The following is a 57,671-nucleotide window of genomic DNA, read 5'->3' on the forward strand; positions in this document are numbered from 1 at the left end:
GTGGAAAGGGCACGCTCTTGCCGAGCGCCGCCTGAACCTCGGCCGGCATATCAGCCATCATCGGTGTCTCGAAGATGCCGGGTGCGATCGACACCACGCGAATGCCGTGACGAGCAAGTTCGCGGGCGATCGGCAAGGTCATCGCCGCCACCCCGCCCTTGGAGGCGGCGTAAGCTGCCTGACCGATCTGGCCGTCGAAAGCGGCGACCGAGGCCGTATTGACGATGACGCCGCGTTCGCCTTCAGCATCCGGCTCGGTAGTCTGGATCGCTGCGGCTGCCAGCCGGATCATGTTGAATGTGCCGATGAGATTGATGCTCACCGTGCGGGCAAAACTCTCCAGCCGATGCGGTCCGTCGCGGCCGATCACCTTTTCGGCCGGTGCGACGCCTGCGCAATTCACCAATCCGCGCAAGTCGCCGAAGGCTTCGACGGCAGCGGCAACCGCCACCGCCCCTTCCTCGCCATCGGTCACGTCGACCTTGACGAAACGGGCATCGCTTCCGAATTCCCGGGCGATTTCCTGACCGGCTTCCGCGTTGAGATCGGCGATTGTCACCCGTCCACCCGCCTCCACAAGCATGCGCACTGTTGCCGCGCCGAGGCCGGAGCCGCCGCCGGTCACGATGAAACTTGCACCTCGGATCAGCATGGACCTGTTCCTCCTGCCGGCCGCGCCTCCTCCAGGCTCAGCCGAATGACAGGATTCTATTCCGTCGGCCTATTGCAAGCGATGACAGAACTGCTCCATTATTTCGGACAGTTTTGCCATAGAGAGGGCGCGATGGCCGAAATCGAGCGACGCATGATTGCACCGGCCTTTGTCGAGGAGGCTCTCGACAGCCTGCGGCGGCTGGACAAGCCGACAGAGCCTATTCTTGCGCGTGTGGGACTGCCGCCGCTGGTCGATCAACCGGTGTCGGCCGAGACCTATGGCGCGCTCTGGCTGGCAATCGCCGCCGAGCTCGACGACGAATTCTTCGGTATGGGCGGCCGACCGATGCGCGGCGGCAGCTTCACGCTGCTCTGCCACTCTGTGCTGCATGCGCCAACGCTAGGCCACGCCCTGCGCCGAGCGCTGCGTTTCCTCGATGTCGTGCTCGACGATCCCAGGGGACGGCTCGTCATCCGCGACGGCCTGGCCGAGGTCGAGCTCACGGATGCCGGCGGCCCGCGTTCAGCCTTCGCCTATCGCACCTATTGGATCATCCTGCACGGCATCACCTGCTGGCTGGTCGGCCGGCGCATTCCGATCCGGCTCGTCGATTTCCGCTGCGCGGAGCCCAAACAAGGCGCCGACTATCGGCTCTTCTTCGGCGCGCCAGTGCGTTTCTCGCAAACCATCAGCCGGCTCGGCTTCGACAGCGCCTTGCTCGACCTGCCGGTGGCGCGCAGCGAACAGGCGCTCAAACAGTTCCTGCGCGGCGCGCCCGCCAATATTCTGGTGCGCTATCGCTATGATGCCGGTATCGCCGCCGCCGTCCGCCGGCGCCTGAATCTGGCCACGCCGGCTGCCTGGTCGCGCTTTACCGAGCTTGCCGCCGATATGCGAATGCCGCCCTCCACGCTCCGCCACCGTCTGCACGACGAGGGACAAAGCTATGCCGCCATCAAGGACGACATCCGCCGGGATCTCGCCGTCGAACTGCTGCTGAACACGTCGATGTCCATCGGTGAGATTGCCGTGCAGCTCGGCTATTCCGAGCCGAGCGCCTTCTTCCGGGCCTTCCGGAAATGGATGGGCAAGAGCCCCGAGGTCTTTCGCCGGGAGGACGCTCTCTCGCAATTGGTTGAGCCATTGCAATCAAGGACACTTTGACCCGGCCGCAACCCGCGCTACATATTTCAGCGGGAGGAGTGCCATGTTTGATTTTTCGCTCGGCGAAACCGCGGACGCGATCCGTGAAACGACGGCGCGCTTTGCCGCCGATCATATTGCTCCGCTGGCTGCGGAGATCGACGAAAGCAACACATTTCCACGCCAGCTTTGGCCTGAGATGGGCGCGCTCGGCCTGCATGGAATCACCGTCGAAGAAGAATTCGGCGGCGCCGGTCTTGGTTATCTCGATCATGTCGTCGCCATGGAAGAGGTTTCGCGCGCCTCGGCCTCCGTGGGGCTCAGTTACGGCGCCCATTCCAATCTCTGCGTCAACCAGATCCGCCGCTGGGCCTCGCCGGAACAAAAGCGCCGCCACCTGCCGAAGCTGATCTCCGGCGAACATGTCGGTTCGCTCGCCATGTCGGAGGTCGGCGCCGGTTCCGATGTCGTCTCCATGCGGTTGCGTGCTGAGAAAAAGGGCGACCGCTATATTCTGAACGGCACCAAGTTCTGGATCACCAACGCGCCGCATGCTGATGTGCTTGTTGTCTATGCCAAGACCGATCCCGCAGCCGGCCCGAAAGGCATTTCCGCCTTCATCATCGAAAAGGGCCTGCCCGGTTTCAGCGTCTCCAAGAAGCTCTCCAAGCTCGGCATGCGCGGCAGCGACACGGCCGAACTGGTCTTCGAGGATTGCGCGGTGCCGGCCGAGACCCTGATGGGCCGGGAGGGAGAAGGCGTGAAGATCCTGATGTCCGGCCTCGATTACGAGCGCGCCGTGCTTGCCGCCGGACCGCTCGGCATCATGCAGGCCTGCCTCGACGTCGTGCTGCCCTATGTGCGCGATCGCAAACAGTTCGGTAAAGCGATCGGCGATTTCCAGCTGATGCAGGGCAAGATCGCCGATATGTATGTGGCGCTGAATTCGGCGCGCGCCTATGTCTATTCCGTCGCTCGCGCCTGCGATGCCGGCCGCGCGACGCGCACGGATGCAGCTGCTGCGATCCTCTTTGCCAGCGAGAATGCTGTGAAGGTCTCGCTGGAAGCGATCCAGGCGCTCGGCGGCGCCGGCTATACCAAGGAATGGCCGGTCGAACGCTTTTTGCGCGACGCCAAGCTTTACGATATCGGCGCCGGTACCAACGAGATCCGCCGTTACCTCATCGGCCGGGAGCTCATCGCATCATGACGGTGATTTCGACTGCGATCGACCGCGACAGTGACAGCTTCAAGGCCAATGCCAGCAAGAACAAGGCGCTTATCGACGAACTCTACGACCGTTCGGCGAAAGCGCGCGAGGGTGGATCGCAGACAGCACGCGAGCGCCACACCGGCAAGGGCAAGCTGCTGCCGCGCGACCGCATCCAGCTCTTGCTCGATGCCGGCAGCCCGTTCCTGGAGATCGGCACGCTGGCGGCCAACGGCATGTATGATGACGAGGCGCCCGGCGCCGGCATCATTACCGGCATCGGCCGCGTTTCCGGCCGCGAGGTGATGATCGTCGCCAATGACGCGACGGTGAAGGGCGGCGCCTATTACCCCCTGACGGTGAAGAAACATCTGCGGGCGCAGGAGATCGCCATGCAGAACCGGCTGCCCTGCCTCTATCTGGTCGATAGCGGCGGTGCCAATCTTCCGCATCAGGCCGAAGTCTTTCCCGACCGCGACCATTTCGGCGCGATCTTCTACAACCAGGCCCAGATGTCGGCCGAAGGCATTCCGCAGATCGCCTGCGTCTTGGGAAGCTGCACCGCCGGCGGCGCCTATGTGCCCGCCATGTCCGACGAAACGGTCATCGTGCGCAATCAGGGCACGATCTTCCTGGCCGGCCCGCCGTTGGTGAAAGCCGCGACCGGCGAGATCATCTCGGCCGAAGAGCTTGGCGGCGCCGAGACCCATGGGCGGCGCTCCGGCGTCGTCGATCATGTCGCCGAGAACGATGAACATGCGCTGCTGCTCGTTCGTGATATCGCAGGCACACTCAACAGTGTGAAATCAGTCGATATCGACCTCAAGCAGCCACAGCCGCCGAAACTCGATGCCGAGGATCTCTGCGGCCTCATCCCGGATGATGTGCGCTCGCCCTATGATGTGCGCGAGGTCATCGGCCGGATCGTCGATGGCTCGGAACTGCATGAATTCAAGTCGCTCTACGGCACCACGCTGGTCTGCGGCTTTGCCCGCATCTGGGGCATGCCCGTCGCCGTCATCGCCAATAATGGCGTGCTGTTTTCCGAAAGCGCGCTGAAGGGCGCCCACTTCATCGAGCTCGCCTGCCAGCGCCGCATACCCTTGCTGTTTCTGCAGAATATTTCCGGCTTCATGGTCGGCGGCCGCTATGAGGCTGGCGGCATCGCCAAGGATGGGGCCAAGCTGGTGACGGCGGTCGCGACATCAACCGTGCCGAAAGTGACCGTCATCATCGGTGGCAGCTTCGGCGCCGGCAATTACGGCATGTGCGGCCGCGCCTATCGCCCGCGTTTCCTCTTCACCTGGCCGAACAGCCGCATCAGTGTGATGGGCGGCGAACAGGCGGCCTCTGTGCTTGCCACCATACGCCGAGACTCCATGGAGGCGCGCGGTGAGAATTGGCCTATTGAAGAGGAGGATGCCTTCAAGGCGCCGATCCGCGCCGGCTACGAGGCCGAGGGAAATCCCTATTATGCCACCGCCCGCCTCTGGGACGACGGCATCATCGATCCACGCCAGACGCGGGATGTGCTGGGCCTTGCCTTTTCCGCCTGCCTGAATGCGCCGATCCCGAAAGGGCCGCGCTTCGGCCTGTTCAGGATGTGAGGCGCCGATGATGGAAAGCCTTCTCATTGCCAACAGGGGCGAAATCGCCCGCCGCATCATCCGCACGGCCAAGATGCTCGGCATCCGCACCATCGCCGTCTATTCCGAGGCCGATGCCGGCCTGCCCTTCGTAAGGGAGGCGGACGAGGCGATCGCCATCGGCCCCTCGCCTGCCCGGGAAAGCTATCTCTCGCAGGAACGCATCCTGGAGGCCGCCCGGCAAACAGGCGCTGCGGCGATCCATCCCGGCTACGGTTTCCTTTCGGAAAATGCCGAGTTTGCCGAAGCGGTGGAAAAGGCCGGGATCATCTGGGTCGGCGCGCCGCCTGCCGCCATCCGTGCGATGGGACTCAAGGATGCCGCGAAAGAATTGATGCAGGCGGCCGGCGTGCCTGTGACCCCTGGTTATCTCGGGCCGGACCAGAGCGAAGAGAGGCTGGCGGCTGAGGCGGACACCATCGGTTATCCCGTGCTCATCAAGGCCGTCGCCGGCGGCGGCGGCAAGGGCATGCGCCGCGTCGAGCGCGCGCAAGATTTCGCAGAACTTCTCGCCTCCTGCCGCCGGGAGGCGGCCGCCTCCTTCGGCGACGACCGCGTGCTGATCGAACGTTATATCGCCAATCCGCGCCATATCGAGGTTCAGGTTTTCGCCGACATGTTCGGCAATTGCGTTCATCTGTTCGAACGTGACTGCTCGCTGCAGCGCCGTCACCAGAAAGTCATTGAGGAGGCCCCTGCTCCCGGCCTCGACACCGCTACCCGGGCAGTGATCTGCGATGCGGCGGTAAAGGCCGCAAGAGCGGTGAATTATGTAGGCGCCGGCACCATCGAATTCATCGCCGATGCCTCGGAGGGCCTTCGCGAAGATCGCATCTGGTTCATGGAGATGAACACCCGCCTGCAGGTAGAGCATCCCGTCACCGAGGCAATTACTGGCGAGGATCTGGTGCTCTGGCAGTTGACGGTCGCTAGCGGCGAGCCCTTGCCGAAAATGCAGGACGAGATCGCCATGAACGGCTGGGCGTTCGAAGCCCGGCTCTATGCCGAAAATCCTGCCGCCGGCTATCTGCCCTCGACCGGCCGACTTGAACATCTCAGCCTGCCGGAGTCCGTCCGTGTCGATAGCGGTGTCGAGCAAGGGGATGAGATCACCGCCTTCTATGACCCGATGATCGCCAAGATCATTGCCCATGGACCGAACCGCGAGGCAGCACTTTCGAAGCTCGCAGCCGCCTGCGCAGGTATCGAGGTCTGGCCGGTCAAATCCAATGCCGGCCTGCTTGCTCGCATCGCCGTCGATCCGGATTTTTGCGCAGCTCGGATCGATACCGGCTTTCTCGACCGGCATGGCGATAGCCTTGTGGCGACGGAGCCGAGCGAGATCGCGATCGACACCGCAGCCACCGTGCTGCTTTCAAAAAATACGGATAGTGATCCCTGGTCCGTGCTCGCCGGGTTCCGCATCGCCGGCGCGGATGACAGGAGGGTGCGTATCCGTATCGGCGATCACCTCCATTGGGGGCAATCGCGTCGGGAGCTTGAAGCAAAGACCGTCACGATCGGTGAAACGACGGTGCTTTTCGACGCCGGCAATGCCTGGCCGATCCGCCTGCCCGTTGCCAGCGAAGTCGAGGCAAGTCAGGGCGCCGGCGATGGCGCGATCCTTTCACCCATGCCCGGCCTCGTCATTTCGGTGGATGTCGCCGAAGGCGATCGTGTCGCCAAGGGGGACCGCCTGCTGACGGTTGAAGCGATGAAAATGGAGCATTCGCTGCGCGCACCCTTCGATGGCATCGTCGAAAAACTGCAGGTTTCCTCGGGTATCAGGGTCTCGGAAAACCAACTCGTCGTCAGCGTTGTGAAGGAGCAGGATTGATGGCCGGCCGTTATTTCGACGAGTGGACGGTCGGCGACCGCATCGCCCACGACATCCGTCGCACTGTCACCGAGACCGACAATCTGCTGTTCACGACGCTCTCCCATAATCCGCAGCCGCTGCATCTCGATGCCGATTATGCGGCCGGCACCGAATTCGGCCGGATCGTCGTCAACGGCACCTTCACCTTTGCGCTCACCGTCGGCCTTTCGGTCGGCGACACCACGCTCGGCACGCTCGTCGCCAATCTCGGCTATGACAAGGTGACGATGCCAAAGCCGGTTTTCATTGGCGATACGCTGCGGGTGGAAACCGAGGTGATGGAACTGCGTCGCTCGAACTCCCGCCCCGATGCCGGCATCGTCACCTTCCGGCATATCACTCTGAACCAGCGCGGCGAAACCGTCTGCCAATGCCTGCGCACGGCAATGCTGAAGGTGAAGCCGTCATGAGGCTGCGCTCGCTGCTCTTTGCGCCCGGTGACCGGCCGGAGCGTTTCGAAAAGGCGCTCGCCTCAGGCGCCGATGCCGTCATTCTCGACCTGGAAGATTCGGTTGCGCCCTTGAACAAGCCGAAAGCGCGCGAGAGCGTGCACGAGTTCGTCCTGCATCATGCCGGCGAGACCAATCTCCTGATTCGGATCAATCCCCTCGCCTCGCCAGAATTCGAAGACGACCTGACCGCTTTGAGCGGCCTTCATCCTTTCGCAATCGTGCTGCCGAAGGCCGAGGGTGCCGCTTCGGTGCTGAAGCTCGCAGGCTCTCTTGCATCTGCAATTCCCATCTTGCCGATCGCAACCGAAACGCCATCGGCGATCTTCGAGATCGGCAGCTACCGGGATGTCTCGACCAGCCTCTGCGGCCTGACATGGGGCGCTGAGGATTTGCCCGCCGTGATGGGGGCTACGACCGCGCGGAGGACGGATGGCCGCTATACGCCACCTTTCGAGCTTGCCCGCTCGCTCACACTTTTCGGCGCCCATGCCGCCGCCGTCCAGGCAATCGACACCGTCTATCCCGATTTCCGCGATCTCAACGGTCTCAGGGCCTATGTCGGCCGCGCCCGGCGCGACGGCTTTTCCGGTATGATGGCCATCCATCCAAGCCAGGTCGAAGTGATCAATCACGCCTTCACGCCGGATGCATCCGAAATCGCCTGGGCGGAGAAAGTCGCCGCCGCCTTTGCCGCCAGGCCCGACGCAGGCGTCATTCAGCTCGACGGACGCATGCTGGACCTGCCGCATCTCAAGCTCGCGATCCGCATTCTCGATGTGGCTGGGCGATAGAGCAAATGCTCCGCCAATTAGTCTGACTTCGCCGTTCGCTCGGGAGCGTTCTGCGCTTGTTGCGTCAGGTAGCCGGCGCCAATGGCGACGTAGAGGTCCACATAGTCCTTGGCAACCTGCTGTACGGTGGCTGCAAGGCTTGCCTGGGCATCGGAGACCGAACGTTGCGCGTCCAGCACATCGAGCAGAGATGAAGCTCCATCCTTGTAGCTCGTGGTCGAAAGTGCGAGCGATTCCTGGGCCGTTTCCACCTGCCTGCGCAGCGGTCCCAACGTCTGCCTGTCGCGGCGGACTGCAGACAGGGCGTTTTCCACCTCTTGGACCCCGTTCAGCACCGCCTCTTTCCAGGCGAGATACTGGGTCTTGGCATCGGATTTTTCGATATCGACATTCGCACGCAATTTGCCGCCATCGAAGATCGGCAGGTTGAGCGTCGGTCCGAAAGACCAGCTGGTCAGGGTTCCGCCGCTGGCACCGGATGATTTGACCCAGCTCGGCGAGATCGAACCGGAGAGCGAGATCGACGGGTAGAGCTGGGCTTCGGCAGCGCCGATGTCGGCAACGGCTGCAGCCAGATCGCGTTCAGCCTTGCGGATATCGGGACGGTTGCGGATGAGATCGGCCGGAATGCCGGCGCGAATGTCGCCGCGGAAAACCGGCTGGCCGGCGCTTTTCTGCAGCTCGTTCATTAGCGAGGCCGCCGGCATCCCGAGCAGAGTGGCAATGTGATGGGCTGACTCGGTGAAGCTCTGTTCGAGGCCGGGAATGTCGGACTTTGTCGACTGTACCAGGCCCTCGGCCTGAACGACGTCGAGGCGGGAGGCCGCACCTGCCTTGAGCTGCAGCTGTGTCAGTTCGTAAGTCTGTTGGCGGGATTTCAAGCTCGCCTGTGAAAGCGCGATTCGCTCCTGGTAATAACGGGCGTCGATATAGCTCTCGATCAGGTCTTTCAGGAAAGTGAGCTTTGTGTTGTCGGCCGTTGCATAGGCGGCCCCCAGCGAGGCGATGGCACTCTCCTTCGAGCGACGGTATTGGCCGAAGAAGTCGAGCAGCCAGGAAAGGCTGGCCTGGCCGCCTGTGGTATTCTCGGTGCCGACCGTCGTGCGGAGCCGCCCCCTCTCGCCGGATACCGTGTGCGATGCGTCGACACTTAGGCTCGGCAGGCCGCCGGCGCCGGCAACCGTGACATTGGCGGAAGCCGAGTTGATGCTCTCGAGCGCCTGCAGCACATCGAGGTTCTCGCTGAGGCCATGGGCCACCATGCCGTCGAGCCGCTTGTCGCGATAGGCCGTCCACCACTGTGCCGTCACGACATCGCCGTTGCTCTTGGTCCCGCCCTCTTGGAATTTAGCAGGAAGCGGCATCTGTGGGGGAGCGTGATCCGGGCCGCTGACGCAGCCTGCCACCAAAAGCGTGAGTGCCGATGTGGCGTAGCGGAGGGATGATATTCTTGTGCAGAGCGACGGACTCACTGGCGAGCTTTCTGAACCGGGATCGTAGGTTCAGGCTTAGCGGCGCCAACGTTAATGGCGGTAAAGACACTGTAAAGTTAGGTAAAGTCTGGGTTGCGGGGCCTCATCCACCACCGCCTCGAGCTTCGTCGATTGGTCCTCAGGTGTGTTCGTCCGCCAAGCCATAGGGTACCGGCTTCCTGGGAAGCTCCAGGGTGACCGCCAGGCCTCCGGCATCCGGCAATGACGCATGTACACGCCCGCCGTGGCGTTCGATCGCCTGCCGGGTGATGGCCAGACCCAGGCCGTATCCGCCTCTTGGCACAGCCTCTTTACCACGTGAGAACGGCTGGAAAATCCGTTCGAGTTCGTCTCGGCGGACACCCGGCCCCTGATCCGTGACGCAGATTTTGAGGCGGCCGGTCGTCGCCTCGCAAGCCACTGATATGTGCGAATGCTCGGCCGTGTATTTGACGGCGTTGCGGACAACGTTTTCGAGCGCCCTGTAGATCAGCTCACCTTCGACCTCGGCGCGGAAGGTGCCCTCGACACTGGTTGTGATCGAGACCTCCCGTGCCTGGGCTTCGAATGCCGCGTCGCCGAGGATTTCGTTGAGGAGCTCGATGACATCCAGGGCCTGGGTCTTCAGCGGCAGGCCGGAGCCCGCGGTCAGCCTGGCAAGCGTCAGAACTTCGCCGACCAGCGCGTCGAGCCGTTCGACCTCCCGGTCCATCCGATCCAGCATGGCGCCGAGTTTGGCCGGGCTTTGCCGAAGGACGCCGACGGCGGCCTGCAGACGGGACAGGGGCGAACGCAATTCATGGGAGACGTCATGAAATAGCCTCTGCTGCGCATCCTGAAGCTCCTGAAGCCGCGCGGCAGTGGAATCGAAGTCGTGCGCCAGTGCGGTGACTTCATCCTTTCGGCCGGCCATCTGGTTGCCGATACGGAAGTCGAAGCGGCCATGGGCGAGCGCGCTCAGGCCGTCGCGCAGATGTACGACGGGTCGAATGAGATAGCGGGCGAGTGCGGCGGCAGCGACCGTACTCGAAACGAAAATCGAAAGCCAAGGAACCAGCAGCGCCAGGTTGTCCGCAACGTTGAGAAGGAAGTTCGCTTCTGGCACCACGGAGATCCGGTAGCAAATTCCGTCCTTCAGAATGGACTTCGTCTCTGCCCTGCCCTCGTCTCCGCACGCAGGCGACTCCATGGTTTTCGAAAGCGTCAGGCCCAGTGGCACCGTATATTCACTTGTGCGGATGAAGCGCGCTGCGGCGTCCTCCCCATCCCTTGCGAGCACGTTCGCCGTCAGCTTCAGAATGATCGCTCGCTCCTGGTATTCCCGATCGCGGCCAGGCGGCGGGATCTGAAAGAGGTTGACGATCACGATGATGACCGTGAGCGTCGTTGCAAGCGTCAACCAGATCGTCGCGAAAAATTTCCAGAAAAGCCGGGGCATGGTCAGTCCACAAGTAGTTGATAGCCCTGGCCGCGAACGGACTGGATCCAGGATTGTCCGTCCTCCCTCAGTCCGAGCTTCTGACGAACGCTGCTGATATGGACGTCGATGCGGCGATCGAACGGGGTCAGCGGCTTGCCGAAGGCCCGCTTCGAAATTTCCTGCTTCGACACGAGCTGGCCGGCGCTGCGGGCAAGCACCTCGATTAGGCTGAACTCGGTGCCGGTCAGATCCAAGGTTTCTCCACGCCATTCGGCGATCCTGCTGCTCGGATGAATCACGAGTTTTCCCGCCCTGATCGTGTCGGTCGTCGCGCCGGCCGCAGGCTGACCTGCCCGACGGAGGATGGCGCGCAACCTCGCCGCAAGTTCGCCCGGCGAGCATGGCTTCGGCACATAGTCGTCCGCGCCGAGATTGAGACCCGATATCCTGTCGACGTCATCGCCCCTTGCGGTCAGCATCAGGACCGGGACCTGGCTGAGCTTCCTGATCCTCTGCAGAACCTCGATCCCGTTCATCCGAGGCATCATGATGTCGAGCACGATAATATCGACCGTGTTGCCCGCAGCAGCGGCAATCGCGGCGCGACCGTCCGTATCCGTGACCACCTCATATCCTTCTTCGACCAGATATTCCTGCAGAAGCGTCGTCAGCTCGGCATCGTCGTCGATGAGGAGAACCTTGTTCATTCACTTCGTCCGTCATTGATCCGGGTAAGCCATACAGCACAAACACAGTCGCATGAGCGAGTTTTACCTAACTTAACACTAACTTGACCGCACTTAACGTTCACCCCGTTACTTATCCTTCCATGACATCACCGCGAGCCAGGATCGGGTTGCCTCAACATGAGCCGCAATCCTTCATCGAGTTGGCACGGATCGGGAAAAGGCACCCATGCCTTTGACCACAAGGAGTGCATCGTTGAGAAAACCGCCCAGAATATTCGCTGCTGCTCTTGTTGCGGCAGCGCTCCTGCTTCCCCTGCGCAATACCATGGCGGATCAATCCGCCGCACCCGCCCTTACCGTCTCGCTGGTGACGCCGGCTGAGCGGGACTGGCCGGAAACCGTTCCCGCAAGCGGTTGGCTGAAGCCTTGGCAGGAAGCCATCATCGCTTCCGAGACGAGCGGTCTGCGCGTAACCGAAATTCTGGCCGACGTCGGTTCCGTGGTTAAGAAGGGGCAGACCCTCGTGCGGCTGTCGCAGGACAGCGTGCAGGCCGACCTTCGCAAGCAGGAAGCGGCTGTCGTGACCGCTAAGGCAAACCTGACAAAGGCGAAGGCCAATGCCGATCGGGCTCGGCAGCTACGCTCTTCGGGCGCCCTTTCGGATGAGAAGATTGTCGAATATTTCGCCGACGAACAGACCGCGACGGCAAGTCTTGCGTCTGAAGAGGCGGCGCTCGACAGCCAGAAGATCAAGCTCGACCAGACAACCGTCACGGCCGTCGACGACGGCCTTATAACCTCGCGATCGGCCGAACTCGGCGCGGTCGTCTCGTCGGGCACCGAACTGTTTCGCCTCGTCCGTCAGCAGCGGGTCGAATGGCAGGCCGAGGTTTCGGCCCGTTACCTCTCACGCATCTCGGAAGGATTGAGCGTCGACATCGACGGGCCGGACGGACGTCCCCTTCAGGGCAAGGTAAGGCTCGTCGGACCTTCGATCGACACCAATACAAGCCGGGCGATCGTCTATGTCGCGCTTCCCCAGGACGTTCAGCCGCGCACCGGTCTTTATGTCACGGGCACTATCGAACTGAGGACCACGCCGGCGCTGACGGTTCCGGAGACCGCGATCGTTTTCCGTGACGGCATAAACTACGTCTTTGCCGCCGGCGAGAACAAGCGGGTAAGGCGGGTGCGGGTGGAGACCGGCCGTCGCACCGACGGCGAAGTCGAGATCGTCTCCGGCATAGATAAGTCGGCGAGAGTGGTGACGTCGGGCGGAGCGTTTCTGTCGGACAACGATCTCGTGAAGATTGCGGGAGAAGGTTGATGAACTTTTCCGCATTTTCAATCCGCAATCCCGTACCGGCAATCCTGCTCTTTGCGATGCTTGCCGTCGGCGGTTTGCTGGCCTTCAAGCATCTGCCGGTCCAGAATTTCCCCGATATGGACCTCCCGACCATCAAAATTACCGCGACGCTCGATGGCGCCGCGCCGGCGCAGCTCGAGACGGAGGTCGCCCGCACGATCGAGGACAATCTTGCCTCGCTGAGCTATCTCGACCACGTCACCACGACGATCACCGACGGCACGGTGTCGATCAGTGTCTCCTTCAAACTGGAGAAGGACAGCGAAACGGCCCTGAATGAGGTTCGCAACGCCGTCGACAGCGCACAAGCCGATCTGCCGGCGCAGATGCAGACACCAAGCGTCACCAAAGTCACCGTGCAGAGTTCGGCGCTGGTCACCTATGCCATCCGGTCTACGGCCCTCAATGAAACCGAGCTCTCCTGGTTCATCGACAACGATCTGACCAAGGCGCTCCTGTCGGTACCGGGCGTCGGACAGGTCAACCGCATCGGCGGTGTCGACCGCGAGGTTCACGTCGACCTCGATCCGACAACGATGGCTGCATTCGGCGTCACCGCGACCACTGTGTCGGCGCAATTGAAGTCGGTTCAGGCCGATACTTCGGGTGGCCTTGGGGAGATTGGCGGCACCCGTCAGACATTGCGCACGCTCGGCGCCGTGGCATCGGTCGACGCTCTGAAGGAGCTTAGAATTCCCCTGGCCAACGGGCAGCAGGTTCGCCTCGATGACGTCGCATCCGTCACGGACAGCTTCGCGGAGCGTTCTTCGATGGCCTATCTCGACGGTAAACCGGTGGTCGCGGTCGAGATCAAGCGCTCGAACGGGTTTTCGGACAGCGGTGTCGCGGACGATGTCGACAAGGCTATGAAACAGTTCGCAGCCAAACATTCCAACGTGCAGATCGAGGAGGCCTACAGCACGATCGGGCCGATCATCGACAACTACGATGGTTCGATGCACATGCTGTACGAAGGGGCGATCCTGGCGATCATCGTCGTCTGGCTCTTCCTTCGGGACTGGCGTGCGACCATCCTGTCGGCCGTGGCGCTGCCATTATCGGTCATACCGACCTTCCTTGTGATGTACCTGGCCGGCTTCAGCCTGAATATCGTCACCTTGCTGGCGCTGTCGCTCGTGGTCGGCATCCTCGTCGATGATGCCATCGTCGAGGTCGAGAACATCGCCCGCCACCTGCAAATGGGCAAGCGACCGATCGACGCCGCCATGGAAGCGGCCAACGAGATCGGGCTCGCCGTCATTGCAACCACCTTCACGCTGGTCGCGGTCTTCCTGCCGACGGCCTTCATGAGCGGCATACCGGGACTTATATTCCGCCAGTTCGGTATCACCGCCGCGGTGGCGGTCCTCGTCTCGCTCGTCGTCGCACGCCTGCTGACGCCGATGATGGCCGCCTATTTCATGAAGGCCCATCCGACGGAGGAAAAGGATGGCCGCGTCATGCGCGCCTATCTGGCAATCGTGAAAGCCGCCATGAACCGCAGGAAGACCACGGTGGCAGTGACTGCCGTCGTCGTCGCGCTTTCGCTTGCCACCATCCCACTCCTGAAATCCGGCTTCCTGCCCGCTTCCGACGACGCACGAGCCCAGATCACGCTCACCATGCAGCCGGGTGCCACTATCGAGCAGACGGACGCCACCACCACGAAGGCCGCCGATATCGTCGGCAAGCTCCAGGACGTGACACATGTCTTTTCCTCGGTCGGTTCCGCATCCTCGGGCGGTGGCCCCGACTCGAGCACCACCAGCAGCGTCGGATCCGCGACGATCGTCGCTGTACTGTCGCCCATCGGCGAGCGCGATCGCAAACAGTCGGAAATCGAAAACGACATCCGGCAGGCTCTCTCGGTGCTTCCCGGTGTGCGGGTCGCGGTCGGCGGCGGTGGCAACGGCACGAAGCTGGAGATCACCCTTGCCAGTGACGATGCCAACGCGCTTGACAGTGCAAGCACGGCGCTCGAGGAACAGCTCCGCACGCTGCAGGGCATCGGCGCGGTGACATCAACAGCGGCCAGGCAAGCGCCCGAGATCCAGATCACGCCCGACTTTGCGCGCGCTGCAGCGCTCGGGGTGACCTCGAGCGCCATCGCCGAGGCGGTGCGCGTGGCGACGAATGGGGAATATTCCGCCGATCTGCCGAAGCTCAACCTGCCACAGCGCCAGGTTCCCATCGTCGTCCGCTTCAGCCCCGAGACACGCACCAAGCTCGACGATATCAAGAACATGCGGGTAGCCGGAACGAACGGCAATGTCGATCTCGGATCGATTGCCGATATCCGGATCGGCGGCAGCCCGTCGGAGATCGACCGCATCGATCGGATGCGCAATGTCACCCTTTCCGTCGAGCTCAACGGCCGCATCCTGGGCGATGTCAACCGCGAGGCGCAGGCTCTGCCGGCACTCAGGCGCCTGCCGCCGGGGGTCACCCTTGTCGAACAGGGCGAACTTCAGCGCAGTTCGGAGCTGTTCCAGAGCTTTGGCCTTGCAATGGCGATCGGCGTGTTCTGCATCTACGCAGTCCTCGTCCTGCTCTTCCACGACTTCCTGCAGCCACTCACCCTTCTGATGGCTCTGCCGCTCTCGCTCGGCGGTGCGCTGGTGCCGCTGGTGGTGACCGGAACCAGCTTCTCGATGTCGGCGGTCATCGGGTTGCTCATGCTCATGGGCGTGGTGACGAAGAACTCCATCCTTCTCATCGAATACGCGATCATGTCGCGTCGCCAGGGCATGTCGCGGTTCGATGCCCTTGTGGATGCCTGCCACAAGCGCGCGCGACCGATCATCATGACCACCATCGCCATGGCATTCGGCATGCTTCCGGTCGCTCTCAGCCTGACAGGCGGCGATTCCAGCTTCCGGCAGCCGATGGCGATCGTGGTGATCGGCGGGGTCATGATGTCGACGCTGCTCAGCCTCATCGTCATCCCCGTCATCTTCACCTTCGTCGACGACCTCAACGAGGCGCTCAAGCGCCTTGTGCGCCGGACCGGGCCTGATACCGCCGACTCGGAACCGCAGGCATCCAACGATCGCGCGGCGATCACCTTCAAGCCCGAGCTTTCGAAGCGAGGGCAAGGTCAGAGATGACTGCTTTTGGCAAGCTATTCGCAAGATGGTCCAGCGCCCGATACCGGCGACGCCCGGCGACCTTCATGGCAACCTCTTCGGTCGAATTCCCTCCCCCGGAACGAGACCGCGGGACGTGTTCCCCCGCAGGCGGCCTCGCGCCGCCTGCGCGTCCTGCATCTTCCCTGCCAACAGCGTACCTCGCTGTGTCACAGAAAGAACCTTTACCAAACTTTACACTTCCTTAACCGCGCTTAACATCCGCACAGCTATTAGAGTTCGACCTCAGCTCAATCCGGAGTGTCGTGTGTCCAAGGCACATCGAAATATTCTGCGTTGCCGCCTCGCGGAGCGGAAAATCATACTTGCCGAGATTTGGCCGTGGTTGCTGAAGCTTAATTCAAAGAATTATATCTCAATTTCTGCTTTCTTAAGTCCCTGGATCCAATCAGGCCGAGCAGAAAACGTTCGAATAGAGCGTGATGCTCTACTGGAAGACATTTCAATTGGAGGAACGGGGTGATTGATGCTCCGGGTGATCAGCACGCGTTTGCTGGACAGATCGAACAGCTCAACAGGGCAGCACGCCCTATCTCATGCTGAATATTGCCGGGCGTCATGACAATGGCGTCATCGCTTCGAAATCTGGCAAGGCGCCGCTGGCGTAGCCGACCGCCTCGAGTGAAGTGATAGTGATCCGGCCGTCGCGGATCGACAGCAGCGGTCCGTCGGCTCCCTGCTCGTAGAGATCGGGATGGGCCGCAGCAAAGCGCGCCTTCTCCGCCTGCGACGCTCCCTGCATGCCGGCCACATAGTGATGACCGTTGCGTTCGACATGGGAGAGGCCGAGCAGCGAGACCAGCGCCAGATCCTGCTGCACGGCGAGCCCGGCTTGGCAGGTCAGATCCTCGCCCGAGAGGAACAGTCCCGGCACCGTTCCGGTTCTGATGCGGATCGCCTTCAGTAACGAACGGTAAATGCCCTTGCAGGTTTTCGAGGAGACGCCGGTATAGCCGAGCCGTCTGGCGGAGGCGAAGGCGCCATCGCCGTCGTCGCTCTCATCGATCAGGAAGGGCAATTGCGCCGCCAGATCTCCCAGCGACGTGTCCATGGTGATTGCGCGCGAGAACGGCTGTTCGACAAAGGCAATGGCCGTGCGCAACCTCGCCAGCTGCGGCATCGCCTCGATTTGCGCCAGCAGGGCGGCGAGCTGTTCGGCGGCGCCAAACTGTTCGTTGCCGTCAACCGTCACCCGATAGTCGGGCATGCGGTCCAGCACGGCGGCGATCCGCATCAGGCGGTCGATATCGACATCGATCGCGCCCGAAAGCTTAATCTTGAACCAGCGGTTGCCATAGCGCGTTATCACCGACTCGAGGCTTTCCGGCAGGCCGTCACCGACGGGATAGACGACATCGCCCTCGCTGATCGGATCGAGAAGCCCGATCGTATGCCGGGCCGAGATCGAGCCAGCAGGACGAAGATCGGAAAGCACCACCAGCGCTGCATCCGCGTCGATATCGTCGGGCAGCATGGGGCCGCCGATGCCGACGAGATTGCCCTGCACCGCCTCGAAGAAGGAAATGCCGGCAAGGCGGCAGTAGGCATCGAGCGCGGCGCGGGCGATGAGCGAAGGGCCGAAACCGGCGGCCAACGGATTTCCAGGCAAACGCCGCACGGTTTCCATCTCGTTCAGGCGGGCGGCGGCAAACAATGTCGTCGGCGCCGACGGCTCGAGCGAAGCGGCAGCAGCAGTGCGGATCGAAGTGCGCAACTGATCGACATTCTGCGCCGGCGTCAGCGCCGGGTTCTTGTCGAACCATTTCGGCACCATCATCTCGGCGGCGGCGCCAAGGGCGGTTCGCCCCTCTTCATCCTCGATACGGACCCTGAGAAAGGCTTGCGGCGCCTTTTCGAGAGTTGCCGCGCCAAAGCGGAACGGCAGGCGCAGCTTGATATCGCGCTCGAAGGCGTCGATCTCGATGATTCTGATACGCGGCGCGGTCACGGAACCTCCAATGCTTCTGTCCATGGTCATGCCATGCGGTCGAGCATGGCGCGCGAGACTTCATGATGGAGCGGTTCGCGGCGAAGCAGCCGGCCGATCTCATCCACCATGGCCTGTCCTTGGGCGAGATGCGCCTCTTCGGTGTGACCGGCGGCGTGCGGCGAAATGGTGACATTGGCCAATGCGGGATCGCGGAAGGGACTATCCGGAGGCAACGGCTCGTCGTCAAAGACATCGAGAGCCGCCTCGATGCGGCCGGAGCGGATCTCGGCGAGCAGAGCCGCCTCGTCGACCAGCTGCGAGCGCGCCGTGTTGATGAACAGCGCGCCGGGGTGTAGCAGCGCCAGTTCGGGGGCGCCGATCATGCGGTGCGTTTCGGGCAGGACAGGCGCATGCAGCGAGATCACGTCGCTCTGAGCCAGCATATCGTTCAATTCAGCGCTGAAAACGCCGAGCGCAGCAGCCACGCTATCGTGGAGAAAGGGATCGACAACCAGCACGCGGCAGCCGAAGGGAACGAGCAGCCGCATGACCGCCCGGCCGACATATCCAGCGCCGACGATGCCGACCGTTCTGGCGCCCAGCAATCTCTGTGGCACGGCTGCGCGGACGTCGAGCCATTCACCGCCGTTGCGCAATTGATGATGCAGCCGATGAATGCCGCGCATGGCGAGCAGCGCTTCGGCGACGACGAACTCGGCAACCGAGGCGGCAATTTTCGAGGCGGCATGGGTGACGCGAATGCCATCGTCGAACAGACGCGCCGGGACCAATGTGCGGACGCTGCCTGCCGAATGGGCAACAAGAGCGAGTTGCGGATGGCGCTGGCGCGCGGCAGGATCGAAGGGCGGCGTGCCCCATCCGGTGAGACATGCCGTGGCGCCTTGCAGCAGGTGGTCGACATCGGTGGCGTCGATGGTGGCGCCGGTCGGCCAACGCACCTCGCCAAGGGCGTTCAACTGGGCAATCGCTGCGTCGTCCAGCATCATCCGGCGAGTTTTTTCGGTCAGCAGTACGGCGATAACGGGAGCCTGTTCGTTCATGGTTCTACTCTTTCGCTGCGGCGACCAGGCGCCTGAGATGGGTAAGATCGGCGCGGACCTTGTCGAGCGCCTGCTCTCGAGAGACGCGGTATTGGGAATGCATCGAGAGCACCCCGGCAAATCCAGTGGCCACCAGATGCGGGACGATTTCGTTCCAGGGCACCATGCCTTCGTCGAGCCCGTACCAATCCGAATGCCATGCGCGCTGGCCGTGAGCTCCGTATGCGCCGGGGAACCAACCGCTGTTCTTGACGCCCATGCAGCAGAACCACGGTTCGAGAATATCGAGGGTCAGACGCCAGTCCTCGCTTCCCTCCCGAATGATCTGATTGGCAGGATCGGGATAGGCGCCGATCCTGACGGGATCACGCCCGGCCAGCAATTGCACCGCCAGAGCGCCCGAGCTGTGCAGGGTGCCGCCGTGAAGCTGGATTGTCAGCTTGACGGCGAAGCGTTCGGCCAGGCGCTCGAAGCCGTCGAGATCGCGCCGCGCCTCATCAAGCTGGGCCTGCCAGCGCCGCGACGGGTCGTAGCGCCAGAAGCCAAGCCGGACCTGCCCGATGCCAGCCTCGCCGCAACAGCCGAGAAGCCGGGATACGGCATCGTCGGGCCGGGTGGAACCGATGGTCGCCATCGGGGTGCGCAGGCCGGCCGCGGCAAAGAGCTTTACGGCCTTGACGATTTCCTCCGGCCTGTCAGGGGAAACGGCGTGGCCATCGCGAATGAGAAGATCGGCACAGTCGAATCCCAAACCGGCGGTGATCCCGGCCGCCTCCTCGAGCGGCAGACCCTCCAGGGTCTTGGTGAAATAAGCGATATCCATCGATCAGATCCCAGGCAGAAAGGCATTGTTCATGAGCGGGAAACACAAAGCTCGCTGCGGCGGCCAAATGCATCGCGGGCGCAGACCGCATAACGCACGCCCTCGGGCGGCGACATGTGCAGGAATGCCGTCGAGATCAGCGGCGCGGGACTGACTTTTTCAAAAGTCCCGCCATTGGTGCTGACCAAGACATCGTAGAAGATGGCAGGCCGGATATCGCCGGAAGCCCAGAAGAGCATGCGCTCTTCCCGACCGCCAAGACCAAGGTAACGTTCGACGACAAGGCCGGTCGGTGCCGCCGGAGGCGCGCCGACATCGGGAACGACAAGCACCTGCGTCAGCGACGGCAATGGCACATCGAGGTCGACGCTGATCCGGCCGTCATCGCAGTCGACGATGCTGATCGGATGCAGCAAGGCGGGCTCCTGCGCCCGGCGCAGTTCGGCAAACTGCGCCTCGGTCGGTGCGGGCGGTGCGCCGACCGGCTCGAAGGGGCCGCGCGGATTGCTTTCGTCGCGCTGGGCCTGCCAGACCTCCATCGGATTGGTGAATTCCTCATCGATGCGCAGCAGGCAAAGCGCGTGGCGGCCGGGAACCAAACCGCTCACCTCGAGGCGGACGGCGGTCCGGCCCGAACGGTTGATGGCGTCGACGCTATGGATGAGGCTGATGGAAACACCGCCGCCCGGCAGCCGTGTCGGCAGGATCGCCAGGCCATCCTGGTCGGGCGCAAGCGGCGGTTCGGCCCTCACCTTGCAAACGCTATCGCCCAGCGTTGCCAGCAGTTCCATCGATGTGAGGCCGGGCTTCTTGATGATGTCGAAGGGCGGCGCCCTGTCGACGTCCGTGACCAGCATATCCAGATTGGTCTTGTGCTCCCACTGCGCCTTGGTGAAATTGCGCGAACCGAAATAGGCAAAGATCGTGCGCTGGCTCCAGCCGCCGATAAAGGCGTGGTCATTGCTGAGGAAGGTGAAATTCGCCGCTTTCGGGGCGATGATGCGCCGGTCGTGCTGTTCGATGATGCGGGCGATGATGCCGGCGTAATAGGCCTTGCCATGCCAGCTATGGTGATCGCTCCACCCAAGCTGCGGATCGCATTCGTCGTTGATGATGGGCAGGCCCGCCAGGCGCGGGTGGTGCTCCTTGAGATAGTCGACGACGAGCAAGGTGCGGTCGACGATACCGTTGGTTTTCGGAGTCAGGTCTTCCTTGCTGCCGTTGACGCCCTTTTCATGGATCGAGATGTAGTCGATGCGCGGCGGACCACCGCCGGTCAGGCAGCTCATGCCGCTGTCGCAATGGGCCATGAGGGCGCGAAAGATCGGCGACAGCGTGCGGGCGGTGCCAGGCCCGCCCATCGGCAGGTTGGGATCGATGGCATCGAGCCCCGCGACGCAGGCGTCGTAATAGTTGGTGTAACCCTTGATCCCGTAGGTCCACCAGCCGGAATCGGCCTCGTTCGTCGTTTCGAAATACCATGTGCGCAATTCGTCCATGCCGTAACGCGCGCCATAACGGTCGACTGTTGCCGTCACGAGATCCCGCCAGCGCCTGACCTGATCCATGTCTTCATAGTCGGTGAACAGGCCGGATGGGTTGCCCATCAGCTCGAAGAACGGCTTCAGCCGGTGTTCGATCATCACGTCCAGCGCGCGATCGAGCAGGGACCAGTCATAACCGGCCCCGCCCTTCGCGCTCAGCAGATTGTAGAGATAGTGCACCCGCAGGAACTTGATGCCCTCATTCGGCAGGCCGCCGATATAGGCAAGCATCTGGCGCATCTCAGGTTCGAGAAGCAGCTCGGCGGGCGAAAAGCCGGTGCCGCGCCAGAACCGGTTGAACGGGCGTACCGCTTCGCTGGCATCAACGTTTATTCGCGTACGTTCACGCATGGGTCGTCTCTCCTTGGGCGGAAGTTGGCGGTGCGCCGCAATGCCGGCACACGAGGCCACGAGCCGGATTATTTGAACTTGTCGCGCATCGCATCGATGCCGGGGATGGTTTTGGTCAGATGCTGATGGGCGGGATCGAAGCGCTGGATCAGCCCCCGGCGATGCTTGCCGACGAGAATGGTAAAGATATAGCCCCGGTGCCCCGGCGAGGTGACCGTCGGGTGGTAACCCCGGTCAACCAGGACTGTGTCGCCGTTGCGGGTCATGAGGATCTTGACCGGACCGTCTTCGTCATAGGTGATCTGGCTGCCGAAGCCGGTCTCTGGCTGGAAGCGGTAGTGATAGAGTTCTTCGTGCCGGGTCTCGACGTCACCGTCTTCGGTATCGTGCTTGTGGGGGGGATAGCCGGACCAGCAGCCCTCGCTGGCATAGAGTTCACTCACCAGCAGGTTGCCGCAGCGTCCGTTCTGTCTTTGTCCGAGCAGGTGGACGATCCGCCGCTGGCTGTGCGTGTCCGACGAGCCGACATTGACCGCGTCGACCTCATCCGGCGTGATGCGAAATGCGGCGTAACGCGTGTCGCAGAGGCCGCCGGCAATGGCGACTTCCGCCGCCGCGCCACGAGCCGATATCCGGACATTGGCGCCGACGGGCGCGTAAACCGAGTCCGCATCGCCTCCCCAGATATCGGCTCGCCGGCCCACCGCTTCGAACATGATGTCATCGACCTCGATATCCACCTGCCCCGACAGCACGACGTAGAGGCTTTCGTGCATGGGCAGCCGCCGCGTGTCCTGGCCGTTGGCCGGAAGCGTGACGAGGTCGAAGTAGATGAGATCGAGCGTCGTGGAGGAGGTATCCACAATGGGACGCTGCTCGGAGCGTGGAATGAATTCGGGCATCAATTGAACTCCGGAACGGTACGGTCGGCGAAGGGATTAAGCGACAAGGATTCGGCGTAGTGACAGGCCACTGCGTGCCCATCGGCTGTGACGGTACGCAGCGCCGGCACCTCCTGCTTGCAAAGCTCGGTGGCGTAGCGGCAGCGAGGATGAAATGCACAGCCGGGAGGCGGATGGGCAGGATCGGCGACCTCGCCAGCCAGCCGAATGCGCTGGCCATGGCGGCGCATCCTCGGATCGGCGATCGGCACGGCCGAGAGCAGCGCTTCGGTATAGGGGTGGAGCGGGCGCGAAAAGATCTGCTCCGTCGGCGCCTTTTCGACCACCCGACCGACATACATGACGGCAATGTTATCCGAGATGTGCCGGACGACCGAGAGGTCGTGGGCCACGAAGAGATAGGTCAGACCGAACTGCTCCTGCAGGTCCTGCAGGAGGTTGATGGTTTGTGCCTGCACACTGACATCGAGCGCCGAAACGGCCTCATCGGCGATCACCAGCCGCGGATTGGAGGCCAGCGCCCGGGCGATGCCGATGCGCTGACGCTCGCCGCCAGAAAACGCGTGCGGATAGCGGTGCATGTATTCGGGCCGCAGGCCGACGCTCTGCATGAGGTCGGCGACCCGGTGCTCGAGCTCCCGGCCCTTGGCGATGCCGTTGACACCAAGCACCTCGCCGATGATGTCGATGACAGGAAGGCGCGGATTGAGCGAAGATTGCGGGTCCTGAAACACGATGCGCAGGTCGCGATGGATTTCGTCGAGGGCAGAACCCGACAATGCCGCGAGATCGACCGTGCCGCCATTGCGGCTGCGATAGCGGATTTCGCCGCTCGTCGGCTGATAGATGCGCAAGACCGTGCGGGCAAGCGTGGACTTGCCGCAGCCGGACTCCCCGACAATACCGAGTGTTTCGCCATCCTGGACGCGAAGCGAAACGCCATCGACCGCCTTGACGTGTCCGACCACACGCCGGAATGCGCCCTTGCGAATGGGGAAATGCATCCTGAGATCGTTCAGTTCGAGCAGCGGGCTTGGTTGCTTCATGAGATCGGCCATCATTGTCTTCCTTCGTAAAGCAGACAGCTGGCGACATGCCCGTCACCGATGGCGATGGGCTGCGGATCCTTTTGGTTGCACAGGCCCGCCCTCGCCTCTTTGCATCGGGGATGAAAGCTGCAGCCCTGGGGCCGGTTGAAACGCGAGGGCACCATGCCATCGATGATCGCGAGCCGTTCGGTGGGTTGCCCATGCATGCGTGGCACCGATTGCAGCAGCGCCTTGGTGTAGGGATGCGCCGGTGCGTGGAAGATCGTGTCGACATTGCCTGCCTCCACGACCCGGCCGACATACATGACGACGACCTCGTCGGCGATCTCGGCCACCACGCCGAGATCATGGGTCACGAACAGGACCGAGAGCCCGAATTCGGCCTGCAGCGAGGCCAGGAGATCGAGGATATTGGCCTGGGTGGTCACATCGAGTGCCGTGGTCGGCTCGTCGGCGATCAGCAGTCTGGGACGGCAGGCAAGCGCCAAGGCGATGCAGACGCGCTGGCGCATGCCGCCGGAAAACTGGAAGGCATAACTTTCCATGCGCTCGGCCGGCCGCGGAATGCCGACCAGAGCCAATGTCTCGATGGCATGTTCGCGCGCCTCCTTCTTTCCCATCTTCAGATGCAGGCGGATCACTTCCACCATCTGGTTGCCGATCGTATGAACGGGGGAAAGGGCGGCCATCGGCTCCTGGCTGATCAGGCCGATCTGGGCGCCGCGGATCGCCCGCATGTCGTGGCCGCGCGGATCGAGCGCCGCCAGGTCGACCGAGGGTGCTGCGGGATCCGGTCGGTAGCGGATTGCGCCCGAGACGATCCGCCCTCCCCGCGGAACCTGGTTGAGGATCGAGCGGCCGGTGATGCTCTTGCCCGAACCGGATTCGCCGACGACGCAGACCGTCTTGCCGCGCGGGATGGAAAAGGAGACGCCGTCGACCGCCTTGATCGTGCCCGCACCACCGAAGAAATGGGTCCTGAGATCAACGACCTCGATCAGCGGGTCACGATCCCCGTGCCGGCCTCCGGCTGCGGCAAAATTGGGATCAGTATTCATAGGGATCTGCAGCATCGCGTAATCCATCACCGAGGAAATTGAGGGCGAGCACGGTGACGATCACCGCGAGACCGGGAAGAAAGAGCCAGGGTGCGCTCGAGACGGCGAGAATGTTCTGTGCCTCCTGAAGCAGCACGCCCCAGCTCACCACCGGCGGGCGCAGGCCGATGCCGAGGAAGGAGAGCGCGGTTTCTGCGAGGATCATCGTCGGGATGGCGAGCGTCACCGAGGCAATGATGTGGCTCATGAAGGACGGAACCATGTGCCGCCAGATGATGCGCATCTGCGAGCAGCCATCGAGACGGGCGGCGATGACGAAGTCTTCCGTCTTGAGCGACAGGAAGCGCCCGCGCACCACCCGCGCCAGGTCGGTCCAGCCGATCAGCGACAGGATGATGGTGATCCAGAGATAGACCAGGATCGGATCGGCGCTGATCGGAACGGCAGCCGCAAGGCCCATCCACAGCGGGATGGTCGGGATAGAGTTGATGAGTTCGATGGAGCGCTGGATCACGTCGTCCACCCAGCCGCCGTAGAGCCCCGAGATGCCGCCCAGGATGATGCCGAGGATGAGGCTGATTGCCACCCCGATCAGTCCGACGGACATCGACACGCGCGTGCCGTGGACCGTCCGGCTGAAGACGTCGCGACCCAGCCGGTCGGCGCCGAACAGGTAGAATGGTTTGCCCATCTCGATCGGGCCGATCAGGTGCCGGTCGAAATCGAACAGCCCCCAGAGCCGGTAGGGTTCTCCCTTGACGAAGAAGCCGAGGGGGATGACAACGGCCGGATCGGGCACGTAATTGCGGCTGAGCGCGATCGGGTCAACCTTCATCGAATAACCGTTGACGTAGAGCGGATGAAACTGCCCGGCCGCGTCGTAGCCGGCGAACTTGATCTGCTGCGGCGGCGCATAGGTGTAGCGGGAATCGTAGGTCTGCGATGAAACCGGGGCGAGAACCTCGGCAAACAGGGCGACCAGGTAGATCAAAAAGATGACGACGCCTGCCGCCAGCGCCAGGCGATGGCGACGGAAGCGCCGCCAGATAAGCTTCCACTGGCCGGCGACCGCGTCGGAATTCCGGATCAGTTCAGGCTGTAGCGCGATGGCTTGATCGGTCATATCTATCGTCCTTCAGCCGTTGCGAATGCGTGGATCAAGCCAGGCAAGCAGCAGATCCGAAATCAGTGTGCCGATCAGCGTCAGCATGCTCATCAGCAGGATGAATGTGCCGGCCAGATACATGTCCTGGGCAAAGAGGGCGTTGAGCAGCAGTGGCCCGGTGATCGGCAGGCTGAGAACGATGGAGACCACCACCGAGCCGGAGACGAGGTGCGGCAGCACCCAGCCGACGGTCGAGACAAAGGGGTTGAGCGCCACCCGCACCGGATATTTCAACAGCAGCCGGATTTCGCTCAAGCCCCGGGCGCGGGCCATGTCGACATAGGGCTTGTTGAGCTCGTCGAGCAGGTTGGCGCGCATGATTCGGATCAGCGCTGCCGTGGCGCCGGTGCCGAGAACGACGACCGGGATCCACATATGCGAAATGAGATCGCCGAGCTTGGCCCAGCTCCAGACAGCATTGATATAGGCGGGCGAAAACAGCCCGCCGGTACTTTGGCCGAAATATTGTGCCGAAACATACATCAGCACCAGCGCCAGCAGGAAGTTCGGGATGGCAAGGCCGAGAAAGCCGAAGAAGGTGGCGAAGTAATCTCCCACCGAATATTGCCGTACGGCCGAATAGATGCCGATCGGAAAGGCCACCGCCCAGACGAAGAGTAGCGTGGTGACCGAGACCACCATCGTCAGGCCCATGCGAGCCCAGATCAGTTCGCTGACCGGCTTGTTCCAATCGAGGGACTGGCCGAAATCGCCGCGCAGCAGGATGCCGCTGATCCATTTCCAGTATTGGACCGCCCAGGGCTGATCGAGGCCGTAGCGTTCACGCAGGCCGGCAATGACGCCGGGATCGATCGTTTCGTTCTGGGAGGCCAGGCGCGCGGTCATCGCGGTCAGGAAGTCGCCGGGCGGCAGCTGGATGATGATGAAGGTCACGACGGAGATCGCGAACATCATCGGGATCATGTAAAGCAGACGTCTGATGATGAAGCCGGCCATGTCAAGCTCCTTCAATCGGCAACCGCCGATCGGATTGGATGATTGGGACTGGGCTGGTGTTGATGGGGTGGCGCCCGCGGACGCCATCCCTGTCGGTCGCGTGCCGTTACTGTTGGTAGTAGAAGGTCTCCGGTTTGGCCGGTCCCGGTGTCATGTAGAACGATGTGCTGGGAATGACCTTCGGGACATTGCGCATATTGGTCTTGACGATGCCGACGCGGTCCGGCTCCAGGTTGGTGCCGATGACGTAGAATTCGTCACGGGTAATCGCCAGCAGCTCCTTCATCGCGGCCAACTGCTTTTCGAGCGTCGGCGCTTCTTGCACCTGCCGGTACAGATCCATCTGCTTCTTGGCAGCGGGGCTCGGTTCTTGCGCGTTCGGATCCTTGGGGTTCTGGTAATAGAGGCCCCAGGCCGTCGCGAAGCTCGATTCATATTCGTGCGGGAAATACCATTTGGGATCGAGCAGGCCGAGGAAGTCGTAGCCACCGCCGCCAACCCATCCAAGGCCGTCATTCTCATTGTTTTGCAGGCGGGAGAAGATCAGCGAACGTTCGGCCGGGCGGGGTTGCATGTCGATGCCGACGGCCCGCCAGTAGTGCTGAATCATCTCGAGGGCGTCCACCTGGATCGGGCTTCCGGTCAAGGCGTCGATCGCAAAGGTAATCCGCTTGCCGTCCTGGCCGAGGCGATAGCCTTCGGCGTCATGTTTGGTAAGGCCGGCCTTGTCGAGATACTGATTGGCGAGATCGACATTATACTCCAGATACTGGGTCGCCATCTTCTCGTCGTAGAGCGCGGTGCCTTCACGCGGTGCTGCCTGATAAGGCTTGGCCTGTCCGGCATAGATCAGCTGGTTGAGCTCTTCGCGGTTGATGGCGTAGCTGAGGCCGATGCGGAAATCCTTGTTGGAAAAGACAGCGCGCAAGGCCGGATTCTTGTGGGTCTGGTTGAGGGTGATCAGCAGGGCGTTCGACCATGCCGGCCGGGCGATGAACAGGCCGTAGCCGCCTTTCTCCTGGTTCTGCACGATCACCGTACGGGCGTCCGTCGTCTCGATGAAGCGGTTCTGCATGTCGATTTCGCCGCTGATCGCCTTCAGGATGATCGCCTGGGTATCCTGCATCACATCGATGGTGATCCGATCGAAGTAAGGCAGCTGGTTTCCTGCGGTATCCACCTTGGCATAGTAAGGATTGCGTTCGGCGACGACCTGGGTGGTGCCATTATAGGGGGCGGTCAACACCCAGGCATCGAGCGTTGGACGGCCGAGATCGCGCCAGCGGCCGGGAAACCCGATCTTGTTGTTGAAGAGCTGGACCCAGTCGGTTGCGCCGGCTGCCTTCACCAGGGCGTCAACGCCATCGGGATTGAAATCCTTGTGGAATTGCTTGAGGTAGTGGGCCGGTGCGGCCGCCAGAATATCGGAGCCGCGCACGGTCGCCATGTTCATCAGGAACAGGCCGTTCGGTGCGGCAAATTTGAAGACGACCTTGTCGTCGGCAAGCTTTTCGACCTTGACGGTCTCTCCGCCGGCGGTCAGCCAGTCGGGTGCTGCAGGCGTGATCTTGGTGTTGCGCAGCACGTTCTCGTTCCACCACACCAGATCGTCCGCGGTAAAGGGCTCCCCGTCCGACCAGCGCGTGCCTTCACGCAAGGTGAACGTATATTCGGTGGCATTGTCATTGACCTCGACGCTCTTGGCGATATCGGGGATCACCTCGGTCCATTCCGGATTCCAGCGGACCAGTCTCGTATAGCCGATCGAACGCTCGATCTCGCTGTCGCCACCGCCAAAGGTGGCCGTGCGCCAGGTGCCGCCATAGGTACCGACCGATTCAAGCGGAGTGAGCACCAGCGGCTCCTTGGGCAAGCGCTTTTCGACCGGCGGCAGCTTGCCGGCATCGACCAGCGCCTTCAGTTCCGGCGACTCCTCAAAGCCGAATGCGGCACCGGCCCAGCCGGCACCCATGAGGATCGCCGCGGCAACGGTCGAGACAACCTGCCGTCTTAAGATTCTGACGTGTTGCATTCTTTCCTCCCAATATTCTGCTCTAGGTTATCGTTAACGTATTCTCCTCTTTCTCGAACGTTATCGTTACCGTTAAATCTTGTCAAAGAGATTCTCGACGCCTTATACTTTGTCAGAGCAGCCTTGGCTTTCCCGGAAATTATGTTAGTTATCGTTATCGTAAATTCCTGCCCCTTCTGAAGAGACAATCCAGTTGAGCCGCCCTAAAGAGCCAGAACCCAAAATTACCATCGCCGATGTCGCCCGCGCCGCAGGGGTGTCGCCGATGACGGTATCGCGCGTGCTCAATGATCGGGGCGGAGCCAGTGCGGAGACAAGTCAACGGATTATTTTAGCGGCGAGCGAACTCAATTACCGGCCCAATCCCTTTGCGCGCGGATTGCGGTCCGATCGATCGAAGGCCATCGGCCTTCTCGTTCCCGACATCACCAATCCGTTCTTTCCCGAAGTCATCAGGGGAGCCGAGGATGCGGCAAGCGCTGCCGGCTACAACCTGCTTCTGTCCAATGTCGTCGAGAACAGCAAGCGAGAGGAAGAACTCATCGAAACGCTGCTGCGGCACCGGGTCGACGGAATCATCGTCTGCAGCCCACGGCTGCCGGATGCCGCGCTGCATAAGGCGCTTGCGCCCCACCGCGCGGTGGTGCTCATCAATCGCGAGGCGCCCAACGAGGTCGCCGGGACGATTGTCACCGACTACGAGACGGGAGCGTCGCGTGCCATCGACCATCTCGTCGAGCGCGGGCGCCGCAGGATCGCGATTATCGCCGGGCCGCGCAGTTCGTTTGGCGGCAAGAGCCGTCTTGTCGGCTTTCGCAAGACCCTGGCGGCCCACGGGCTCAAGGCGCAAGGCATCGTTTATTGCGATCCGACCGCAGCGGGCGGCCAAACGGCGGCCGCGCAATTGCTGGCGGAGGCGCCCGGCGTCGATGCCCTTGTCTGCTACAACGACCTCAATGCGATCGGCGCCATGAAGGCCTGCCGGGCCGCCGGCATTTCGATTCCCGGGCAGATCGCGCTGATCGGTTTCGACGATATTCCGACTGCCGAACTGCTGTCGCCGGCGCTCACCACCTTGCGGGTGCAAAAACGCGAAATGGGGGAGGAAGCCGTGCGTCTGCTGCTCAGCCGCATCGCCACCAGAAACCGTCAGCACGGCATCGTCATCGTGCCCGAGCTCATCATCCGCGAAACAACCTGAACTCCCCGGAGCATGATGCCGAAAAGTGTGAGCGGTTTTCGGACGACATCGTGCTCCAACTCTCAAAGTTTGGAACAGGAGGAATATCCGATGGATATCAACAATCTGCAGTCACTGGCCCTGCCTGAGGAGAAGAAGGCCTGGTTCGTTCACGACCGGTTCGGCATGTTCGTGCACTGGGGGCTTTATGCCCTGCCGGCACGCCATGAATGGGTCAAGAGCCGCGAAGAACTGAACGACGCCGACTACCAGAAATATTTCGACCATTTCGATCCCGATCTCTACGACCCCAGTGAATGGGCCAGACGCGCAAAGGCTGCCGGCATGAAATATGTCGTGCTGACCACCAAGCACCATGAAGGTTTCTGCCTCTGGGATACCAAGGCGACCGACTTCAAAGTGACCAACACGCCTTATGGACGAGATCTGCTGGGTCCGTTCGTCGACGCCTTCCGCGCAGAGGGCCTGAGGATCGGATTCTACTATTCGTTGATCGACTGGCATCATCCCGACTTCACCGTCGATCCGCGCCATCCGCAGCGCAACCATCCCGATGCGCTGAAAATCAACGAAGGCCGGGACATGCAGCGCTATGCCGCCTTCATGCGCGAGCAGGTCCGCGAGTTGCTGACCGAGTTCGGCCAGATCGACATCATGTGGTTCGATTTCAGCTATCCGCAATGGAAGCTCGGGGAGCTGGTCGGAAAGGGCCATCAGGATTGGGAAAGCGAGAAACTCGTGCGTCTGGTGCGCGAACTCGCCCCCGACATCATCATCAACAACCGGCTCGATCTCGCCGGCCTGCAGCCCGACATCGTCACGCCGGAGCAATATATGCCGCGCGCCCGTCCGCTCCGCGATGGCAGGCGCGTTGTCTGGGAAGCCTGCCACACGCTCAGCGGTTCCTGGGGCTATCACCGCGACGAGGACACCTGGAAGAGCACGGAACAATTGGTGCAGATGCTGGTCGGCACCGTTGCCATGGGCGGCAATCTGCTGATGAATGTCGGGCCGACGGCGCGCGGCACGCTCGACCACCGCGCGATTGCAGCCCTTGCCGCTTATGAGGAGTGGATGGCACTGCACCAGCGCAGCATCGTCGGCTGCACCCAGTCCGACTTCACCGCTCCGGCCGACTGCCGCCTGACCCAGAATGGCGATCGTCTCTACATCCACCTCTTCAACTGGCCCTATCGCCATCTGCATTTCGATGCGCTGGCAGGCAAGATCGAATATGCGCAATTCCTGCATGATGGCAGCGAGGTCACCTGGTTGCGCCCATCCGCCAATACGCTGTGGGCGAACACGCAGTTCCCCGTCGGCGAAGATCAACTGACATTCGTCCTGCCGGTGCGTCGACCTCAGATCGTGGTCCCGGTCATCGAGGTCAAGCTCAAGCCAGGGAGCGCGGCTGGCATTCAGGACTAGAGCCTTTCCGGGTTAGATTGAAACATTCTGTTGGCTCAAACGGAGTCGGATGGTCGACCGGCCGGCGCGCGTCGTAGCCCAGCTCTACGGCCAAGCCGGCCGGTCGATCAGCTGGCCCGTTTCAGCCAACCCGAAGGGCCGGGCATCTTTCCGCCAGGATCAAAGGCGATCGGCTCGGACGTACCGGGAGGTATGCCCGTCGCCAATCGCCTCTGCCCTGACGAAAACCTGCTCCGGCAGAATGCTTCAATCTAACCCGGAAAGGCTCTAGCGCGGGTGAGCTGGCTTACCTGAGCGGGCAAGATGGCGCCCGCTCAGGAGAACGGCTCGGTCGATCCCGCCTCCGAATGCCGACAAGGGCTCAGGGATTGGCTGCGGTGGTCCCTACAAAGAACTGGTTGAGTTGCTTCATCTCCAGCGCATGAGCGCGCTTTCTAAGAGCGACGGCCTGTTTGAGCGTCGCTAGTTCATCCGTTATGTCAATGAGATGAGCCTCGGCGACGAGCATCTCCGCTTCGACCCTTCCCTGCTCTCTCAATTGCCAGACGTCCCGGATGCGGAATTGAACAATGATCGTGCCGAAAAGCGCCACGAGCGCGGAGGTCGCCATTGGGAGCCATTGGGGGATAATCGTGCCATAAGCCGAAAATAATGAAGAGAGGCCGCTCAGAACGATGATCCCCAATGTGAGAAAATTCCAGAGATACTGATTCACCCTGGAGGATCGCGCATACCAGTTTCGATGCGTCCGCAGGTCACGCAAAGCCTGCCTTTTGATCTCGACCATATCCGATGGAAGCATCTTTTCTGCTCTCTCTTGATCGATCTCCCGTCTTGCTGCCAAAATCACGTTGATGACAACGATAGTTATCCCGAAGGTAATCATGAACCAGGCGATGTAGTGCAAAGGGACGTCATCGAGAATGACGTTTGGAAAAAACTCAGGTTGAAAAAATTCGATTAAAGCGCCAAGCGATATCAAGAATACAGAAAAGACAACGACTGCTACCGAAAGCATCGCTGCTATATTTCTATATCTACCATTCAGTGTCATTTTCTGCAATTGCGCGGAGTCATCCTCATCCTTTCTGAACAAGTCCATCATCCTATCCTCGACACTGCAGGTTTAACCGCAGTCAACCTTGTGCTACGTCAGAAAGCAAGTAACGTTTGCGAAGAAATACTTTATCGATCGAATTGCAGGCAGCCCTGGGTCCCGTCGATATGTCCGATGCCGCGAGAACCAACCGCCATATCGCCAACGTTCAGGCTGGGATAGCCTCCGCCTCTTGAATCCTGTCGCTTCAGGATAGGCTGATCGCCAGCGGTCGGTCGAGATCGCGGGCAATATATTGCTGGATCTGCCCGACGAGAGCGGGCAGGAGATGGTGCCCGCTCAGGAGAATGGCTCGGTCGGTCCCGCCGCTGGATTGGTGAGCCAGCACGGTCCCTCGTCGGTCATGTACATATGGTCTTCCAGCCGGATCCCGAATTTCCCGGGGAAGACGATCATCGGTTCGTTGGAAAAACACATGCCGGCGGCAAGCGGCGCGTCGTTGCCGCGAACGATGTAGGGTTCCTCGTGGATCTCGAGCCCGAGGCCATGACCGGCGCGATGCGGCAAACCTGGCAGGCGATAGTCGGGGCCGAGGGAGTGTTTGGCAAGCACCTTGCGGGCCGCATCGTCGAGGCTCGAGCAGGCGGCACCGATCCGGGCTGCGTCGAAGACGGCCTGTTGCGCCTCGCGCTCGATCCACCAGGCCCGTTCGAACGCGCTTTCGCCGCCCTCCAGCATATAGGTCCTGGTGATATCGGAATGATAACCGTCGATCCGGCAGCCGGTATCGATGAGAATGACGTCGTCGCGACCAAGGACCTGATCGCCGTCGGCGCCATGCGGAAGCGAGGTCGCCGCGCCGAAGGAGACGATGCAGAATGTCGAGCCGGCATCGGCGCCGGCCTGGCGATGCTGCCGGTCGATGAAATCCACCACCTCGGACGATTTGATGCCCGGCTTCAAAAGCCCATGCACTTGCCTGTGGACGTCAAGCGTCAGGTCCATCGCATACTGAATGAGGGCAATCTCCGCGGCCGATTTGATGCAACGCAGGTCGCGGATCAGCCGCCCGCCATCGGCAAGCCTCGCCGCGCCCATCTCCGCTGCCAATGCATGATAGAAGAAAAGCGGCAAACCATCGTCGAGGGCAAGTCTGCCGCCTTGGGCAACAAGGCGGGCGATGAGAGCGGCGCTGCTCTCCTCCTCTTCCCAGACCAGGATTTCCCCCGGCAGATGCGGCAGCGTTTCGACACGGCTGCGCTCGAACCCCGGCACGATGTAGGAAATGGTCGCTTGCGTGACGAGCGCGCCGAGGAACCTCTCGCTCGGATGCCAGACCAGCCCCGTGAAGTAACGCAGGCTTTCGGTCGGTCCAAGAAGCACGGCAGCCAATCCTTCGGCTTCGATCATTTTGCGAAGCCTGGCGAGGCGGTTCTGCCGTTCGTCCTCAGTTATGCGGGGTACCGTATGCTGCCATGACATGTTGTCTTCCTGCTTTTCCTGCGCTTCCAGATCGATGAAGCCCTCGCCTTGCAGCGGGGATCTTGAACCGACACTAATGCCGCTGTAGGCAATATGTCGACATGAAAAATGAGGAGATGGCGATGGCGGTCGAATACACCATACCGGGCATGCTGATACGCGATCATATGGTCGACGTTCCCCTGGATTGGTCGAAGCCGGAGGGGGAGACGATCCGGGTTTTCGCACGCGAAGTATGCGATCCCGCCCGCCGTCGTGAAACATTGCCGTTGCTGGCTTTCCTGCAAGGCGGCCCTGGCGGAAAATCGCCGCGGCCGAGCAATGGCGGGCCGCCATGGCTTGCCGAAGCCCTGAAGACGCACCGCGTTATCCTGATCGACCAGCGCGGCACCGGGCGCAGCAGCCGGATCGAAAGTGCGACGATGGAGCACTTTGCCGACGGCAGGGCCGCAGCCGACTATCTCACCCTCTTTCGTGCCGACAGCATCGTTGCCGATTGTGAACATCTGAGGAAAACCGTCTTCGGCGGCGGACGCTGGCAGACGCTCGGCCAGAGCTATGGCGGCTTCCTGACGCTTACCTATCTCTCGAAGGCGCCGGAGGGACTTTCCGCCTGTTATGTCACCGGCGGCCTTGCCGGCCTTGGGGCGACGGCCGATGATGTCTATCGGCGCACCTAACCGCGCGTCGCCGAAAAGAACGCCGCCTATTACCGCCGCTACCCCGGGGATGCCGAGCGCATCGGCCGGATCGCCGACTATATCGAGGCCAACGAGGTGCGGCTGCCCGATGGCGATCGCCTCTCCGTTCGCCGCTTTCAGACTATCGGCATCGATTTCGGCATGGCGCCGGGTTACGAGAACATCCATTGGCTGGTCGACGAGGCTTTCTCCGGTCCCAATGAAGACCGTCTCTCTGATCGCTTCCTCGCGTCGGTGATGTCGCTGACCTCCTATGACGACAATCCGCTCTTCGCCGTTCTGCAGGAAAGCATCTATGGCCAGGCCGGGACGCCGACTGCCTGGGCGGCCGAACGCATCCGCGCCGAGCATCCGGCCTTTGCCGGCGACCGGCGGCCGCTGCTGTTGACGGGGGAGATGATGTATCCCTGGATGTTCGAGGAAATTCGCTCGCTCAGGGCCTTCAGGGCGAGTGTCGAGGCGCTGGCCACGCATGAGCGCTACGTGCCGCTCTATGCCCCGGCACGTCTCGCGGCAAATGAGGTGCCGGTCGCCGCCGTCATCTATCATGATGACATGTATGTCGATGCCGGGCTTTCGCTCGAAACGGCGCGCCACGTCGCCAACGTGCAGGCATGGGTGACCAACGAATTCGAGCACGACGGTGTCCGCCAATCGGCGGCTGTCCTGCGCAGGCTGATGACCTTGGTCAGGGAGCAGAGCGGCCCCCTCGCCTCCTGAGGCTCGAACGGTTCATTGCTCTCGTCGCATTAGGACATGCTGATCGCCACCGGCCGGTCCAGATCGCGGGCGATATATTCCTGGATCTGGCGAACGATCTGCCCGGCGTGGGCGATCGCCAGACGGTCGGCCCGCTCGACGTCACCGGCCTCGATCGCGGCGATGATCTCCTCGTGTTCGTCGACATACTGGCGCGGCAGACGGTCGTCGAATGTCGAGTAGTAAAGGCGCAGGATGCGGCGGCCCTCGTCGAGCAGCCTGGCGAAGAAGGCGGTGTAATAGGAATTGCCGGCAAGTTCGGCAATCGCGACGTGAAATTCGCGGTTCGCCTCGATCATCGCATAGGCATCGCGCGCGGCAACGGCATCGGCGAAGTCCTTCTGATGCCGGCGAACAGTCTTCATGATCTCGCCGTTTCGCCGTTGCGCCGCGCCGCGGGTCGTCACCCGGTACATCAGCGTCAACGCTTCGAAATAGGTGGGCAGGCTTGCGAAATCGATTGTCGCAACGATCGTGTTCCTGTTCGGCAGCGTCGTGACGAGCCCGTCGGCGGCGAGCCGCAACAGCGCCTCGCGAATGGGAGTCCGCGACATCCGGAAACGTTCCGACAGGCGCACCTCGTCGAGCGGACTGCCGGGTTCCAGCGCCATCGACAGGATTTCCCGTCTGAGCGTCACATAGACGCTCTGCGTGCCAGAGCCGCGCACCCGCACATTTTCCGCGTCGTTCCGCATTCGTCCGCCCTCTTTCGTTAGAGCCTTGTATTTCGTTTCGGCCGATTCCCGCAATGTCGGTCTTCGGTGGCCTCAAATTTGTAAGCTCACATCATTGAATCTTGTCGACAGTTTGTATATAAGGCAACTAATTTCAACGAGGCTCGATCAATGACCACAGGATGGAAGGGCGTATTTCCCGCCGTAACGACACAGTTCAATGAAGATCTTTCCGTTGATCTGCCCTCGACTCAGCGCGTCCAGGACGCGCTTGTAAACGATGGCGTCAATGGACTGATTGTCATGGGCACATGTGGCGAGAACAACTCGCTGGATCCCGAGGAGAAGCGCACGATCTTGAAAGCTGCCGTCGAGGTCGTCAACGGCCGCGTTCCCGTGGTGACGGGCGTGTCCGAATTCGACACGCGCCGTGCCGTCGCCTATGCTCGCGACGCCGAAAAACTCGGCGCCGACGGCCTGATGCTGCTGCCGGCCATGGTTTATGTGCCGAAGCCCGAAGAGTTGATTGCACATTTCCGCACCGTCGCCGAAGCGACCTCGCTGCCGACCATGCTGTACAACAACCCGCCGGCGTACCGCGTCAATATCGGCGCCGATGTGCTGAAGGTGCTTGCCGACGTGCCGAACATCAAGGCGGTCAAGGAAAGCGCGCCGGATCCACGCCGCTTCACCGATCTCATCAATGAATTCGGCGATCGTTTCGATATCTTCGCAGGTCTCGACGACGTAGCGCTTGAAGGCCTGATGCTCGGCGCCAAGGGCTGGGTCTCCGGCCTGACCAGCGCCTTCCCGGAGGAATCCGTGCAGCTCGTTGCCGCCGCCGAACGCGGTGACTGGGAAGAGGCCCGCAAGATCTATCGCTGGTTCATGCCGCTTCTGCACCTCGATGCCGAACACGATCTCGTGCAGTCGATAAAGCTCGCCGAGCAAATCATGGGCCGCGGCTCAGAACGCGTTCGCATGCCGCGCCTGCCGCTTTCGGGCGCCCGCCGCGCCGAAGTCACCGCCATGGTCGAGAAGGCTGCCGCCACGCGTCCCTCGAAGATCCGGCAGGCCGCCTGATCAACGAGGCCGGCGACCCCGCGGTTGCCGGCCTTTCCGTGTTTGCAGTTCAGGCGAGCGCCAGCGACCGGCCGCTCGCCGGATCGAACAGATGCATCTGGTTCATGTTGAACGAGAGCGGCATCGTCGACATCGGCCTGGGCCCGCTCTCGGGATCGATGCAGGCGCATAGGCTTGCCTCGCCGATGCCGAAATAAACCATGGTCTCCGGCCCGAGTGGTTCCACAAGATCGATCTTCGCTTCGATGTCGGCATAACCAGGACGGGCCTGGCGGTCGGTGATCGATTCCGGCCTGATCCCGAACACGACTGATTTACCGGCATGGCTGGCATAGTCGCCGGCGCGCGTTTCCGGCACTGCAAGCTCGCTGCCGTCAGTCAGTTTGACGACGAGGCCCTTCTCTCCTGATAGCAGCGTCGCGGACAGGAAGTTCATCGACGGTGAGCCGATGAAGCCGGCGACGAACTGGCTGACCGGCCGATGATAGAGTGCTTGCGGCGGTCCCGCCTGTTCGATGATGCCGCCATTCATCACCACGACACGATCCGCCATGGTCATCGCCTCGACCTGGTCGTGCGTGACGTAGACGGTCGTCGTCGGCAACAGCTGGTGCAACCGCTTGATCTCCGTGCGCATCTGCACGCGAAGCTTGGCATCAAGGTTGGACAATGGCTCGTCGAAGAGAAAGACTTTCGGATTCCGCACGATGGCGCGCCCCATCGCGACGCGCTGACGCTGGCCGCCCGAAAGCTGGCCTGGACGCCGGCCGAGCAGCTCGCTGATATGCAAGGTTTCCGCCGCCCTGATGATACGGGCGTCGATCTCGCTCTTGGCAAGCTTCTGCTGCTCCAGGCAGAACGAAATATTCTCCCGCACCGTCATGTGCGGATAGAGCGCGTAGTTCTGAAAGACCATGGCGATATCGCGTTTGCCCGGGCCAAGCCGGTTGACGACCTGGTCGCCGATCACGATCTCACCGCCGGTAATGTGTTCGAGACCCGCGATCATGCGCAATGTCGTCGATTTTCCGCATCCCGACGGACCTACGAAAACGACGAATTCATTGTCTTCGATGTCAAGGCTGATGCCGCGCACGGCCTCGTAGATGCCATAGGACTTGACGATGCTCCTGAGTTCCAGCCGTGCCATGGTTTTCTCCTAGACCTCCTGCAACCAGATCGCCATCGCTCCGGACTCGCGATTGGCCCAGAGGTGATAGGGGATCGCCGTGAAGGGCCGCTCCTTTAGCGAGGGAGGCGCGGTGCGATAGAGCGCATTCTGCCAATCGGCTATATCGGCTTCGAGCGCAGTGCCTTCGAGGACGGTCGCTCCGCCGAGAAGCGCGGCATCGTAACGGGCAGAAATTTCCTCAGATGCCGGCAGGCGGAGCCGCTGCGGCTCGCCGCCGAGGTCCGTCTCCTCGATGCAATAGACGACAGGCCCGCGCCGCAGTGCGACGCGTCCGCCGTCTTCGGAGACGGCAGGATGCGCGTAGATGCGCTCGACCGGCATCGAGAAGCCGATGCGGACCTCGTCACCATTGCGCCATTCCCTTGATATTGCGGCATAACCCTTCGTCACGCATTGATCGAGATCGACGGCAGCACCGTTGACCGAGACCTGCGCCTGCCTGCACCATCCGGGGATGCGAAGACGAAGCTGAAACCGGCTTGGCCGCTCGACGGCCAACCGCAGGCTGATGTCGCCATCCCAGGGATATTGCGTCTCCTGGATCAGGCGCACGAAGCTGTCGCCGACTGTCAGCTCGGCGGAATTGGTGCCGTAGAGATGGACGGCGAGCTCATGATCACCCGTGGAATAGAAATATTGGCCGAGCGACGTGATGAAACGGGCAATGTTGGTCGGGCAGCAGGGGCAGTAATGCCATTTCCACCGGCGGTGCTGCCCGTGGCTTTCAAGGACGTTCTCATAGAAATAATGCTCGCCGTCGCGCGAGATGCCGGAAAGCGCGCCGTTGTAGAGCACCGTTTCCAGCCTGTCGGTGAACTTGCTATCGAGATCGACCTGCGCCATGCGATGGCTCCAGAAGCCGAGCGCGACGGCTGCGCATGTCTCGGCATAGGCTGTCTCGTTCGGCAGGTCGAATTCCCGGGTAAACCCTTCATTGGATGCCGACGGGCCAAGGCCGCCGGTCACGTAGAGCTGGCGGCTGACCAGATTGTCGAAAAGCCGGTCGCAGGCTTCCTTCAATGTCGGATCGTCATTTTCATGGGAGAGATCCGCCATCGCAGAAAACAGGTACATGGCGCGGACCGCATGGCCGACGACCTGGTGCTGGTCGCGCACCGGCATATGGGCCTGGCTATAGGCATATGTCTTGTAGACGTAATCATCAGGGCTCTCGCCGCGCTTGCGAGCCTCCTCGTCGTAATATGAGGGCATCCGGCCACGTTCGTCGACGAAGTAGGTCGCAAGCTTCAGATGCCGCGGATCGCGCGTCACGCGATAGAGCTTGACCAGCGCCAGCTCGATTTCCTCATGGGCATCGTAACCTCTGAGCTTTCCGGGCTCCGCGCCGAAGGTGGCGATGATATGGTCGACGGCGCGGATCATTACATCGAGGAAACGACGCTTTCCCGTCGCCTCGTAGTAGGCGACAGCGCCTTCCAGCAGGTGGCCCATCGAATACATCTCGTGCAGGTCGCGCAGGTTGGTCCAGCGCCTGTCCGGCGCGCGGCGAATGAACCAGCTGTTGAGGTAGCCATCCGCCATCTGCCCTTTTTCGAGCTTTGCGACGATATCATCGATCTTCGTTTCGAGCGCAGCATTCGGGTGAGCCTTCAGCGTGTAACTTGCGGCCTCGATCCATTTACCGAAATCGGAATCGAAGAAATGCTGCATCGACAGTCCGCTCGGCTGGATCGGGCGCACCAGCGGCCCGGCCGGCTTGTCAAAATCGAGCACCTCGAGGAAGCCCTCTTCTTCCAGCCGCTTGTGCTGCGTCGGGATGGTGACGTTGCGGACCGTCTCCGTCCAGCTCTGCCAGAAACCGCCATGGAATACGACGCTGGAATGGTCGGCGGGCCTGTATCGCTGCCGTCCCGCAGCGCGTGCCGGTTGAAAACGAGGTGAGCTGGTCATGAGGACTCCTGAGCGGAACGAGCGCCGTTACTTCACGGCGCCGGCCGTTAGGCCGCGCACGTAATATCGTTGCAAGAGAAGGAAAAGCAGGATGCACGGGACCATGGTCACGGCTATGCCGGCCTGAAGTGCGCCCCAGTCGATAATGCCGTAGATGCCCGACGAAACATTCACCAGCATGATCGGCAGCGTGAACTTGTTCTGGTCGGACAGAAAGATGAGGGCGGCGAGGAATTCGTTCCAGGAATTCAGGAAGGCGAACATCGCAACGGTGGCAACACCGGGAAGCGCGATCGGCAGCATGATCCGGCGCAGGATCGTCGCCTGCGACGCGCCATCTATCCGCGCCGCTTCAATCAGCGCCTTCGGCACCGCATCGAAGGCGTTGCGCATCATGAAAACGGAAAAGGGAAGCTGGAAGGTCACATAGATCAGCACCAGGCCGAAAAGGCTATTTTGCAGCCGGAAGACTTTCAGGATCAGGAAAAGCGGCGTCAGGATCGACTGGAACGGGATCATCATCGTCGCCATGATCAGCACGAAGAGCAGTGACTGACCGGGAAAACGGAATTTCGAAAAGCCGTATCCCGCCGGCACCGAGACGAGCACCGTCAGGATCACCGTTCCGGCAGCGATCAGCACCGAATTGCCGGCATAGACGTACCAGCCGGCGCCGACATGTTCGAGACGGCGGTAGTTTTCGAGCGAGAAGGCTTTCGAGAAGAGCGCTGCCGGATCGGCAAGTGCTGCGGCCGCGGGCTTGAAGGAATTGGCAAAGGACCAGACGATCGGCATCACGAAGAAGACGGCAAAGACGCATGCCGTCAGAACGAAGGCGAGATAACCGAGCCGCTCGCTCGCCGGCTTCGCTGCGAGCTTGTGGTTGAGCCGTTCCATCAACCCTCCTCCGGCCGCTGGCGCAGCAGGACGAACTGTATCGCACTGATCGCCACCAGCACGACGAGCAGGGCAAAGGAGATCGCCGAGCCATAACCGAGACGGTAGGATGAGAACGAGGCGAGATAGATCGAGAAGACCGCGGAGATCGTGCTGTTCTCGGGGCCGCCCTGGGTGATGATGAAGAACTGGTCGAAGGCCAGCATCGATGAGGTGACGTTGAGGACAAGCGCCAGGACGACCGAATTCCTCATCAAAGGCAGCGTGATGCGGCGAAACCGGCTCCAGACGCTGGCGCCGTCGATCCTGGCCGCTTCGATGACATCGTTCGAGATGCCCTGAAGGCCGGTCAGAAGGATGATCATCGTGAAGCCCGCTGTTTTCCAGACGACCATCAGGATGACGACGCCGAGTGCCGGCCAGAAACTTTCGAGCGGCCTCGGCGCGCTGTCGATGATGCCCGCTCCGCGCAGCAGCTGCGCAAAGACACCGCTATCGGGATTGAGCAGCCACATCCACAATGTCGAGGCCGCCCCGAAGCCGATGACGACGGGCATGAAATAGATCGTGCGGAAAAAGCCGGCGATCCGCAGCGGCCGGTCGACGAGCAGCGCCAGAGGAAAGGCCACCAGGAAGATCGCAGCCGTGACCAGCACCGTGTAGAGCAGCGTGAAACCCAGGGAATGCCAGAGCTGGGTATCGCCGATCAGCTCGGCATAGTTGGAAAGGCCGATGAATTTGGTCCGGCCGAGAAGCGGCCAGTTGTAGAAGCTCATCCAGACCGTCATGACAAGCGGCACGAGGAAAAGCACGACGATGAACAGCAGGCCCGGCAGGATGAAGGCAAGGCCAAGCCAACCCTTTGGCTCCGGTTCTCCGGTCGCGACTGCGCGCCTCCGGCTGCGAAGTGTCGAGGATATCACCGCAACTCCTCCTTCCGCTTGAAAGTCGAGATGTGAAAGGGACCGCAGGGCATCCGCGGACACCCTGCCGAAACGTGTCAGCTTAGTTCGGATTGGTGCGTTCGAGGATACGGGTGAAGTCGGCCTGCGTCTTGGCGATCGTTCCGTCGACGTCGTCACCGAAGATCGTGCCCTGGATCAGATTGAGGAAGGGCCCGGTGCGGCTGACGAAGAGTTCGTCGGACGAAAATGTGTAGGGCGTGCGCGCCTTGGCGAGGATATTGTAGGCGACGAGATTGCGCTGGTCGAACTTCGCATAGGCTTCCGCTGCGAGGTCGGTGCGCGACGGCATCCCCGATTCCTGGGTGATGTAGACCTGCTGCTCGGGCTGCATGTAGAAATTGACGAAGTCGAGCGCGACTTTCTTCTTCTCTTCGCTGATGCCCTTGATCAGGGAAAGCGTATCACCGCCGGCAAAGCTCGATTCACCGCCCTTCGGCCCGGGGATCGGTGCGACGGCGAATTTCACGTCGGGATATTTGCTGGTCAGCAGATTGACGATGTAGGAGCCGGTCATCAGGATGCCGACCTTGCCCGAGGCGAAGGCCTCGACGGCATTGTTGCCGTTGCCGGAACGCGAGGTCGGATGGATCGCACCGGCCTTCCACATATCGCGATAGGCAGCGATGGTCTCACGCAGCGCCGGCGTATCGACCGTGGCGCTGCGGCCGTCATCGCTCAGCACATCGGCATTGGCGGCCCACAGATGCGGCAGGAAGTCGTAGATCAGCCAGCTTCCCGAATTGGCGACGAAATAGAAGCCATAGGTCTCGTTGCCGAGCGCGGCGATCTTCTTAGCGTCGGCGGCAATCTCCTCCATCGATGCCGGCGCCTTGTTCGGATCAAGGCCGGCCTTGGTGAACAGATCGGTATTATAAGCAATGATCGAGGCATCCGGCAGGGCCGGCACGCCGTAGATCTTGCCGTCATAGGTGGCAAGACGGATGTGCGACGGGCTCATGGCCGCGGAATACGGCAGGCCCTTCACGAAGTCGGAGATATCCTCGAGACCGTCCGCGGCGGCAAAGGTCGGGAGATATATCAGGTCGAGCACGGCACCGTCAGGAGCCGCGCTGCCGGCAATCGCCGCACCCAGTTTCGGCACCATCTGCTCGGCCGTGATCTGGGTGACATTGACCTTGTCGGAGTGCGAGGCGTTGTATTTGTCGGCCAACCCCTGAAGGACGGCGCCGGACGACGTGCGCACCCATAGGGTGATTTCTTCGGCGCTGGCGAGAGAAGAGCTTGCCAGCAGTGCAAGAGCGGTGATCGTCGTTTTCAGTCGAAGCATGCTTGTTCCCCTTTTTCTCGTTCAGGCCCAAGGCCATCGGACGAAATGAACGTTAGATCAGAAATTTTTTGATGTCGACAGTCTGTGTGCATAAATCTGATGTGCGGTTGATAAAACCTTTTAACAGCTCATTCTTTTCTGCTAAAAGCTTTTATCATGGATCGAACACGAGGCAGATCTTGAAGAATACGGGCGATCGCAGACGGACGATTTATGACGTGGCAAAGGCTGCGGGCGTCAGCATTTCGACGGCGTCAAACGCACTGAACGGCACCGGCCGGACGAATGCCGAGACGCGCGAGCGGGTTCGGCGCGTGGCGGAGGAGATCGGATTTCGGCCTAATGCACTCGCTCGTGGGTTGCTGAGCAAGCGAAGCCATGCGATCGGCATGCTGACGAACGACACCTATGGGCGACTGACGCTGCCGATGGCGGCAGGGGTATCGGAGGTACTGGTCGATCACGGCGTCTCCGTCTTCCTCTGCGCCACCAACAATGATCCACGGCTCGCCCAGTTGCACCTGGAGGCGCTTCTCGACCGGCAGGTCGACGGCATCATATTCACCGCGACGCGCCTCGACCTCACGCCGCCAGTCCAGTTGTCCCGCCTGCCGATACCCGTCGTCTACGTCTTTGCCGAGGGGCCGGCTGACAGCGTCACCTTCTTTCCGGATGACGAACAGGGCGCCCGCCTCGCCGTCGATCACCTGAAAGAGCTCGGTCGATCGCGGATCCTCCACATCACCGGGCCGCGGGATTATCTGGCCGCTCGCATCCGTGCCCAATCCTATCTCGACGCCTGCGGCGACGGTGCCGAAGCGATGTTCGGCGACTGGTCGGAGGAATGGGGTCACGAAGCCGTTCAGACGGTGTTTGCCCGGCCCGGCGCAAAGCCCGACGCCATCTTCTGCGGCAGCGACGAGATCGCCCGCGGGGTCATCGACGCGCTGCGCGACCTTAATGTGGAGATTCCCACGGATGTCGCCGTGGTCGGCTTCGACAATTGGGAGGTCGTCGCACGGCAGACGCGACCGCCGCTGACCACCATCGACATGGAGTTGAAGGAACTGGGCCATCGCGCCGGCCTGGCAATCCTCGGCCTCTCCAAGGGTGAACCGGTCCCTGCCGGCATCACCAGATTGCCGTGCCGTCTGGTCGTGCGGCAGTCTTGCGGCAGCCCCCTTCAATCCGACTGAAAACGACGGCAACGAACAGAGACACCGCGGCGCCGTCGCTATTATCTATCCGTGGAATTGCCGGAACGGGTCAGGCTGTTGCGGCTGACCAGCGACGGTATCTGGAAAATATGCTCGGAAGCGGTGCGGCCTTCTATTCTGGAAATGAGGGCCCGGGTTGCGACCTGACCGAGTTCCCTGCCCGACTGATCGATGCTTGCGAGATTGACGAGGCCGAGTGCTGCGGTCGGGGAATTGTCGTATCCGATGACGGCCAGATCTTCGGGCACGCGCACGCCCATCTCCATAGCCAGGCTCAGAAGGGTGATCGCGTCGAGATCGCTCCAGCAGAATACGGCGCGCGGCCTGTCCTTCCTCGACAGGAATTTTCGCATCGTCTCTTCCCGCTTCGGCGAAGCAATGGGAATTTTGCCGATCGCTGGCGAGGAGCCGAGCCCGCCACGCTGCATCGCCCGGCGAAACCCGATCTCACGCTGGCGTACGACGGAGACCGCGTGCCCCTGGCGCTCGCCAAGGCTCAGCATTTCGATGTCGCGATAGCCGCAGGCAAGAAGCGCTTCGACGGCGATCTCCGCTCCGCGCTGATCGTCGGCATTGACGGTATCGAAGGCCGTAGCGCTGGCATCATGGTAACCGACCGCGACGATCGGTATCTGGACTGCGAACTTTGCGAGGATCTCCGAGGGCAGACGCGGCGCAACGAGGATAAGGCCGTCCATCTTGTAGTCGATCATCGATTCGATCAGCGACGTCTCCAGCTGCACGCGCGCATCGCTGACGCCGATCATCGCCTGGTAATGCGAAGGCGCCAGCACCCCGTTCACGCCGGCAATCACCTCCGGAAGGAAAGGATTGCGGATATCGATCAGGAGCACTCCGATGGTGAAACTCCGGCCACGCAGCCCTCTAGCTGCCCGCGAGGGGCGATATGCGAGTGCCTCGATGGCATCAGTCACCCTTGCGCGCAGCGCATCACTGACGCCGTAGGCATTTCGCATCACCTTGGAAACCGCTGCGACCGATACGCCTGCGTGAGTTGCCACCGTCCGGATCGTCACGCGATCGTTTCGTTGCAGCTTTTGTTTTTCTTCGATTGACATGAAATCTCTGGCTTGCTGCGGATCGTCGACATCGCCCGCAGAACCACCATGGCAGACTGGCAACGAAAATTCTATTGCGCTTCCGAAGAAAATGTAGAACGTTATATGGAGAACGTTCTACAACTCGTCGGGAGGACTTGATGAACTTTCAGCCGGCAGCCATCAGCGGCAACCTCGTTTCGCGTGCCTGGTCCGGGGATATGATCGCGCCACTATCGGATGGCGGTCAGGGAACGGCCGCAAGCTTCGTCTCCAAGACTTTCGAACATGATGGCGCCAAGCTTCCCGTCGAGCTCTTTATATCAGCACTTGGCCTCTACCGCTGCTTCATCAACGGCGTTCGCGTCGGTGACGACCTGTTGACCCCAGGTTGGACGAACTACGACGATCGCCTTGCCTATCAGCGATACGACGTCTCCAACCTGCTCAAGCCGGGTCTCAACCGGATCGAGATCTGGCTTGCCGACGGATGGTATCGGTCGCCTTTGATGTGGGGCGCCCAGGCGATCCCGAATTGCTGGGGCGACAGGATCGGCGCTATTGCGGATCTGATCGGACCGGATGGCACTGTTCTTTCCACCGACACCTCATGGCGAAGCGGCCTTCTGCCGATCCTGAAATCCGGAATCTACTTCGGCGAAATCTACGATGCCCGCCAGGAAAACTACTTGGAGAGCCATGGCACCGAGAGATTGCCCTTCGACAGGGCGCTGCTTGTCGCGCACGAAACGGCTGCGGTGCGCGAGTTGCCGCCACTTGCCGCTGTCGAAAGCTGGACCGACGATGAGGACAGGACCGTCTACGATTTCGGCCAGAATGCCGGCGGCTATGTCAGATACAAGGTGCGCGGCGCTGCCGGCGCCGAAGTCCGGGTGGAGCATTCGGAGGTACTCGGCCCCGATCGTCATTTTGACAATCGCAACTATCGCACGGCCGAGGCACATACCGTCTACACGCTGCGGGGAGACGGCGATGAGACCTTCGCACCGCATTTCACCTTCCACGGCTTCCGTTATGCCCGGGTGACGATCAAGGGCGATGCGAAGATCCTCGCAATCGCGTCCATCCCGATCTCGTCGGTGCCTGAGCCCGCCGCCGGTTTCACCTCCGGCAATGCGCTGGTCAATCGCCTCGTCGAGAATACCATCTGGTCGCAGCGTGCAAATTTCGTCGAAGTACCAACCGATTGCCCGCAGCGCGATGAACGCTTGGGCTGGACGGGCGACGCCCAGGTATTTGCCGCAACCGCATGCTGGCTGAGCGACAGCCAATCGTTTCTCAGGAAGTATCTGCGCGATGTGATGGCTGATCAGCGCGAGGATGGCGCCGTCTCGCACTTTTCACCGGATCCGACCCGCTTGCATCCGGCCAATTTCCCGGGCTATGCCGGCTCGACCGGCTGGGGCGACGCGATCATCGTCATCCCCTGGGTACTCTACACCCATTACGGCGACCGGGCCGTCCTGTCGGAGTGCCTGGATTCCATGGTGCGCTGGGTCGATTTCGTCTGGTCGATCTCGGATGGTCCGCTTGTGCGTCCGCCCTCGCGTTGGGGCGACCGCGGCTTCACCTTCGGCGACTGGCTGCAGCCGGTCGGCGACAATCGAAAACCTCGCCCGACGATTGCTGACGACTGCGCGGCCACGCTTTACCACTTCATCTCGACCGACCTTCTGGCAAAGATCGCAGCCACCCTCGGCGAGCATGCGCTTGAAGAGAAGATGAACCAGCGCGCAAACGAGATCCGGCGGACATTCGCCAACGAGTTCATCACGCCGGCAGGACGGCTCGCACACAACGACCAGACGTCCTATGCCCTGGCCTTCCTCCACGACCTGATACCGGCGGAGCACACGCAAGCCGCACAGCAGCATTTCCGGCAGGTGATCATCGATGCAGACTACAAGATCGGCACCGGTTTCATCGGCACGCCCGCCCTGCTGCCGGCGCTGACGAAGCTCGGCATGGACGATCTGGCCGAAAAGGTCTTCCTGCAGGAGGATGTGCCGGGCTGGCTCTACCAGGTGTCAAAAGGGGCGACGACGATCTGGGAGCGCTGGGATTCCATGGCGCCTGACGGCACCATCTACGAACCTGATATGAACAGCTACAACCACTATGCCTATGGCGCGGTCTGCCAGTGGCTGTTCGAGAGCGTCGCCGGAATTTCGCCGAGCCCAAGCGCCCCCGGATTTGCCGAGGTGATTGTCGATCCGGCGCCGATTCCGTCCCTTTCGCCGGTTTCGGCCTATCATGATATCAGCCAGGGACGCATCGAGGCCGGCTGGCAGTGCGACGGCAACAAGGTCACCTATGTGCTGACCCTTCCGGAGGGCTGCATCGGCCGGTTCCGGCCCGGAAAACGGCATCAAAACCCGTCGCTCGACGGAGAGCCTGTCGTCGAGGAAGCCATTCTTCCCTCCGGGACGCACCAGCTGGTCTTTTCCCTACCCAATTCTTGAGGAGCATACACGTCACACCGTTCAGAGGAGGAACGTCATGACACATCGGATAAAACTCATTCTTGCGGGCGCGTCCGCGCTTTTGGCACTGGTCGCGGCTGGCCCGTCGCATGCAGACACCACGCTGTCATTCCTGATCGACAACAACCCGGACACCGTCGCGGCAGCCGAGGCACTCGTTGCCGCCTATCAGGCAAAGGCACCCGACGTGACGATCGAAATCGAGCCGCGAGCCGGTGGCGGCGAAGGCGACAACATCATCAAGACGCGCCTGGCGACGGGGGAGATGTCCGATGTGTTTCTCTACAATTCCGGCTCGCTGCTACAGGCGCTGAAGCCGACACAGACGCTTGTCGATCTGAGCGGACTGTCGTCGCAAGCGAAAGTCGACGAAAGTTTCAAATCGGTCGTCCGTGCCGATGGCAAGATCTATGGCGTTCCCTTCGGCACGGCGATGGCGGGAGGGATCCTCTACAACAGGAAAATCTACCAGGACCTCGGCCTCTCCGTCCCGAAGACATGGGCGGACTTCATGGCGAACAACGCGAAGGTCAAAGCATCAGGAAAAGTCGCCGTGGCGCAGACCTATCGCGATACCTGGACCTCGCAGCTGTTCGTTCTGGCTGACTATTACAATCTGCACGCGGCCGTGCCGAACTTCGCCGCAGACTATACCGCCAACAAGGCAAAATACGCAGAGACGCCTGCAGCCCTGAAGGGCTTCGAACGGCTGAAGGACGTTCACGACGCCGGTCTGATGAACGAAGATTTTGGCGCGGCAAGCTACGATGATGGCCTGAGAATGGTGGCAACCGGCGAGGCAGCGCATTATCCGATGCTGAGCTTCGCGGTCGGCGCGCTCAAACAGAATTATCCCGAAAACCTCAACGATGTCGGCTTTTTCGCGCAGCCAAGCGACGACGCCGCAACCAACGGCTTGACGGTCTGGATGCCGCCAGCCCTCTACATTCCCGTGACCAGCCAGCACGCCGAGGAAGCGCGGAAATTCGTCGATTTCGCCGGAAGCGTCGAGGCCTGCAAGATCATGGTGGAAACCAATGCCGTTCAGGGACCTTCCCTGATCAACGGCTGCGACCTGCCAGCTAGCGTACCGCCTGCGATAAAGGACATGCTCCCCTATTTCGAGGCCAAGGACAAAACGACCCCGGCGCTGGAATTCGTGTCGCCGATCAAGGGACCGGCTCTTGAGCAGATCACCGTCGAAGTCGGCTCCGGCATTCGCCAGCCGGCCGACGCGGCAAAGCTCTATGACGATGATGTGCGCAAGCAGGCCAAGCAGCTCGGTCTTCCCAACTGGTAGCGGTCTTTCGGGTCAATTAACCTCGCTCCTAAAGGGGCGAGGCTCCACCCGATCGAAGAGGTAGTCATGACCGAGACACGCCCCCGCTCGCGCAAATCGCCCTACCCGCTGTGGTTTTTCATTCCGGCCGCAATCATCTACGGCGTGCTGTTTCTGGTTCCCACGGTATCCTCTCTCTGGTTCAGCCTCACACGCTGGGATCTTTCGACCGCCGAATTCATCGGGCTCGAAAACTTTCAGCAGTTCTTTTCCGAACCATTCCTGGTCAAGGGACTGGTCAACACGCTGATCTATGCCGTGACGACATGCGGCCTGAAGACGGTCTGCGGGTTGCTGCTTGCCGTGCTGCTGACCAGCAATATCTTCGCCCGCGGCTTCCTGCGCACGCTGGTCTTCTTTCCCGTCCTGGTCTCGACGATCGGCATCGGCATCACCTTCACCGTGATGATGCATCCGACCAAGGGCATCATCAATGTCACGCTCGAGACGCTCGGCATTCCCGGCCCAGGATGGCTCACCAATCCGGCGCTGGCGCTTTTTTCGGTGGCTTTGGTCGATGTCTGGAAGGGTGTCGGCCTTGCAACCCTGATCTTCATCGCCGGGCTTGCCGCGATCAGCCCCGATTATTATGAGGCCGCGAGGATCGACGGCGCCACGCGTCTCCAGCAATTTTTCCGGATCACCCTACCGCTCGTGCGTCCCGCCACCGTCATCGTGGTGACATTGTCGTTGATCGGCGGGCTTCGATCCTTCGATCTGATATGGGCCATGACCCGCGGCGGGCCCGGTTTCTCCTCCGATGTGATCGCCTCGGTCATCTATAAGCAGTACCAGGCGGGTTTCTACGGCCTGTCGACGGCCGGAAACGTCATCCTGTTCGCGCTGATCGCCATAATCATCCTGCCATTCACCCTGTGGTTCAACCGGCGCGAGGTCGAGGAATGAGAAGCGTCCGCCCTTACGTGACCGGCGCGATAGCCCTTGCGGTGACGGCCGTCATCTTCGTGATGCCCTTCGTTTTCGTCGCTCTCCAGGCGGTCAAATCGAAATCCGAAGCCTCTCGCCTCGATTTCGAATTGCCCGAACATTGGCTGTTCTGGGATAATCTGGCCGCCGTGTTCAAGGCGCGCGACTACCAGCTCGCGCTCGCCTATTTCAACTCCACGCTGATCACCGTGGTCTCCGTCACGATCCTGATCCTGCTGTCGGCAATGGTCGGATATGTGATGCAGCGCCGCAAGACCGTCTGGAACAAGGTGGCCTCCATTGCCCTGTTCATGGGTCTGATGATGCCGCCGGCTGTCGTGCCCACCATCGGCCTCTTGCAGGAGATCGGTCTCTTCAAGACCATGACCGGGATGATTCTGATCCAGGTCGCCTATAATCTCTCGTTCTCGACATTGCTCTACCGGTCATTCATTTCGACCATACCGCGTGACCTCGACGAGGCGGCGCTGATCGATGGCGCCAAGCCCCGACAGATTTTCTTCAGAGTAATCCTGCCGTTGCTGAAGCCGGTGACCGTCACCAACGTCGTCGTCCAGTCGATCGCGATCTTCAACGATTTTACCAACCCGCTCTACTACCTTCCCGGCAAGGAGAACGTAACCGTGCAGCTGACGCTCTATAATTTCCAGAGCATGTATACGAGCCAGTACAATCTCCTCTTCATGAATATCCTCCTCGTGACGATCCCGCCGCTGATCGTCTTCATCTTCTTCAACCGGCAGATCGTCGCCGGCATGACGGCCGGCGCAGTAAAAGGGTAACCGAATGGCTGAGCTCACTCTCAAGCAAGTTCGCAAGAGCTTTGGCGCCCTTGAAGTCATCAAGGGAATCGATCTGGAGGTTGCCTCCGGCGAGTTCGTCGTTTTCGTCGGCCCGTCGGGATGCGGAAAGTCGACGCTGCTGCGGATCATCGCCGGCTTGGAGGAAACGACATCAGGCACGCTGACCATCGGCGGCAAGGAGGTGACCTATGCCGAACCCTCCGAGCGCGGTATTGCCATGGTGTTCCAGAGCTACGCGCTCTACCCGCATATGACCGTGGCCGAGAATATCGGCTTCGGCCTTTCACTCGCCCGCCGCCCAAAGGCCGAAATCGCCGCCAAGGTCGCGGCGACGGCCGAAACGCTGCAGCTCACCCAGCTGCTGGAGAGAAAGCCGAAAGCACTCTCCGGCGGCCAGAGGCAGCGCGTTGCCATCGGCCGCGCGATTATCCGCGATCCCAAGGTCTTCCTGTTCGACGAGCCGCTCTCCAATCTCGACGCTTCGCTCAGAGCCCAGATGCGTCTTGAGATCGCCGATCTGCACGCCCGCCTGAAATCGACGATGATCTACGTTACCCACGACCAGGTCGAAGCCATGACGATGGCAGACAAGATCGTCGTCCTGAACGGCGGTGCGGTCGAGCAGATCGGCAGTCCGATGGAACTCTACCGCAATCCCGCGACACCCTTCGTCGCCGGCTTCATCGGCAGCCCGAAGATGAACCTCTATGGCGGCGAGACCGCGCGGCGAATGAACTGCGCAACCTACGGCATTCGCCCGGAACATATCAGGCTTTCGGAAGGTGCCGGGCAGTGGAAGGGCAGGATCCGGCATCTCGAGCGGCTTGGCGCGGACGCGATCCTCTACCTCGACGTCCCCGAACTCGGTGAGATGGTGGTGCGCGCCGAAGGCGAGACGCCATTTGCGCCTGGAATGACAGTCTGGGCAAATCCGGTCGAAGGAGCGGAACATCGGTTCTGAGGCTAACGCCTGCCCGCCGTCTCGCTCATGAGCCTGCGGAATTTCAGGCGAGAAGACGCGCGGGTTGGCCTTGGCGGATTACCAGCTCGACCGCCTGCTTGTCGAAAGATACGAAGCTCTCGCCGCCAAGCCATGCTCCTTCATGGGCGATCACGCCATCTGCAAAATCGCCACCCGCCTCCAGCATGGCCAGTCCTGCTTCGACCGCAGGACGGTTCATTGCTACATTGCCCGCGTTGAGCAGGTCGTGGATCGTCTGTGAAACATCTTCCTTTGATAGCCTGGCTCCTCGACGCAGTATCCAGACCAGTTCACATAAGCTCGGCAGGGAAACCGCGATCAGTGATGCTTCCCTGAGGAGCTTTGCCGCTGCCCTTCCCTGCTCGGCGTCATCCTGCAAGACGGCTCGAGCAAGAATGTTGGTATCGACTGAAACTTTCATTCCTCGCCGGCCCAGCCCGAAGCCGCGATTTCGTTCATCTCTTCGATGGTCAACGGCTTTTTCATCTTGCCAGCATGCCGACCGATAAAATCGTCGATTGTCCCCGCTGGACGAGCAGCCCTTACCCGCAGCTCGCCCCCAGGCAGCTTGTCGAATTCGATCCGCTCCCCCGGTTTGACCCCAAGATGCGTCAGCAAATCCCGTCTCAGCGTGATTTGCCCTTTCATTGTGACCGCAAGGGAAGCCATGGAAAATCTCCGAACTTTAAACCCATACAAAAGTAATGGAATTTTTCCTTACATTCAAGGTTCGAGTGATACGGACTTGCCTTCACCTGCCTAGTTCGTGTGGCTCACTCCCAACCGAAGAAAAAGTCGGGAAAAATTCGTCTGCCGCTCAAGCTCTCAATTGCGGTAATGCATCGCCGGCAAGCGATAAGAGCGGTTCGTAGTCGGCTTCGGAAAGCACTGAAAAATCAACGAGGCCGAGTGTGGCGCGCATGGCGGAGAGCGATGGCTCCTTGATCGCGGCGTCAAGCGCATTTCGCAGGAGAAGGATTCTGTCGTCCGATGCATCGCCTGAGGTGATGAATGGCAGGCCGGGGCCCTTGGGCGTTTCGGCGATGATGCGGACCGCTTGGAGATGGCCGGGATCGAAGCGGCGAATATTCGCATAAGTGACGCAATCGATGGAGGCACTCTCCGCCCTGCCCTCGGCAACGGCGGCGATGCTGCCGCGGTGGCTGCCGGTTTCGATAATCCGACCGAAGAAGCGGCCGCTGTCGGCAAGCGGAGCGACCGCCGCGCGAAAGAAATTGCTGCCGGAATTGCTGTCAGGACTATTGATCGCAGCCGTGGTGCCACGCAAATCCGCCAGCGAGCAAACGGGAGAATCCTTGCGGACGACAATGAAGCTGCGCATCAGCGGGCCGTCGCAGCCGGGATGACCATAAATCGGCGTCGCCACCAGGCGGGCCCTGCCACGCAGGCTCCTGGCAAAGGGATAGCCGCATGCCTGCGAGAGAAGAAGATCCGGCCTCAGCCAGGCTTCATCATAGGGAACCGCCTGATCGAGCTTTTCAGGCAAGCCCTTGAGGCCGGCATCCAAGAGATAATGCCGGAGGAACGACCAGAGCTCGGCTGTCGCATCCGCGAGCGGCTCCGATGTGACATACATGGCGATGCTGACGAGAGACATTCTGGTCCTTTGCGGCGAAGCGCAAGCATCGACCAAGTCAGGCAATGCCGCCGAGGCATACATATTTAAGCTCGGTGTATTCGTCCAATCCGTGCCTCGACCCTTCGCGACCGAGACCCGACATTTTCACGCCGCCGAACGGAGCCTCGGCCGTGGAGACAAGACCGGTATTGACGCCGACCATCCCATATTCGAGCGCTTCGGCGACGCGAAACACTCGCGACAGATCGCGGGCGTAAAAATACGAAGCAAGGCCGAACTCGGTGTCGTTTGCCTGTTCGATGACGTCCTGCTCGTCGCGGAAACGAAAAAGCGGGGCAAGCGGCCCGAAGGTTTCCTCGCGCGCGACCTGCATGCCGGCAGCGACATCGCGCAGGATTGTCGGCTCGAAGAAATGGCCGCCAAGCGCGTGGCGCTTGCCGCCTAAGACGATCCCGGCCCCCTTTGCAACGGCATCGCTGATATGGCTTTCGACCTTGGCGACGGCGTTGTCATCGATCAGCGGGCCAAGCACGACGTCGCGGTCGAGACCGTTGCCGACCTTCAAGCCCGAAACCGCCGCGGCGAGCTTGGCGGCAAACGCCTCGTAGACGCCGTCCTGGACATAAAGCCGGTTGGCGCAGACGCAGGTCTGGCCGTTGTTGCGGAACTTGGCGATGAGCGCGCCTTCGACGGCAGCGTCGAGATCGGCATCGTCGAACACGATGAAGGGTGCATTGCCGCCAAGCTCGAGGCCGAGCTTTTTGATTGTCGGCGCACATTGCCGGTAAAGCAGCTCGCCCGTCCGGGTGGAGCCCGTGAATGTCAGAACCCGAACGTCACGGCTTGCCGTCAGCGCCCCGCCAATTGCCGCTGCGTCACCCGTAACGATGTTGAGAAGCCCCGGCGGCAGGCCGGCACGCTCACCGAGAACGGCGATGGCGATGGCGGAGAATGGCGTCTGCAGCGCCGGCTTGAGAACGACGGCACAGCCGGCGGCAAGCGCAGGGCCAATCTTGCGGGTGATCATCGCGTTCGGAAAATTCCAGGGCGTGATCGCCGCCACTACGCCTGCCGGCTGGCGCAGGACGAGGATCCGCTTGTCGGCCTGATGTCCCGGGATGGTCTCGCCGTTGATGCGTCTCGCCTCTTCGGCGAACCATTCGATGAAGCTCGCACCATAGGTGATCTCCCCCTTGGCCTCGGCCAGGGGTTTTCCCTGTTCCAGCGTCAGGATCATCGCCAGATCGTCGCGGTTTTCGATCATCAGCCGATGCCAAGCCTTCAGAACGGCGGCGCGCTCCCCGGCGGTCTTCTTCGCCCAAAGCTTCTGGGCAATGACGGCGGCGCGGATGGCGTCCTCCGTTTCCGCGGCACCGAGATCAGGGACCACCCCCAGCGGTTCGCCTGTCGCCGGATTGCGGATCGTCGCCGCCTTGCGGCCTTCCGCTTCGATCCAGCGATCGGCAATGGGGCATGCCTGACGGAACAGCGAGGGATCATTGAGCTTCATATGACAACTTTCAACAGAACACGTGAGCGGCACCGGGATCGAAATCCAGATGGACTATATCTCCGCGGCTGAGCCCCGCGATAGCCTCATGACCGAACGGCAGGCGAACCGCCAGCGCCTCGCCTGTTGCCGTCTCGGTGGAGACATGAATATTGTTGCCGAGAAAGGTAATGTCGCTGACTGTTGCGGCAAGGCCCGCTCCCGCCGCTTGGGCGCGCGACAATCGAATGCGTTCAGGCCTCAGCATCAGGGCTGCCCTCGTCCCGGAGGTTCCTTTTCCATGCACCGGAATATGATTGAAGACGCTCCCGCCGCCAAGCGAAATGGTGGCCTGCCCATCGGAGGATGACAGCAGGTCGCATGCAATGAAGTCGCTGTCGCCGATGAATTCGGCAACGAAGCGGGTCCGCGGATTGGCGTAGAGTTCCGGCCCCGTGCCGATCTGGTCGATGACGCCTTTGGAAAAGACGGCGATGCGGTCGGAGAGCCGCAACGCCTCCTCCTGGTCGTGCGTGACATAGAGGATCGTCACTTCGGTCTGCTGGTGGATCCGACGTATCTCATGCTGGATTTCCTCGCGCAGCTTCTTGTCGAGCGCCGACAGCGGCTCGTCCATCAGAAGCACCGGCGGATCATAGGCAAGGGCTCTGGCAAGGGCGACGCGCTGCTGCTGGCCGCCGGACATTTGCGCCGGCTTGCGATCCTCGAAGCCTTCGAGCCTGACGAGGCGCAGCATCTCCTTCACCTTGCTAGCGACCTCGGCCTTGGACTTGCGCCGGACCTTCAGCGGGAATGCGATGTTTTCGCCTACCGTCAGGTGCGGAAACAGGGTGTAGCGCTGGAACACCATGCCGATGTTGCGCTTGTGCGACGGCGTGGCGAGCAGGGTCTTGCCCTCCAGCGTGATGTCGCCTTTCGTCGGAGTTTCAAAACCGGCCAGGATGTAGAGGGTCGTGCTTTTCCCGGATCCGGACGGTCCGAGAAAGGTCAGGAACTCCCCGCGCCGAACGTCGAGATTGACGTCGTGGACGGCAACCACCGGGCCGTATTCCTTGCGTATTCCGCGGATCTGAAGGAATGGTTCTTTCATTGTTTCAGTACCTTACGCACGACGGCAACCAGCGCCATCAAGATGATCGTCAAAAGGATGAGAAGGGTCGACGCCGCAGCGACAACCGGCGTCAGGTCTTGCCGCAGCGTCGCCCATACCTTTACCGGCAGCGTCTGCAGGGTCGGGCTGGACATGAAGATCGCCACCACCACCTCGTCCCAGGATGTCAGGAACGAGAAGACGGCCGCCGAAAACAGCCCATGGCTGATCGCAGGCAGGGTCACCCTGATCTTTGCTTCCAGAGGCGAGGCGCCGCACAGAACCGCCGCGTCCTCGATCGACTTGTCGAAGCCCTCCAGCGCACTTGAGATGGACAGGATCGAGAAGGGCAGCGCCAGAACGAGGTGCGAGATGACAAAGCCTACCAACGTGCCGCCAAGGCCGATCCTTAGAAAGAAGGCATAAAGGGCGACTGCAAGAACCACGACGGGAAGGATCATCGGCGTCAGGAACAGCGCTTTCAGCGCATCGCGGAACAAGAACGAACCGCGCACCAGCCCGAAGGAGGTCACGAGCCCGAGCAGCACCGACAGGATCGTCACGATGACCGCGATCTTGAAGCTCGTCCAGGCCGATTCCAGCCAGCGCGGATCGGCAAAGAGCTCGCTGTACCATTGAAACGTCCAGCCGGGCGGCGGAAAGATCAGCCACTGCGAGGAGCCGAAGGACAGGGCGGCGATAAAGACGATCGGCAGCAGCAGAAAGGCCGCAGTCAGAAGCGTTATCGTCAGCAGCATGTATTTCCACCAGCCGAGGCGGTCGAAATTGAGCAACATATCAACGCCCTCCCGGGTTCTGGTTGCCGACGAAGCGCAGCTGCACGGCATAGAGCGACAGGGTCACCACGAGGAGAACCAGCGCCGCAGCACCTCCCATGCCCCAGTTGACCAACGACTGCACGAATTGCGCGATCAGCTCTGCGAGCATCATGTTCGCGGTGCCGCCAAGAAGTGACGGCGTGACGAAATAACCAAGCGACATGACGAAGACCATGAGGGCACCGGCCGCCATGCCAGGCATGGCCAAGGGCAGCAGGACACGGGTCAGGCACTGCCACCGGTTGGCGCCGCAAAGTGCTGCCGCCTGCAGGGTCGACGGGTCGATCTTCTTGATCACGCCGTAGAGCGGCAGGATGATGAAGGGCAGCATGATATAGGTCATGCCGATCGTCACCCCGGTCAGGTTGTTGACGAGCGCCAAGGGCTTGTCGATCAGCCCCA

47 protein-coding genes and 1 pseudogene (2 of these 48 cut by a window edge) are annotated in these 57,671 nt (G+C 61.5%); 18 read left to right on the forward strand and 30 right to left on the reverse strand.

The features are described from left to right. On the reverse strand, window positions 1-652 hold the 5' portion of the coding sequence (locus ACD590_RS34390; protein WP_439004330.1) for a 3-hydroxyacyl-CoA dehydrogenase. Its footprint begins 116 nt before the window's first position; the window shows 652 of its 768 coding nt (coding positions 1-652); its start codon is at window positions 650-652; the stop codon falls past the left edge of the window. 81 nt (window positions 653-733) lie between these two features. Between ACD590_RS34390 and ACD590_RS34395 the strand changes: the two genes are divergently transcribed. Genes ACD590_RS34395 through ACD590_RS34420 form a run of 6 tightly spaced genes read left to right on the forward strand, consistent with a single transcriptional unit; the run spans window position 734 to window position 7,776 of the window. Further along, window positions 734-1,819, forward strand: coding sequence for an AraC family transcriptional regulator (locus tag ACD590_RS34395; RefSeq protein WP_439004403.1), 1,086 nt, complete (start codon window positions 734-736; stop codon window positions 1,817-1,819). A gap of 43 nt (window positions 1,820-1,862) precedes the next feature. After that, the gene (locus tag ACD590_RS34400; protein ID WP_128405261.1) at window positions 1,863-3,008 is read left to right on the forward strand and encodes an isovaleryl-CoA dehydrogenase; all 1,146 of its coding nucleotides are present in this window, start codon (window positions 1,863-1,865) and stop codon (window positions 3,006-3,008) included. Further along, entirely contained in the window at window positions 3,005-4,615 is a 1,611-nt protein-coding gene (locus ACD590_RS34405) for a carboxyl transferase domain-containing protein (protein WP_439004331.1), read from the forward strand. The genes ACD590_RS34400 and ACD590_RS34405 overlap by 4 nt, the downstream gene beginning before the upstream one ends. A 7-nt stretch (window positions 4,616-4,622) precedes the next feature. After that, the gene (locus ACD590_RS34410; RefSeq protein ID WP_439004332.1) at window positions 4,623-6,491 is read left to right on the forward strand and encodes an acetyl/propionyl/methylcrotonyl-CoA carboxylase subunit alpha; all 1,869 of its coding nucleotides are present in this window, start codon (window positions 4,623-4,625) and stop codon (window positions 6,489-6,491) included. Beyond that, window positions 6,491-6,943 (forward strand): MaoC family dehydratase, encoded by a 453-nt coding sequence (locus ACD590_RS34415; protein WP_018246756.1) that lies wholly within the window; start codon window positions 6,491-6,493, stop codon window positions 6,941-6,943. The genes ACD590_RS34410 and ACD590_RS34415 overlap by 1 nt, the downstream gene beginning before the upstream one ends. Continuing rightward, window positions 6,940-7,776 (forward strand): HpcH/HpaI aldolase/citrate lyase family protein, encoded by an 837-nt coding sequence (locus tag ACD590_RS34420; protein WP_439004333.1) that lies wholly within the window; start codon window positions 6,940-6,942, stop codon window positions 7,774-7,776. Before ACD590_RS34415 ends, ACD590_RS34420 begins: the two co-directional genes overlap by 4 nt. Window positions 7,777-7,793: 17 nt before the next feature. Here ACD590_RS34420 and ACD590_RS34425 read toward each other — a convergent pair whose 3' ends face one another. From ACD590_RS34425 to ACD590_RS34435, 3 genes are all read right to left on the reverse strand, one after another. Next, a complete protein-coding gene (locus ACD590_RS34425) occupies window positions 7,794-9,248 on the reverse strand; it encodes an efflux transporter outer membrane subunit (RefSeq protein ID WP_439004334.1) in 1,455 nt (484 codons plus the stop codon). Window positions 9,249-9,387: 139 nt separating this feature from the next. Next, complete coding sequence (locus ACD590_RS34430; protein ID WP_439004335.1) at window positions 9,388-10,686, reverse strand: HAMP domain-containing sensor histidine kinase; 1,299 nt, start codon at window positions 10,684-10,686, stop codon at window positions 9,388-9,390. Between the two features lie 2 nt (window positions 10,687-10,688). Next, window positions 10,689-11,375: a response regulator gene (locus ACD590_RS34435; protein WP_047620457.1), complete on the reverse strand. Its 687-nt coding sequence runs from the start codon at window positions 11,373-11,375 to the stop codon at window positions 10,689-10,691. A gap of 208 nt (window positions 11,376-11,583) precedes the next feature. Here ACD590_RS34435 and ACD590_RS34440 point away from each other — a divergent pair, with 208 nt between their 5' ends. Both ACD590_RS34440 and ACD590_RS34445 read left to right on the forward strand, forming a co-directional pair. Then, entirely contained in the window at window positions 11,584-12,684 is a 1,101-nt protein-coding gene (locus ACD590_RS34440; RefSeq protein WP_247264090.1) for an efflux RND transporter periplasmic adaptor subunit, read from the forward strand. Beyond that, window positions 12,684-15,830: an efflux RND transporter permease subunit gene (locus ACD590_RS34445; protein ID WP_439004336.1), complete on the forward strand. Its 3,147-nt coding sequence runs from the start codon at window positions 12,684-12,686 to the stop codon at window positions 15,828-15,830. The genes ACD590_RS34440 and ACD590_RS34445 overlap by 1 nt, the downstream gene beginning before the upstream one ends. Before the next feature lie 595 nt (window positions 15,831-16,425). Here ACD590_RS34445 and ACD590_RS34450 read toward each other — a convergent pair. The 10 genes from ACD590_RS34450 to ACD590_RS34495 all read right to left on the reverse strand — a co-directional run bounded on the left by ACD590_RS34450 (window position 16,426) and on the right by ACD590_RS34495 (window position 28,741). Then, window positions 16,426-17,847 (reverse strand): mandelate racemase, encoded by a 1,422-nt coding sequence (locus tag ACD590_RS34450; RefSeq protein ID WP_439004337.1) that lies wholly within the window; start codon window positions 17,845-17,847, stop codon window positions 16,426-16,428. Continuing rightward, a complete protein-coding gene (locus ACD590_RS34455) occupies window positions 17,844-18,860 on the reverse strand; it encodes a hydroxyacid dehydrogenase (RefSeq protein ID WP_439004338.1) in 1,017 nt (338 codons plus the stop codon). The genes ACD590_RS34450 and ACD590_RS34455 overlap by 4 nt, the downstream gene beginning before the upstream one ends. A gap of 4 nt (window positions 18,861-18,864) precedes the next feature. Beyond that, a complete protein-coding gene (locus tag ACD590_RS34460; RefSeq protein WP_439004339.1) occupies window positions 18,865-19,683 on the reverse strand; it encodes a sugar phosphate isomerase/epimerase family protein in 819 nt (272 codons plus the stop codon). Window positions 19,684-19,712: 29 nt separating this feature from the next. After that, window positions 19,713-21,578: a GH39 family glycosyl hydrolase gene (locus tag ACD590_RS34465; RefSeq protein ID WP_247264094.1), complete on the reverse strand. Its 1,866-nt coding sequence runs from the start codon at window positions 21,576-21,578 to the stop codon at window positions 19,713-19,715. A gap of 68 nt (window positions 21,579-21,646) precedes the next feature. Then, window positions 21,647-22,480 (reverse strand): 5-deoxy-glucuronate isomerase, encoded by an 834-nt coding sequence (locus tag ACD590_RS34470; protein WP_439004340.1) that lies wholly within the window; start codon window positions 22,478-22,480, stop codon window positions 21,647-21,649. Further along, window positions 22,480-23,538, reverse strand: a complete 1,059-nt coding sequence (locus ACD590_RS34475; RefSeq protein WP_439004341.1) for an ABC transporter ATP-binding protein — start codon at window positions 23,536-23,538, stop codon at window positions 22,480-22,482. Before ACD590_RS34475 ends, ACD590_RS34470 begins: the two co-directional genes overlap by 1 nt. Beyond that, window positions 23,538-24,587 (reverse strand): ABC transporter ATP-binding protein, encoded by a 1,050-nt coding sequence (locus ACD590_RS34480; protein WP_439004342.1) that lies wholly within the window; start codon window positions 24,585-24,587, stop codon window positions 23,538-23,540. The genes ACD590_RS34475 and ACD590_RS34480 overlap by 1 nt, the downstream gene beginning before the upstream one ends. Then, window positions 24,577-25,710 (reverse strand): ABC transporter permease, encoded by a 1,134-nt coding sequence (locus ACD590_RS34485; protein WP_115157821.1) that lies wholly within the window; start codon window positions 25,708-25,710, stop codon window positions 24,577-24,579. The genes ACD590_RS34480 and ACD590_RS34485 overlap by 11 nt, the downstream gene beginning before the upstream one ends. 12 nt (window positions 25,711-25,722) lie before the next feature. Continuing rightward, the gene (locus tag ACD590_RS34490) at window positions 25,723-26,709 is read right to left on the reverse strand and encodes an ABC transporter permease (RefSeq protein ID WP_018246741.1); all 987 of its coding nucleotides are present in this window, start codon (window positions 26,707-26,709) and stop codon (window positions 25,723-25,725) included. A gap of 106 nt (window positions 26,710-26,815) precedes the next feature. Next, window positions 26,816-28,741, reverse strand: coding sequence for an ABC transporter substrate-binding protein (locus ACD590_RS34495; RefSeq protein ID WP_439004343.1), 1,926 nt, complete (start codon window positions 28,739-28,741; stop codon window positions 26,816-26,818). Window positions 28,742-28,934: 193 nt separating this feature from the next. Between ACD590_RS34495 and ACD590_RS34500 the strand changes: the two genes are divergently transcribed. Then, window positions 28,935-29,942 carry a LacI family DNA-binding transcriptional regulator gene (locus ACD590_RS34500; protein WP_080671757.1) on the forward strand — a complete coding sequence of 336 codons (1,008 nt, stop codon included), beginning with the start codon at window positions 28,935-28,937 and terminating at the stop codon, window positions 29,940-29,942. Window positions 29,943-29,957: 15 nt separating this feature from the next. Next, entirely contained in the window at window positions 29,958-31,370 is a 1,413-nt protein-coding gene (locus ACD590_RS34505) for an alpha-L-fucosidase (protein ID WP_439004344.1), read from the forward strand. Window positions 31,371-31,731: 361 nt separating this feature from the next. Here the strand turns inward: ACD590_RS34505 and ACD590_RS34510 are convergent, their stop codons facing one another. Further along, complete coding sequence (locus tag ACD590_RS34510) at window positions 31,732-32,472, reverse strand: DUF4231 domain-containing protein (RefSeq protein WP_018246736.1); 741 nt, start codon at window positions 32,470-32,472, stop codon at window positions 31,732-31,734. Window positions 32,473-32,766: 294 nt separating this feature from the next. Beyond that, window positions 32,767-33,909 (reverse strand): M24 family metallopeptidase, encoded by a 1,143-nt coding sequence (locus ACD590_RS34515; protein WP_018246735.1) that lies wholly within the window; start codon window positions 33,907-33,909, stop codon window positions 32,767-32,769. 122 nt (window positions 33,910-34,031) lie between these two features. On the opposite strand from ACD590_RS34515, the pseudogene ACD590_RS34520 reads away from it, so the two are divergent. Next, a pseudogene (locus ACD590_RS34520) lies at window positions 34,032-35,330 on the forward strand (alpha/beta fold hydrolase). A gap of 29 nt (window positions 35,331-35,359) precedes the next feature. Here the strand turns inward: ACD590_RS34520 and ACD590_RS34525 are convergent. Further along, window positions 35,360-36,064 carry a GntR family transcriptional regulator gene (locus ACD590_RS34525; protein WP_018246734.1) on the reverse strand — a complete coding sequence of 235 codons (705 nt, stop codon included), beginning with the start codon at window positions 36,062-36,064 and terminating at the stop codon, window positions 35,360-35,362. A gap of 150 nt (window positions 36,065-36,214) precedes the next feature. Here ACD590_RS34525 and ACD590_RS34530 point away from each other — a divergent pair, with 150 nt between their 5' ends. Next, window positions 36,215-37,126 (forward strand): dihydrodipicolinate synthase family protein, encoded by a 912-nt coding sequence (locus ACD590_RS34530; RefSeq protein WP_439004345.1) that lies wholly within the window; start codon window positions 36,215-36,217, stop codon window positions 37,124-37,126. A 49-nt stretch (window positions 37,127-37,175) separates the two neighbouring features. Here ACD590_RS34530 and ACD590_RS34535 read toward each other — a convergent pair whose 3' ends face one another. From ACD590_RS34535 to ACD590_RS34555, 5 genes are all read right to left on the reverse strand, one after another. After that, window positions 37,176-38,276 carry an ABC transporter ATP-binding protein gene (locus ACD590_RS34535; protein ID WP_439004346.1) on the reverse strand — a complete coding sequence of 367 codons (1,101 nt, stop codon included), beginning with the start codon at window positions 38,274-38,276 and terminating at the stop codon, window positions 37,176-37,178. Window positions 38,277-38,285: 9 nt separating this feature from the next. After that, window positions 38,286-40,229: a glycoside hydrolase family 127 protein gene (locus ACD590_RS34540; protein ID WP_439004347.1), complete on the reverse strand. Its 1,944-nt coding sequence runs from the start codon at window positions 40,227-40,229 to the stop codon at window positions 38,286-38,288. Between the two features lie 27 nt (window positions 40,230-40,256). Beyond that, a complete protein-coding gene (locus tag ACD590_RS34545) occupies window positions 40,257-41,126 on the reverse strand; it encodes a carbohydrate ABC transporter permease (RefSeq protein WP_247264098.1) in 870 nt (289 codons plus the stop codon). Then, the gene (locus tag ACD590_RS34550; RefSeq protein WP_247264099.1) at window positions 41,126-42,049 is read right to left on the reverse strand and encodes a carbohydrate ABC transporter permease; all 924 of its coding nucleotides are present in this window, start codon (window positions 42,047-42,049) and stop codon (window positions 41,126-41,128) included. Before ACD590_RS34550 ends, ACD590_RS34545 begins: the two co-directional genes overlap by 1 nt. An 82-nt stretch (window positions 42,050-42,131) precedes the next feature. After that, complete coding sequence (locus ACD590_RS34555; protein ID WP_247264100.1) at window positions 42,132-43,379, reverse strand: ABC transporter substrate-binding protein; 1,248 nt, start codon at window positions 43,377-43,379, stop codon at window positions 42,132-42,134. 179 nt (window positions 43,380-43,558) lie between these two features. Between ACD590_RS34555 and ACD590_RS34560 the strand changes: the two genes are divergently transcribed. Continuing rightward, window positions 43,559-44,575, forward strand: a complete 1,017-nt coding sequence (locus tag ACD590_RS34560) for a LacI family DNA-binding transcriptional regulator (protein ID WP_247264101.1) — start codon at window positions 43,559-43,561, stop codon at window positions 44,573-44,575. Window positions 44,576-44,616: 41 nt separating this feature from the next. On the opposite strand, the gene ACD590_RS34565 is transcribed toward ACD590_RS34560, so the two are convergent. Further along, window positions 44,617-45,675, reverse strand: a complete 1,059-nt coding sequence (locus ACD590_RS34565; protein WP_247264102.1) for a LacI family DNA-binding transcriptional regulator — start codon at window positions 45,673-45,675, stop codon at window positions 44,617-44,619. Between the two features lie 140 nt (window positions 45,676-45,815). Here ACD590_RS34565 and ACD590_RS34570 point away from each other — a divergent pair, with 140 nt between their 5' ends. The 5 genes from ACD590_RS34570 (at window position 45,816) to ACD590_RS34590 (ending at window position 52,209) form a co-directional block, all read left to right on the forward strand. Further along, window positions 45,816-48,137, forward strand: a complete 2,322-nt coding sequence (locus tag ACD590_RS34570; protein WP_439004348.1) for a family 78 glycoside hydrolase catalytic domain — start codon at window positions 45,816-45,818, stop codon at window positions 48,135-48,137. A 37-nt stretch (window positions 48,138-48,174) separates the two neighbouring features. Next, a complete protein-coding gene (locus tag ACD590_RS34575) occupies window positions 48,175-49,458 on the forward strand; it encodes an ABC transporter substrate-binding protein (RefSeq protein ID WP_018446097.1) in 1,284 nt (427 codons plus the stop codon). Between the two features lie 66 nt (window positions 49,459-49,524). Further along, window positions 49,525-50,403, forward strand: coding sequence for a carbohydrate ABC transporter permease (locus tag ACD590_RS34580; RefSeq protein ID WP_247264104.1), 879 nt, complete (start codon window positions 49,525-49,527; stop codon window positions 50,401-50,403). Continuing rightward, window positions 50,400-51,227, forward strand: coding sequence for a carbohydrate ABC transporter permease (locus ACD590_RS34585; protein WP_439004349.1), 828 nt, complete (start codon window positions 50,400-50,402; stop codon window positions 51,225-51,227). Before ACD590_RS34580 ends, ACD590_RS34585 begins: the two co-directional genes overlap by 4 nt. Before the next feature lie 4 nt (window positions 51,228-51,231). Then, on the forward strand, window positions 51,232-52,209 hold the full coding sequence (locus ACD590_RS34590) for an ABC transporter ATP-binding protein (protein ID WP_247264105.1): 978 nt from the start codon (window positions 51,232-51,234) through the stop codon (window positions 52,207-52,209). 43 nt (window positions 52,210-52,252) lie between these two features. Here the strand turns inward: ACD590_RS34590 and ACD590_RS34595 are convergent, their stop codons facing one another. From ACD590_RS34595 to ACD590_RS34625, 7 genes are all read right to left on the reverse strand, one after another. Beyond that, window positions 52,253-52,651, reverse strand: coding sequence for a type II toxin-antitoxin system VapC family toxin (locus ACD590_RS34595; protein ID WP_247264106.1), 399 nt, complete (start codon window positions 52,649-52,651; stop codon window positions 52,253-52,255). Next, window positions 52,648-52,899, reverse strand: coding sequence for an AbrB/MazE/SpoVT family DNA-binding domain-containing protein (locus tag ACD590_RS34600; protein WP_247264107.1), 252 nt, complete (start codon window positions 52,897-52,899; stop codon window positions 52,648-52,650). The genes ACD590_RS34595 and ACD590_RS34600 overlap by 4 nt, the downstream gene beginning before the upstream one ends. A gap of 148 nt (window positions 52,900-53,047) precedes the next feature. Next, window positions 53,048-53,848 (reverse strand): phosphate/phosphite/phosphonate ABC transporter substrate-binding protein, encoded by an 801-nt coding sequence (locus ACD590_RS34605; protein ID WP_439004350.1) that lies wholly within the window; start codon window positions 53,846-53,848, stop codon window positions 53,048-53,050. Window positions 53,849-53,885: 37 nt separating this feature from the next. Continuing rightward, a complete protein-coding gene (locus ACD590_RS34610; protein ID WP_131702949.1) occupies window positions 53,886-55,340 on the reverse strand; it encodes an NAD-dependent succinate-semialdehyde dehydrogenase in 1,455 nt (484 codons plus the stop codon). 10 nt (window positions 55,341-55,350) lie between these two features. After that, window positions 55,351-56,430: an ABC transporter ATP-binding protein gene (locus ACD590_RS34615; protein ID WP_247264110.1), complete on the reverse strand. Its 1,080-nt coding sequence runs from the start codon at window positions 56,428-56,430 to the stop codon at window positions 55,351-55,353. Next, a complete protein-coding gene (locus tag ACD590_RS34620; protein WP_210068440.1) occupies window positions 56,427-57,227 on the reverse strand; it encodes an ABC transporter permease in 801 nt (266 codons plus the stop codon). Before ACD590_RS34620 ends, ACD590_RS34615 begins: the two co-directional genes overlap by 4 nt. 1 nt (window position 57,228) lies before the next feature. Continuing rightward, on the reverse strand, window positions 57,229-57,671 hold the 3' portion of the coding sequence (locus ACD590_RS34625; protein ID WP_247264111.1) for an ABC transporter permease. It continues 430 nt past the right edge of the window; the window shows 443 of its 873 coding nt (coding positions 431-873); its start codon lies off the right edge, out of view; its stop codon occupies window positions 57,229-57,231.

Source organism: Rhizobium sp. 862_C5_N1_2 (assembly GCF_051811205.1).
GTDB classification, from domain to species: Bacteria; Pseudomonadota; Alphaproteobacteria; order Rhizobiales; family Rhizobiaceae; genus Rhizobium; species Rhizobium leguminosarum.

Coding starts and splice junctions, on each gene's coding strand:
- ACD590_RS34395 (WP_439004403.1), top strand. CDS start 734: ATGACAGAACTGCTCCATTATTTCGGACAGTTTTGCCATAGAGAGGGC.
- ACD590_RS34400 (WP_128405261.1), top strand. CDS start 1,863: ATGTTTGATTTTTCGCTCGGCGAAACCGCGGACGCGATCCGTGAAACG.
- ACD590_RS34405 (WP_439004331.1), top strand. CDS start 3,005: ATGACGGTGATTTCGACTGCGATCGACCGCGACAGTGACAGCTTCAAG.
- ACD590_RS34410 (WP_439004332.1), top strand. CDS start 4,623: ATGATGGAAAGCCTTCTCATTGCCAACAGGGGCGAAATCGCCCGCCGC.
- ACD590_RS34415 (WP_018246756.1), top strand. CDS start 6,491: ATGGCCGGCCGTTATTTCGACGAGTGGACGGTCGGCGACCGCATCGCC.
- ACD590_RS34420 (WP_439004333.1), top strand. CDS start 6,940: ATGAGGCTGCGCTCGCTGCTCTTTGCGCCCGGTGACCGGCCGGAGCGT.
- ACD590_RS34430 (WP_439004335.1), bottom strand. CDS start 10,686: ATGCCCCGGCTTTTCTGGAAATTTTTCGCGACGATCTGGTTGACGCTT.
- ACD590_RS34435 (WP_047620457.1), bottom strand. CDS start 11,375: ATGAACAAGGTTCTCCTCATCGACGACGATGCCGAGCTGACGACGCTT.
- ACD590_RS34440 (WP_247264090.1), top strand. CDS start 11,584: ATGCCTTTGACCACAAGGAGTGCATCGTTGAGAAAACCGCCCAGAATA.
- ACD590_RS34445 (WP_439004336.1), top strand. CDS start 12,684: ATGAACTTTTCCGCATTTTCAATCCGCAATCCCGTACCGGCAATCCTG.
- ACD590_RS34450 (WP_439004337.1), bottom strand. CDS start 17,847: ATGACCATGGACAGAAGCATTGGAGGTTCCGTGACCGCGCCGCGTATC.
- ACD590_RS34455 (WP_439004338.1), bottom strand. CDS start 18,860: ATGAACGAACAGGCTCCCGTTATCGCCGTACTGCTGACCGAAAAAACT.
- ACD590_RS34460 (WP_439004339.1), bottom strand. CDS start 19,683: ATGGATATCGCTTATTTCACCAAGACCCTGGAGGGTCTGCCGCTCGAG.
- ACD590_RS34465 (WP_247264094.1), bottom strand. CDS start 21,578: ATGCGTGAACGTACGCGAATAAACGTTGATGCCAGCGAAGCGGTACGC.
- ACD590_RS34470 (WP_439004340.1), bottom strand. CDS start 22,480: ATGCCCGAATTCATTCCACGCTCCGAGCAGCGTCCCATTGTGGATACC.
- ACD590_RS34475 (WP_439004341.1), bottom strand. CDS start 23,538: ATGGCCGATCTCATGAAGCAACCAAGCCCGCTGCTCGAACTGAACGAT.
- ACD590_RS34480 (WP_439004342.1), bottom strand. CDS start 24,587: ATGAATACTGATCCCAATTTTGCCGCAGCCGGAGGCCGGCACGGGGAT.
- ACD590_RS34485 (WP_115157821.1), bottom strand. CDS start 25,710: ATGACCGATCAAGCCATCGCGCTACAGCCTGAACTGATCCGGAATTCC.
- ACD590_RS34490 (WP_018246741.1), bottom strand. CDS start 26,709: ATGGCCGGCTTCATCATCAGACGTCTGCTTTACATGATCCCGATGATG.
- ACD590_RS34495 (WP_439004343.1), bottom strand. CDS start 28,741: ATGCAACACGTCAGAATCTTAAGACGGCAGGTTGTCTCGACCGTTGCC.
- ACD590_RS34505 (WP_439004344.1), top strand. CDS start 29,958: ATGCCGAAAAGTGTGAGCGGTTTTCGGACGACATCGTGCTCCAACTCT.
- ACD590_RS34510 (WP_018246736.1), bottom strand. CDS start 32,472: ATGGACTTGTTCAGAAAGGATGAGGATGACTCCGCGCAATTGCAGAAA.
- ACD590_RS34515 (WP_018246735.1), bottom strand. CDS start 33,909: ATGTCATGGCAGCATACGGTACCCCGCATAACTGAGGACGAACGGCAG.
- ACD590_RS34525 (WP_018246734.1), bottom strand. CDS start 36,064: ATGCGGAACGACGCGGAAAATGTGCGGGTGCGCGGCTCTGGCACGCAG.
- ACD590_RS34530 (WP_439004345.1), top strand. CDS start 36,215: ATGACCACAGGATGGAAGGGCGTATTTCCCGCCGTAACGACACAGTTC.
- ACD590_RS34535 (WP_439004346.1), bottom strand. CDS start 38,276: ATGGCACGGCTGGAACTCAGGAGCATCGTCAAGTCCTATGGCATCTAC.
- ACD590_RS34540 (WP_439004347.1), bottom strand. CDS start 40,229: ATGACCAGCTCACCTCGTTTTCAACCGGCACGCGCTGCGGGACGGCAG.
- ACD590_RS34545 (WP_247264098.1), bottom strand. CDS start 41,126: ATGGAACGGCTCAACCACAAGCTCGCAGCGAAGCCGGCGAGCGAGCGG.
- ACD590_RS34555 (WP_247264100.1), bottom strand. CDS start 43,379: ATGCTTCGACTGAAAACGACGATCACCGCTCTTGCACTGCTGGCAAGC.
- ACD590_RS34565 (WP_247264102.1), bottom strand. CDS start 45,675: ATGTCAATCGAAGAAAAACAAAAGCTGCAACGAAACGATCGCGTGACG.
- ACD590_RS34570 (WP_439004348.1), top strand. CDS start 45,816: ATGAACTTTCAGCCGGCAGCCATCAGCGGCAACCTCGTTTCGCGTGCC.
- ACD590_RS34575 (WP_018446097.1), top strand. CDS start 48,175: ATGACACATCGGATAAAACTCATTCTTGCGGGCGCGTCCGCGCTTTTG.
- ACD590_RS34580 (WP_247264104.1), top strand. CDS start 49,525: ATGACCGAGACACGCCCCCGCTCGCGCAAATCGCCCTACCCGCTGTGG.
- ACD590_RS34585 (WP_439004349.1), top strand. CDS start 50,400: ATGAGAAGCGTCCGCCCTTACGTGACCGGCGCGATAGCCCTTGCGGTG.
- ACD590_RS34590 (WP_247264105.1), top strand. CDS start 51,232: ATGGCTGAGCTCACTCTCAAGCAAGTTCGCAAGAGCTTTGGCGCCCTT.
- ACD590_RS34595 (WP_247264106.1), bottom strand. CDS start 52,651: ATGAAAGTTTCAGTCGATACCAACATTCTTGCTCGAGCCGTCTTGCAG.
- ACD590_RS34600 (WP_247264107.1), bottom strand. CDS start 52,899: ATGGCTTCCCTTGCGGTCACAATGAAAGGGCAAATCACGCTGAGACGG.
- ACD590_RS34605 (WP_439004350.1), bottom strand. CDS start 53,848: ATGTCTCTCGTCAGCATCGCCATGTATGTCACATCGGAGCCGCTCGCG.
- ACD590_RS34610 (WP_131702949.1), bottom strand. CDS start 55,340: ATGAAGCTCAATGATCCCTCGCTGTTCCGTCAGGCATGCCCCATTGCC.
- ACD590_RS34615 (WP_247264110.1), bottom strand. CDS start 56,430: ATGAAAGAACCATTCCTTCAGATCCGCGGAATACGCAAGGAATACGGC.
- ACD590_RS34620 (WP_210068440.1), bottom strand. CDS start 57,227: ATGTTGCTCAATTTCGACCGCCTCGGCTGGTGGAAATACATGCTGCTG.